At 57.0% G+C, this 56118-nt stretch carries 32 protein-coding genes and 1 tRNA gene; 19 read left to right on the forward strand and 14 right to left on the reverse strand.

Annotation, left to right across the window (positions count from 1 at the left end):
- The first annotated feature begins 307 nt into the window (after window positions 1-307).
- Window positions 308-381: transfer RNA gene (locus QZ303_RS05870), tRNA-Asp, on the forward strand.
- Between the two features lie 196 nt (window positions 382-577).
- Here QZ303_RS05870 and QZ303_RS05875 read toward each other — a convergent pair.
- Window positions 578-3682 carry a glycoside hydrolase family 2 TIM barrel-domain containing protein gene (locus QZ303_RS05875; protein WP_295730477.1) on the reverse strand — a complete coding sequence of 1035 codons (3105 nt, stop codon included), beginning with the start codon at window positions 3680-3682 and terminating at the stop codon, window positions 578-580.
- A gap of 777 nt (window positions 3683-4459) precedes the next feature.
- On the opposite strand from QZ303_RS05875, the gene QZ303_RS05880 reads away from it, so the two are divergent.
- From QZ303_RS05880 to QZ303_RS05900, 5 genes are read left to right on the forward strand one after another with little or no spacing between them, the layout of a single operon-like run.
- The gene (locus QZ303_RS05880; protein ID WP_295730480.1) at window positions 4460-7561 is read left to right on the forward strand and encodes a SusC/RagA family TonB-linked outer membrane protein; all 3102 of its coding nucleotides are present in this window, start codon (window positions 4460-4462) and stop codon (window positions 7559-7561) included.
- A 15-nt stretch (window positions 7562-7576) separates the two neighbouring features.
- Entirely contained in the window at window positions 7577-9190 is a 1614-nt protein-coding gene (locus QZ303_RS05885) for a SusD/RagB family nutrient-binding outer membrane lipoprotein (protein ID WP_295730483.1), read from the forward strand.
- A 15-nt stretch (window positions 9191-9205) separates the two neighbouring features.
- Window positions 9206-10195, forward strand: coding sequence for a glycoside hydrolase family 18 (locus QZ303_RS05890; protein WP_295730485.1), 990 nt, complete (start codon window positions 9206-9208; stop codon window positions 10193-10195).
- 12 nt (window positions 10196-10207) lie between these two features.
- A complete protein-coding gene (locus QZ303_RS05895) occupies window positions 10208-11182 on the forward strand; it encodes a DUF1735 domain-containing protein (protein ID WP_295730488.1) in 975 nt (324 codons plus the stop codon).
- 15 nt (window positions 11183-11197) lie between these two features.
- Window positions 11198-12406, forward strand: coding sequence for a DUF1735 and LamG domain-containing protein (locus tag QZ303_RS05900; protein WP_295730491.1), 1209 nt, complete (start codon window positions 11198-11200; stop codon window positions 12404-12406).
- A 773-nt stretch (window positions 12407-13179) separates the two neighbouring features.
- On the opposite strand, the gene QZ303_RS05905 is transcribed toward QZ303_RS05900, so the two are convergent.
- The 5 genes from QZ303_RS05905 to QZ303_RS05925 form a co-directional block, all read right to left on the reverse strand.
- On the reverse strand, window positions 13180-14772 hold the full coding sequence (locus tag QZ303_RS05905) for a DUF4832 domain-containing protein (RefSeq protein WP_295730494.1): 1593 nt from the start codon (window positions 14770-14772) through the stop codon (window positions 13180-13182).
- Between the two features lie 183 nt (window positions 14773-14955).
- On the reverse strand, window positions 14956-16257 hold the full coding sequence (locus QZ303_RS05910; protein WP_295730497.1) for a SusE domain-containing protein: 1302 nt from the start codon (window positions 16255-16257) through the stop codon (window positions 14956-14958).
- Between the two features lie 47 nt (window positions 16258-16304).
- Window positions 16305-17957, reverse strand: a complete 1653-nt coding sequence (locus tag QZ303_RS05915) for a RagB/SusD family nutrient uptake outer membrane protein (protein ID WP_295730501.1) — start codon at window positions 17955-17957, stop codon at window positions 16305-16307.
- A gap of 13 nt (window positions 17958-17970) precedes the next feature.
- Complete coding sequence (locus QZ303_RS05920) at window positions 17971-21276, reverse strand: TonB-dependent receptor (protein ID WP_295730504.1); 3306 nt, start codon at window positions 21274-21276, stop codon at window positions 17971-17973.
- A gap of 242 nt (window positions 21277-21518) precedes the next feature.
- A complete protein-coding gene (locus tag QZ303_RS05925; protein WP_295730506.1) occupies window positions 21519-23027 on the reverse strand; it encodes a right-handed parallel beta-helix repeat-containing protein in 1509 nt (502 codons plus the stop codon).
- A gap of 374 nt (window positions 23028-23401) precedes the next feature.
- On the opposite strand from QZ303_RS05925, the gene QZ303_RS05930 reads away from it, so the two are divergent.
- The 7 genes from QZ303_RS05930 (at window position 23402) to QZ303_RS05960 (ending at window position 31002) form a co-directional block, all read left to right on the forward strand.
- On the forward strand, window positions 23402-26137 hold the full coding sequence (locus tag QZ303_RS05930) for a M6 family metalloprotease domain-containing protein (RefSeq protein WP_295730508.1): 2736 nt from the start codon (window positions 23402-23404) through the stop codon (window positions 26135-26137).
- A gap of 13 nt (window positions 26138-26150) precedes the next feature.
- The gene (locus QZ303_RS05935; protein ID WP_295730510.1) at window positions 26151-26441 is read left to right on the forward strand and encodes a hypothetical protein; all 291 of its coding nucleotides are present in this window, start codon (window positions 26151-26153) and stop codon (window positions 26439-26441) included.
- A gap of 20 nt (window positions 26442-26461) precedes the next feature.
- On the forward strand, window positions 26462-26827 hold the full coding sequence (locus QZ303_RS05940) for a hypothetical protein (RefSeq protein WP_295730513.1): 366 nt from the start codon (window positions 26462-26464) through the stop codon (window positions 26825-26827).
- Between the two features lie 90 nt (window positions 26828-26917).
- Complete coding sequence (locus QZ303_RS05945; RefSeq protein WP_295730517.1) at window positions 26918-27691, forward strand: type III pantothenate kinase; 774 nt, start codon at window positions 26918-26920, stop codon at window positions 27689-27691.
- Between the two features lie 35 nt (window positions 27692-27726).
- Window positions 27727-28995 carry a hypothetical protein gene (locus QZ303_RS05950; RefSeq protein WP_295730520.1) on the forward strand — a complete coding sequence of 423 codons (1269 nt, stop codon included), beginning with the start codon at window positions 27727-27729 and terminating at the stop codon, window positions 28993-28995.
- Window positions 28992-29684 carry an LPS export ABC transporter periplasmic protein LptC gene (gene lptC / locus QZ303_RS05955; RefSeq protein WP_295730523.1) on the forward strand — a complete coding sequence of 231 codons (693 nt, stop codon included), beginning with the start codon at window positions 28992-28994 and terminating at the stop codon, window positions 29682-29684. Before QZ303_RS05950 ends, lptC begins: the two co-directional genes overlap by 4 nt.
- 25 nt (window positions 29685-29709) lie before the next feature.
- Window positions 29710-31002: a hemolysin family protein gene (locus QZ303_RS05960; protein WP_295730526.1), complete on the forward strand. Its 1293-nt coding sequence runs from the start codon at window positions 29710-29712 to the stop codon at window positions 31000-31002.
- Between the two features lie 11 nt (window positions 31003-31013).
- Here QZ303_RS05960 and QZ303_RS05965 read toward each other — a convergent pair whose 3' ends face one another.
- The 8 genes from QZ303_RS05965 to QZ303_RS05995 form a co-directional block, all read right to left on the reverse strand.
- The gene (locus QZ303_RS05965) at window positions 31014-31265 is read right to left on the reverse strand and encodes a D-Ala-D-Ala carboxypeptidase family metallohydrolase (RefSeq protein WP_367268129.1); all 252 of its coding nucleotides are present in this window, start codon (window positions 31263-31265) and stop codon (window positions 31014-31016) included.
- On the reverse strand, window positions 31262-31444 hold the full coding sequence (locus QZ303_RS10610) for a hypothetical protein (protein ID WP_363322819.1): 183 nt from the start codon (window positions 31442-31444) through the stop codon (window positions 31262-31264). Before QZ303_RS10610 ends, QZ303_RS05965 begins: the two co-directional genes overlap by 4 nt.
- 277 nt (window positions 31445-31721) lie before the next feature.
- On the reverse strand, window positions 31722-36059 hold the full coding sequence (locus QZ303_RS05970) for a choice-of-anchor J domain-containing protein (protein ID WP_295730529.1): 4338 nt from the start codon (window positions 36057-36059) through the stop codon (window positions 31722-31724).
- Between the two features lie 457 nt (window positions 36060-36516).
- Window positions 36517-37926, reverse strand: a complete 1410-nt coding sequence (locus QZ303_RS05975; protein ID WP_295730531.1) for a hypothetical protein — start codon at window positions 37924-37926, stop codon at window positions 36517-36519.
- 475 nt (window positions 37927-38401) lie between these two features.
- Window positions 38402-40474, reverse strand: coding sequence for a pectate lyase (locus QZ303_RS05980; RefSeq protein ID WP_295730533.1), 2073 nt, complete (start codon window positions 40472-40474; stop codon window positions 38402-38404).
- Between the two features lie 4 nt (window positions 40475-40478).
- The gene (locus QZ303_RS05985) at window positions 40479-42587 is read right to left on the reverse strand and encodes a pectate lyase (protein ID WP_295730535.1); all 2109 of its coding nucleotides are present in this window, start codon (window positions 42585-42587) and stop codon (window positions 40479-40481) included.
- 269 nt (window positions 42588-42856) lie between these two features.
- Window positions 42857-45520: a pectinesterase family protein gene (locus QZ303_RS05990; protein WP_295730538.1), complete on the reverse strand. Its 2664-nt coding sequence runs from the start codon at window positions 45518-45520 to the stop codon at window positions 42857-42859.
- A gap of 99 nt (window positions 45521-45619) precedes the next feature.
- Window positions 45620-46348 carry a hypothetical protein gene (locus QZ303_RS05995; RefSeq protein WP_295730541.1) on the reverse strand — a complete coding sequence of 243 codons (729 nt, stop codon included), beginning with the start codon at window positions 46346-46348 and terminating at the stop codon, window positions 45620-45622.
- Between the two features lie 295 nt (window positions 46349-46643).
- Here QZ303_RS05995 and xyl3A point away from each other — a divergent pair, with 295 nt between their 5' ends.
- The 6 genes from xyl3A (at window position 46644) to QZ303_RS06025 (ending at window position 56114) form a co-directional block, all read left to right on the forward strand.
- Entirely contained in the window at window positions 46644-49214 is a 2571-nt protein-coding gene (gene xyl3A, locus QZ303_RS06000; protein WP_295730543.1) for a xylan 1,4-beta-xylosidase, read from the forward strand.
- A 20-nt stretch (window positions 49215-49234) separates the two neighbouring features.
- Window positions 49235-50935 (forward strand): glycoside hydrolase family 43 protein, encoded by a 1701-nt coding sequence (locus QZ303_RS06005; RefSeq protein ID WP_295730546.1) that lies wholly within the window; start codon window positions 49235-49237, stop codon window positions 50933-50935.
- 133 nt (window positions 50936-51068) lie between these two features.
- Window positions 51069-52502 carry a hypothetical protein gene (locus QZ303_RS06010; protein ID WP_295730549.1) on the forward strand — a complete coding sequence of 478 codons (1434 nt, stop codon included), beginning with the start codon at window positions 51069-51071 and terminating at the stop codon, window positions 52500-52502.
- Between the two features lie 41 nt (window positions 52503-52543).
- On the forward strand, window positions 52544-54607 hold the full coding sequence (locus tag QZ303_RS06015) for a hypothetical protein (protein ID WP_295730552.1): 2064 nt from the start codon (window positions 52544-52546) through the stop codon (window positions 54605-54607).
- Window positions 54608-55456: a DUF4249 family protein gene (locus QZ303_RS06020; RefSeq protein WP_295730554.1), complete on the forward strand. Its 849-nt coding sequence runs from the start codon at window positions 54608-54610 to the stop codon at window positions 55454-55456.
- Window positions 55457-55583: 127 nt separating this feature from the next.
- Window positions 55584-56114, forward strand: a complete 531-nt coding sequence (locus tag QZ303_RS06025) for a Spi family protease inhibitor (RefSeq protein WP_295730557.1) — start codon at window positions 55584-55586, stop codon at window positions 56112-56114.
- Window positions 56115-56118 lie beyond the last annotated feature (4 nt).

The following is a 56118-nucleotide window of genomic DNA, read 5'->3' on the forward strand; positions in this document are numbered from 1 at the left end:
TATCACATTTCTTGCAATGGAAAAAGTAATTTTGCTATGTACTACTAAAACGCAGGGCGGAGAAGAAAGTTCGTCGATGGAATGATTTTTTTGAATAAAATAATTGATTTATGCATAAGCACCTGAAATATAGAATGTTGCTATGGTGAATAAATTTATGGAAAAATCCCTGTAATTGTTAACGAATGTGAAATGTTGGCTTCATGAAAAAATTCCTCCCAAAACATTTGCTCAAACCGAAAAAGCGTCTTAACTTTGCATCGCAAAACGGCAGAGGCCGCTAAGCTAAAAACAAAAAATACTTCTTGGTGCGTTAGTTCAGTAGGTTAGAATACATGCCTGTCACGCATGGGGTCACGGGTTCGAGTCCCGTACGCACCGCCGAGGAGAGAGGAGAACTCTTTGCAATTTAACCCTCCGGGGTTAGTCGCAAAGAGTTCTTTTTTGTTTCCTCCCCACTTGATTGGACGCACGGATTGCGCGGATAAATATTTCTGCATGATGTGGGAGTAAAATAATCGCGCCGTGCGGCCCGGAGGCTGCGCGGCGCGATGGTTTTTATCTGCTTTTCGGAGGGTCAGCGGTTGGGGAGGTAGCCGCTGACGGGGGTCAGGGTGTAGTCGAAAGTGTAGTCGGCGGGGTGGATGAGGTATTTGTCCATGGGCCATGCTCCCCATGAGTCGATGCATCCGAGTCCCTGCTGGCGCAGGTCTACGCAGAGCTGCGTGAGGTTGTCCTCGTCGATGTCGCCCCAGTGGCGGTTGGCTTTCTCCTCACCTTCGTCGAGGGTGGCGATGGTGTAGTGGAGCGCCGATGCCGAGAAGGGTTCTGCTGCGGTCACCTTTAGGCCGTTGCCGGCGGAGTTGGTGACCACGTACCAGCGGAGGTCGCTGCGTGTGCCGGTCTCCTGCGGGCGGATGTAGGGGTAGGGCATATCGGTGACGGTGATGTCGTAGATGCCGAGGTCGGCCGAAGTGTGGCGGTCGACGTAGTTCTCCTCAGGTCCGCGTCCGTAGAACTCTACGTTCTCGAAGCTCTTGGGCATGTCCATCACCATTCCGTAGCGGAACATGTCGGACACCTTGGCCTCCTTGGCGCCGGGGAGCATCTTCATGGCCTGGCGCACGTTGATCTCGCCGTTGCCGTTGAACGTGTATGTGATGGTCATTGTGGCGTGTACGGCGGGCATGTCATACTGTGCTGTGACGATCCGGCGTCCTGCCTTCTCCTCGTTGACGAGAGATGTGAGCTTCATCTGCGGGTCGAGCCATGCGCGGAACTTCTTCTGCATGCCTGCGCCGAAGTCGTTGTCGGTGGGTGCGCGCCAGAAGTTGGGCTTGATGGATGAGCCCGGGAGGAGCATCTCGGTGCCGTCGACCACGTATTTCGTGATGAATCCGGTGGCCTTGTCAAACACGAGGTCGAGCGACGTGCTTGTGAAGGTCAGCTTGCCGTCGGCATCGGCCGCAGTGACGGCCGGAGCGGAGTCTGCGCAGCGGGCGCACACCTTGCAGTTTGTGCCGTCGTAGGGACGGAGCACGATCTGCTCCTCGGCGGTCACGTGGCCGGCGGGGATGAGGTCGCGCTCGTCGCGTGTGAGGTAGGTGATGTCGAGCAGCCATTCGCCCTTGTCGGAAATCTCGCCGTAGGGGATCTCGATGGTGGCGGTGGCCTGCGGGGCTACGTCGAGTCGGTCGATGCTGCCGGTGCGCACGGGTTTGCCGTCATGGAGCAGGGTCCAGGTAAGGCGCTCGTTGTCGAGCGGGCGGAAGAAGTTCTCGTTGTAGACGCTCACGCGGTGAGGCGCGGCGAGTGTGGTGTGGATCGACTGGTGCACGCGTTTCACCTCCCAGGCGTGGGGGTTGGGCACGCGGTCGGGCGACACTACGCCGTTGTCACAGAAGTTCCAGTCGGAGGGGTCATAGTCCTTCCAGTCGCCTCCGTATGCGAATATCTCGCGTCCGTTCTTCCCCTTCCAGCGCAGCGACTGGTCGACGAAGTCCCAGATATAGCCGCCCTGGAGCTTGGGATACTTGCGGAAGAGATCCCAGTATTCCTTGAATCCTCCCTCGGAGTTGCCCATAGCGTGGGCGTACTCACACTGTATCATGGGGCGCATGTCGGCATTGTCCTTGGCGAAATCCTCGCTCCCCTTGTAGCCGGTGTACATGGGGCAGTATATGTCGCTCTTGCCGTCCTTCTCGGCGCGCTCGTACTGCACGGGGCGCGAGGGGTCGGCCTCTTTTACGTATTCATAGGCCGTGTCGAAGTTGTCGCCGTAGCCGGTCTCGTTGCCGAGCGACCATACGATGATGCTCGGATGGTTGAAGTTGCGCTCCACGTGGCGGCGGTTGCGCTCCACGATCATGTGCTCGAACGCCGGGTTCTTCGCCAGGGCCTTGTCGCCGTAGCCCATTCCGTGTCCTTCGATGTTGGCCTCGGCGGTGACGTAGAGTCCGTACTTGTCGCAGAGGTCATACCAGCGCGGGTCGTCGGGATAGTGGCATGTGCGCACGGCGTTCATGTTAAGCTCCTTCATGAGCTTTATGTCCTGGAGCATGCGCTCCTCGCTCACGACGTAGCCGTGGTCGGGGTCAAGCTCGTGGCGGTTGGCTCCCTTGATGAGCACCGGCTTGCCGTTGACGAGCAGCTGGCCGTTCTTGATCTCCACGCTGCGGAAGCCCACGTTGACGGGTATCACCTCGGTCTCCTTACCCTTTGTGAATGTGGCGCGGAGGGTGTAGAGGTTGGGCGTCTCGGCGGTCCACTTCTGCGGGGCGGTGATGTCGAATGTCTTGGTGACGTTGCCCTTGGCGTTGTCGGTCACGCTGGAGGCAACAGTCTTGCCCTCGGCGTCGATGAGGTCGAGGGTCAGCTTGCCGGAGCCTTTTATTTTGGCGGTGACAGTGAGCTTGCCGTCGGTATAGTTGTTGGTGAGGTCGCCCTGCACGCGCAGGTCCTCAACGCGGTTCTTGTTGCGGGCGTAGAGATAGCTTTCGCGTGCGAGTCCCGAGAGGCGGAAGAAGTCTTGGTCCTCAAGGTAGGAGCCGTCACACCAGCGGTCGATCTGCACGGCGATGTCGTTCACCTTGCCGGGGATGATGTATTTCGTGATGTCAAACTCGTTTTCGAGTTTCGAGTCCTCGCCGTAGCCCACGTAGCGTCCGTTGACCCACAGGCGGATGTTGGATGTCGCCGATCCGAAATGGGCGATCACATCCTTCCCTTTCCAGTCGGCGGGCACGTCGATGGTGCGGCGGTAGGAGCCTACATGGTTGTTTTTGTCGGGCACGAGGGGCGGGTTGTTGTCGAAGTTGCCGCGCCATGCGTAGCCTACGTTAAGGTACACGGGGTCACCGTAGCCGAGCAGCTCCCAGTTGCCGGGGACGTCGATGAGGTCCCATCCGCTCACGTCGTAGCCCTTCTTCCAGAAGTCGACGGGACGCTCGTTGCGGTCGCGTACCCATTTGAAGCGCCACTTGCCGTCGAGCGAAACGAAGTTTTTCGAGGCATTTTTTCCCTGTCCGGCTTTGTCCGCCGATTCATAGGCGAAATAAGACGTGTGCATCGGCGCGCGGTTCACTTCATTCACCTGCGGGTCCTCCCAGGGCTCTGCGGCGACGGCCCATATGGGAAGTCCCGCCAGAAGCAGCGTGCCAAAGATGGCAAATTTTTTTTTCATGCTTTATATTGATTGGGTTATTGGTAATCTATTACGAGATTATCGCGGTACAAGATGAGATATGATATTATTCTACAAAAATAAGAAATATGTTTCGGATTCCCAACATGAGGTGAAGTAGGTGGTACAAGCATAAAAGGATATTTTTTGGTCTATATCGCCTTGATTTACGTGTTACATGTTAAATGAAGTTAACAAGATGCGATTTTGTGGTCGAAAATTATGTTGTATAACATAAAATCCCTTACCTTTGCAACGTGTTTTTCATGGTATTAGATTTAAGGTTAAGAAGATTATTCGTCGTGACGACGAGTAATTTTTTTTATACCTATACGAACCGTTCCGCCGTCCGGATTCTTCATCCCGGCTCCATAGATAATCTAAATCCCGCACGGAGCATATAAAATGCACGGAGATGAATATCGATTCGACGATTCTTCCAATATGCAATTCCAATTTGTTGAATATACTGCTTGGATGTCTACCGCGCCGGACTCGGCCTTATTTTCCGGAGCAGTGGATTATTCCCCATGCATGGTGACAGTCACGCCCGTGCGCGTCCATGCAATCATAAAACCGTTTTGTTGAGCGGATAGCTGCGTATTCATCTTAGTTTGGTTAAATAATAGAAAAAATAGCGTCTATTTGTGAAAGATTACCGTTCACGCCGCGCCTGTCATGGTGGTTAAATTTGCAACTATATTCCGTTAGGGCGAGAAATCCAGTTCTTGCTATGTGCGGAAACATTGCTAACCAATCATAATATCAAAGCTTACCATGAATTTTAGATTCATTCGATTAAGAATCGCGGTGGCTGTAGCGGTGCTCGCCTGCGCTTATGCTATGCCTATGCCGGCCTCATCGTCGCCCGTCGGAGCGACAGCACAAGCCACGGCAGCCGCGACTACAGTAAATGGTGAGGTGCTTGATGCAAACGGCGACCCGCTGACAGGTGTATCCGTAAGCATCGAGGGCAAGGGGATGGTCGGTGTGACCGATCTCTACGGAAAGTTCACCGTAAAGGCCTCGCCCGGTCAGACGCTGCTCTTCACCTATATCGGCTTCTCTCCGACCAAGGCGAAGGTCACCGGTCAGCCGATGTCAGTGACCATGAAAGAGGAGTCCACGGCCCTCAACGAGGTGGTCGTGACCGCTCTCGGCATCAAACGCGCGCAGAAAGCTCTTACATATAATGTACAGGAGGTGTCGGCCGATGAGATCACCGGAGTGAAGGACGCGAGCTTCGTCAATTCTCTCGCGGGTAAAGTGGCCGGCATCAACATCAACGCAGCATCCACAGGCGTGGGCGGAAGCGCCAAGGTGGTGATGCGCGGCACCAAATCGCTCACCGGCAACAACCAGGCGCTCTATGTGATCGACGGCATACCGATGCCGGCTCTTGGAAGCGCCCAGGGACGCGACGCGATGGACTCGTTCACCGGTATGGGACAGTCGGGCGACGGCGCATCCATGATCAACCCCGAGGACATTGAGTCGATCTCCGTCCTTTCCGGCGCCGCCGCTTCCGCTCTCTATGGCAGCGATGCCGCAAACGGAGTCGTGCTTATCACCACCCGCAAGGGCCGGGAGGGCGCTACACGAGTGTCCTACTCCAACTCCACACAGTTCCTCTCGGCGATGTGTACCCCCGAATTCCAGAATACCTACGGGGCGAACACCGGCGATTTCTGGGCATGGGGCGACAAGCTCGGCGAGGCGAGCACATATGATCCCACCGATTTCTTCCGCCACGGCTACAACGAGACCAACGCTGTGACCATCACTGCGGGCAACTCGAAGAACCAGACGTTCGTGTCGCTCGCCGCCACCAACGCCGGAGGTATCATCGAGAACAACGAACTGGCACGCTACAACTTCACCGCACGCAACACCACCCAGCTCCTTCCCGACAAGATCCGCCTTGACCTCGGAGCGAGCTACATGAACGTGCGCGAGCAGAACATGCTCGCAGGCTCGCAGTACATGAATCCTCTCATCCCGCTCTACCTCATGGCACCATCCTACAGTCTCGACACCTACAAGATGTTTGAGATGTACAACCCCGATCGCAACTTCTCCACGCAGTACTGGCCATGGGGCAACATGGGACTGGGCATGCAGAACCCCTACTGGATCACGCAGCGCGACATGTTCATCAACCACAAGAGCCGCACGCTCATCACCGCCGGACTCTATTTCGACAACGTGATACCCGGCCTCAACCTGTCGGCGCGCGCCAAGGTCGACAGCTCGCATGACCGTTATGAGAGGAAGTATGCAGCGTCCACCGATGCCATTTTCGCTAATGAGTTCGGTGCATACTTCCTCACCAACAACGAGACCCTCCAGCTATATGCCGACTTCATGGCCAACTACGACCGCAAGTTCGGCGATTTCTCGGTCAACGTGGTGGCCGGTGCGTCCATCAACGACATAGATTACTCCTACAACACCGACGGCGGCGACCTCAACTCCGTGGCCAACCGCTTTACGCTCAACCAGATCAGCCCCACCGGCACCCACCGTAAGGAGAAGCAGGCGCGCTACCACGACCAGACGCAGTCCATATTCGGCACCGCACAGATTGGATGGAAGAGCATGCTCTACCTCGATGCCACCGGACGCATCGACTGGGCCTCCGCTCTCGCCGGCACCACAAAGGATCATGTAGCATATCCTTCGGTAGGCCTCTCGGCCATCATCACCGAGATGATTCCCGGCCTGCGCGACAGCTTCCTCTCGTTCCTGAAAGTACGCGGCTCATATTCCGAAGTCGGAAATGCCCCGAGGCGCTATGCACCGTTCAAGCACTATACGTTCGAATCGGGCACCCCATCCACCACCCCTACCTACCCTAATCCGAATATAGAGCCTGAACGCACCAAAGGCTGGGAGCTGGGACTCTCCACGAGGCTATGGATGGACAAGATCAACCTCAACGTGTCGCTCTACAAGACCTCGACTTTCAACCAGCTCTTCAAGCCCTCGCTATCCGCCACTTCGGGCTACTCGTCGATCTACATCAACGGCGGACGCATCGACAACAAGGGCATCGAGGTGAGCCTCGCCCTGAATCAGCCCCTCGGTCCCGTGCAGTGGACCTCCAACATCACCTACACGCTCAACCGCAACAAGATCGTGCGCCTGCTTCCTGAGACGGTGCTACCCGACGGTACGGTCATCAGCCAGAACGTGCTCGACATCGTCGGCCTCGGCAATGTCAAGAGCCGCCTCATCGAGGGCGGATCGATAGGAGACCTCTATGTCACCACCCTTCAGCGCGACCACCATGGAAAGATCGTGGTCGACTACGTCGAGAACGACGTCTACAAGGACAACACCGCCGGTCCTTTGGGCGACGGATGGGTCTATGCCGGCAACTCGGAGCCTAAGTACACCCTCGGATGGCGCAACAGCTTCAACTGGAAAGGCCTCTCGCTCGGTTTCCTCGTGTCAGGCCGTTTCGGCGGTCGCGTAGTGTCGATGACCGAGGCCTATATGGACCAGTACGGCACTTCGAAAGCATCGGCCGAGGCACGCGACCTCGGCTACGTGCTCATCAACGGCAGGAAGATGACCAAGCCCGAGAAGTTCTTCCGCAAGGTCGGTGCCGAAATAGGCGAGAACTACGTCTACAAGGCCACCAACATCCGTCTTGCCGAAATCTCGTTCGGTTACGATATACCTGTCAACCGGTGGGTGAGCTGGATCAAGGGGCTGAACGTGTCGTTCATCGGGCGCAACCTCTTCTTTTTCTACAAGGAAGCCCCTTACGATCCGGAGATAACAGCAAGCACCGACATGGGATGGTCCGGCATGGACTACTTCATGCAGCCATCGCTCCGCAGCCTCGGCTTCTCGGTAAAAGTCAATTTCTAATGTGAATACCAAGTCATGAATACCAGAATACTGATAACATCTTCCATAAGCGGTGTCCTGTTGGGGGCCTCCCTCATTCTGAGCGGCTGTACCGACTCTTTCGACGCCTGGAACCACGATCCCGATCAGGCCGACGAGAAGGATATGACCAAGGACAACCTCAACACCGGCGGCTACTTCGCCCAGATGCAGCGCGGAGTGTTCACCGTCGGCAAGGACAAGGGCGGCGAATACCAGGAGCAGCAGATACTTACCGCCGACTTTTTCGCCGGCTACCTCGCCAACGTGAAGAATGCCTACGGTGTAGGCTCCACCCACACCGACCACTACTACATGGTCGACCAGTGGTGCTCCACCCCTTTCAAACTCGGATACACCCAGATCATGCAGCCATGGCGCGAGATCTGCAAAGTGGCCGAGGCTGACAACAGCGCCCGGGTGGCCCGGGCCATGGCCACTATCGTCAAGATATTCGCCATGCAGAGGGTAACCGATAAATACGGCCCGATACCCTACAGCCGCTTCGGCGAGTCGGCACAGGTGTCCTATGATTCGCAGCAAGAGGTCTACAACGCTTTCTTCACCGAACTCGACGAGTCCACACAGGTGCTCTCCGACTTTGTCAACGGAGGCGGCTCCGTCAACCTCGCCCGCTACGACTATGTATATTCGGGCCAAGTGGCCAAGTGGCTCAAATTCGCCAACAGCCTGCGCCTCCGTCTGGCCATACGCATATCGTATGTCGACGAGACCCGCGCCCGCGCCGAGATTCAGAAGGCTCTCGATGCTTCGTATGGCTACATGTCCTCGCCCGACGACGATGCCGTCCTCAGGCAGAACACCTCATTCACGTTCACCAATCCTCTTTATGAGGCCGGACAGTCGTTCAAGGATAATGTGATGAGCGCCACCGCCGAGTGCTACCTTGTGGGACTGGGCGATCCGCGCCTCCCCTTTTACTACCTCCCCGCATCCGAGACGGGAGAGTACAAGGGTATGCGCAACGGCATGACCAACTGCGGCGGCGAGACCTGGGCCGTAAAGACGTCGCTCTCCAACTTCGGGGCCGACTCCCCCATGCCATGGATGCGTTCGGCCGAGACATTCTTTATCCTCGCCGAGGCAAAGCTCCGATTCAATCTCGGCAGCCGCTCCGTGATGGACCTCTACAAGGATGGCGTGCGCGCTTCGTTCGGCAGCGTGGGTGCAAGCAACGTCGAGGCTTACCTCAACAACACCTCCAATGCCGCTCTCTCGGAATGGTCCGATCCCACCTCGTCGTGGAACAAGGTCAGCACTACCTCCCTGCTCACACGTCTTTCCTCGGGATGGGACGACTTCGCCGACAGCGACACCAAGCTCAAGCGCATCATGCTGCAGAAGTGGATCGCACTCTATCCCGACGGACAGGAGGCCTGGAGCGAGATGCGTCGCACGGGATATCCCGGATGGGTCACCCTCGCCACCTACAGTTATGCCTCCGGAGTGGCCAACGGGCAGCTCATCAGCCGCATAAAATATCCCTCGTCGGAATTTACCAATAACACTGCCAACGCGCAGGATGCCGTGCGTATGCTCGGCGGCCAGGACAATGCCGCCACGCGCCTGTGGTGGGATGTAAAACGATAAAACATCTGTGAAATCATGAAAATCCTAAGATATCTGTCGGCCATGGCCGCTTTAACCGCTCTGGCGGCATGCGACGACGTGAAAAGTATCCCCATGGAGGAGATAAGACCTCCCTATACATATGGCGACGCCTATTACGAGAATCTACGCGACTACAAGGCTTCCGATCATGAAATAGCCTTCGGATGGTTCGCCGACTACAACAGCTACTCCTCCGAGGCCACCTCATTCCTTGGGCTGCCCGACTCGCTCGATATATGCTCCCTGTGGGGTGGCATCCCCTCCGACCCGCAGACTCTCGCCGAGATGCGCTTCGTCCAGAAAACGAAAGGCACCAAAATGCTCAGCGTGGCCATAACCCGCATCATGGCTGAAAGCGCCGACAAGGAATTCCGCAAGGTATTCGCCGAAGGCCGCGAAGAGGGGAATGCCGAGAAAATCGAGAAAGGCATCATCATGTATGCAGAGCACTTTCTCGACGGGGTGTTCCTCAACGACCTCGACGGCTTCGATGCCGACTACGAGCCGGAGGGTGATCCCCTGTCGGGCAGCTATTTCGAGACATTCTACAAGCATCTCGCCAAATACATGGGTCCCAACCCCGACATCACCAAGGAGGAACGCCGCGAGCTTATCCGTGAGCGCTACGGCGACGAGATGGCCTCCCGCGACGGCATCTGCGACAAGCTCCTCTGCATCGACGCTCCGTCGGGAAAGATGGGTTCCATGGCTTCCTACAGCAATTATTTCTTCTTTCAAGCCTACGGCGGCGGAACAAGTGGTTCCGGTGGCGGATGGCCCGATGAGAAAGTAGTGCTCTGCTGCAACATGGGCGATAACTGGGGCACTGATCTCCAAGGCATGTACAATCAGGCGGCGGCCACTCCCCGCGGAGGCTTCGGAGCGTTCTATATCCACCGTAATTATCGTATTACGGAGACAAACATTGAGCCATATTATCATTTCCGCCGTTGCATTCAGATTCAGAATCCCGCCATCTATTAATACTGAAATGACATGAAAACCAATATATCATTAATCGGGCTGGTGGCTTCAGCTGCAATCCTGTTTACGGGATGTAGCGATGACGAGAAGATGCCTGACTTCCCCGGCAATCCGAATCCTATAGTGTTTACCGGTGATAATTCGGCCACATTCAAGATTACACAAACTCCGGTAAGCACTATCCAGACTGTGGAGTGGAGTATCGGCGTCAAAAGCAACAAAGCTCCTAAATCCGATGTCAGGGTGACGATGGGTATTGACAATTCCCTTATTGCCGCATACAACGCGGAGCATAAGACCAACTATCAGGCTGTGCCCGCCGGGGTCGTGGTATTTGAGAATCAGGTGATGACTATCCCCGCTGGAGAAAGAGAGTCCGTCGAAGAAACCAAGATGAAGCTTACGGAGGATTCTGAGCTGCTCGCCTCGCTCAACTCTACCGATGGCTACCTGGTGCCTGTGACGGTGACCGGGGTGGAGGGCGCACAGCTCGCTGTGTCACGTTCTTCCGTATCCTACATAGCGCTGCCAATAGTTTTCGACAACGTGCAGCAGGGTGTCGGCATAGAGGCCGCCACTGGAACTGCCGTCAACGACCATACGGGTTGGTTCTGCAATACCAATATCGAGGGTTTTGATGCGTCCACGTTTGTCGATGGAGATCCTGCGACCTATACTACAAGTTATAATTCTGACATAGAATTGGTAGTGGATATGGGACGCGAATATAATTTCGATGCTATAGAGGCATGTTATCAGGAGCCGTGGGGCCAGAAACTGATTCGCGGCAGTCTCAGTGAGGGCACCGACATCTCGATAAGCTCGGATAGCAAATCATGGGTGACGGTTGGAACCGTTAAATCCGGGACTTTTAAGTATGGTACCCAGTTTGTGGTATTGTATGCTCCTATAAAAGCCCGTTATATCCGTTTGAACATACCGAATAAGTTCCAGTGCGGTTCCATCAATATATATGAAACCAAATAATCTGATCAGGAAAATATGAAAAAATATATTTTATCCCTATGCGCGGTAGCGGCCATAGTCATGGCCGGCTGCGACAAGGGCACGGAGTTCAACGACAACGTCTTTGTCACCGGCGCGCTTGACTCACAGAACATCCGCTTCAACATCGACGGCCAGTCGACCATGGCCCTCACGGTGACCTCCTCCATCAAGGCCGAGTCCGACATCAACGTGCAGATGCGCCCGGCACCTGAGCTGCTCGATGCCTACAACAGGAAAACCGGCCGCCAATATCAGATGCCCCCCGAGGATGCCTACTCCATAGAGGATGGCAACGTGGTAATCAAGTCGGGCAGCAACATGTCGACACAGATGATCCTCCACGCCGATTCTGAGGCCCTGAAGGAGGGTGTGGGCTATTGCCTCCCCGTCACCATCTCCGGGGCCGACGGTGGCCTCGTTCCTATGGAGTCGGCGCGGACGGTCTATATCCTGTTCACCAAGGTGATCAGCATCAAGGTCGCAAACCTCGGAAGGTCCGGTGGCTACGACATCAAGGGATTCTGGAAGAGCGTCAACGAGAACACTCCAGTAGAAGCCTTGCAGCAGATGACCCTCGAGATGAAAGTGTTCCCCCTGTCGTTCGGCAGCAATCCGCGCAACGGAAACGACATCAGTTCGCTCTGCGGCTGCGAGGAGAATTTCCTCTTCCGCTTCGGCGACGGTGCCGGTAATCCTACCAACAAGCTACAGCTTGCCAAGGGTGCTATCGGAGCCGACAGCCACCCCAACAAAAAAGATCATTACGACACCTGGGCCGAAGAATTGTTCCCCACAGGGCGCTGGCTTCACTTCGCCGCCGTCTACGACGGTAAGTACCTCCGCATCTATCTCGACGGGAGGCAGATACATTTCGTGGAGACGAAAAATGGCGGTACCATCAACCTTTCCATGGCCTACAACGGTCATGACTGGAGCGACGGATTCACCATCGGACGCTCCGCAGGAAACGGGCGTAACTTCAACGGCTACATATCGGAATGCCGCGTATGGAACGTGGCCCGCACGCTCGACCAGCTCAATAACGGCATCTGCTATGTCGATCCCGACTCCGAGGGCCTCGTCGCCTACTGGCGCTTCGACCATGAGGAGAACGGCACGGTGCGCGACGAGACCGGCCATGGCTATGACGCTACACGCTTCGGCTCCGTCACCTACGTCGACGGGCAGAAGTGTCCCTATTGAAAATTTGCATCAATGGTACTATGAAGGTTTATTAGAAGATGACTTTAGTGTGAAAATGAGTGGATATGGAGTGGCAGTGATGTCGCTCCATATTCTTTTTATGCAGGTCTGTCGGGACGGGAATGGGCTATGGATGGAAAAAACGGATGGACCAGAAAAAAGAGGTGCATATCTTCACAGACGGGCACCTCTATAACCAAAATTCAAGTATATATTCTCTGTAGTCTAACAAAATGTTGCCAACTGTCAACAATCATAGGGAGCCTGCGGAACGTCAGTCGCCAGGCAGATATGAGAAAGAAGAGTGGAATCTTACGTTCTTGCGACTGTGTTATCCGAGGTCCCCGAGGGGTAACTTTCAACAAGCTGATGCAAAGTTAGTTTTTTATTTTGAGTTACAACAAATTCAAAATCAAAATAAAACTAAAAAAGACGATTTTCTTGAACTTTATCGACAAAACTTTGTTATGCACGCATTTATGTGATTTATATGGCAAAAATACCGCGTTATTGGACCTCCTTGATTATTGTTTATTTGGTTAATTAACGATTTTAACTTTACTTAACGCGGTCGGGCGCCTTCCGAGACTGCTTCGGAGTCACGGATGACATAGTCCGGGCGTAGGGGTACACATTCTGATAAATCTACATCCACCTTTATTTCTCTGTGTGCTCCGTGTGCTCTGTGCGATATAAAAAATCCACGCTCCGGAATCTGCATCGCGCAGCCTCCGGAGCGTGTTTCGTGTCAGAATGTGCCTATGAATGTGAATTTATTGTACTTTGACCTGTGAGAGCTTCACCCATCCCGAAGGAGTCTTGTCGCGCGACACGGCCAGCTGTATTGCCGGGGTGTTGTTCTTGCGGGTGTTGACGATGGCCACGCCCCAGGTGTAGTCGCCCGCTGAGACGGAGGGCTTCACTGAGAGGGTGTAGTCGTAGGGGTTGCCCGAGCGCCATTCGGAAGGCTCGCATCCGTTATCGACGAACACCTGTACAGCCTCGCCGGCGGCGTTGAGGAGGGCGAAAGCCACCTTGTACTTGTAGTTCCACTGCGGCAGGTTGTTTGGGAAATAGCCCCAGCCCACGTTACGCCAGCGATGTCCTATCGAGGCATCCGCTCCACTCTTCATGGCCGTCGGCATCGACACCTTCTCGGGGTACAGGCGGTAGCCACCCTCGGCGTTGAAGCGCTTCACGAGGTTGAAGCTCGTCTTGAACCATGACTCCGTCTCGTCGCCCACGCGGAAGTCCATCATATTGACGTGGGCCTCCTTCGACGAGTCGAACTCGCCCTGGCGCACATCCTCCGGATGGTCCCTGCGGTAGCCAGCGCCGTCGTTCCAATAGCTGTGGGAGCTTACGATATAGCCGCCCTCCATCAGTATGGGGAGCTTATAGGCCCATGTGCGGGCGAAAGCCTTCTCCCAGTCGGCGTAGCCCCAGTCGGCATTGTTCATGCCGAACGCGTCGGAGCGCAGGCAGTAGCCGTTCTTGATGGCTATCCCCATAAGTGCCTCGCTGTCGGGCTGCGCCTCCTTGCCGGAGCTTACGGGGTGGCCGAGCTGGCGGTGGTAGTTGATCACCAGGGGCACCTCGGTGAAGTTGTCGGCATACAGGCGTGTGATCCACTCCATGGTGTTGGCCTTGTATTCGACAGTCTTGTCGGTGATGGCGTTGCCCTGCTCGTAGCAGACGTTGTGACCCTCGCCCCACTTGCCCAGACCGTAAGCGTCGATGAAAGCAGTGGTCTCGGGGTTGTTGAAGCGCTGCGCGAAGGCGCGCACGAACTTCTCGTAGTACTGGCGCCAGATCGGGTCCATTGCGAGGGGAGTCTTGCGGTCGGGATATTTCGAATCTTGCAGCCAGTATTCCGCGCCTGCGTCAAACACGAACTGCGGGGTGTTCTCCCTTTGGTCGCGTCCGTCGACCACCACGCGGAATGCTATCGGCAGTTTAAGCTCTTCGGCGCGGGCCACGAGCTTGGCTATTTTGTTGTTGGGGTCCTCCCATGCGTATTTCCCGTCGGAGGGGTTGAGCGACTTCCATCCGGTGCGGATGTAGCATGCCGAGGAGTAGTCGCGCACGTAGACGTTCTTGCCGAGCTCCGACAGGTAGATCTGTTTGTCGAAGTATGAAGGCTCGGCCGATCCTGACACGTACATCACCCATCCGTTCATGGGGTTGCGGAGCATGTCGGTGGTGTTGACCGACATGGTCAGCTCGGTGTTGCCTGCTATTGAGGGGCCTGCGCCCTGGCCTCCGCCGTTGCCGGTGCCCGGATCGTCATCGCCTCCGCCGCATGAGCCGAGCATCAGGGTTGAAGCTGCAAGAATGCTGAATATCATTTTGTTGTCTGATTTCATGATTGTGAGTGTATTTACAGGAGAGGGAGGATGTTGCAAGACTCGATATTTTTATCGTCAGATGTAGGGATGCACCCCCGGTGCATCCGCCGACCGATTGATAGCCGGAGCTTGACCGGCGGATGCTCCCGGGGTGCATCCCTACATCTTAGAGTTTTGCCATATCCTCTTGGTCGCTGTGGATTATTTTTTCTGCGCGAGGAGAGTATTGTTACGGAGGTCGAATATTATAAAGTTCGTTTCCGAAGGCATCTTTATATAGGAATTGCGAGTATTGCTGTCTGCTCCACCGTGGAGATAGAATACTTTATTGAGTTCGGCGGCAACTTCCTGTTTACCTCCATCGGCAGTAAGCGGGCATGTGAAGCAGTAGGCGTTGTTCTGATTGTGGGCCGGATTATGATTTTCTTCAGTTTTTCCGCAGTTAAAGTCTTTTGAAATACAAAATTTCATGGGGCCTGCAAGTGTTTTGAGGGGATTGTTGGCACCATCGAAGATAAACACCTGCGGGTCGGCCAGCGACTGAACGAGTCCGAGTGTCTTGACGCCCCATCCTGTGCCTGACCCGAAAGCATATAAATCGGTTACTTCGATAGTAACAAAAGGCTCTTTTACGTCACCGTTGGCCTGGAATGTTACTACGAGCGGCTGGAGGTCGGTTGCCTCAGAGTAGATGGTGGCGGTCTTATCGGTCATGTTAATCACGATGCGGTATTCGCCGGCGGCAGGCACTGTCCATGCGCTCTTGGTCTCGGTCATCTCGACGCGCATCGGAGTGCCGTCGGCTATGGCTGTAGAGCCGTCAACGTTGTGGAGGTAGTAGGTAACGCCGTCGAATTCCACCGGTATCTGGAGCTCGCCTGGAGAGAGCGTGCCCTTCCATGCATAGACGTTCTCGTTCTCAAGGGTCTTGTTGATCTCGGTGCTCTCGGCCACTGCGTTGCCTCCTACCGACATCTTGTCGCACGCGAATATGATTACCTGTATGGGCTTCACCTGGGCGCTGACCTTGCGCACCTCCGGGGTCTCAAACTCGCTGCCGCCTGTCCAGTCGGCAATCACGCGGAACTCGAGGGTGAACGGTTTGTTGACGGGCAGACCCCAGCGGTCGGAGTACCAGTTGTTGAGCTGCTCGTGGGTGAACGTTGCGGTGTAGCGGCCTGTGGCGTCGTCGTAGGTGTAGTCAAATCCCACGCCGGAGGTGATCACCGTCTTTGAACCGAAACTGTTGCCCAGCACGTCGAGTTCGGCCTTGTAGTTGAGCATGTAGTCGTCGGGCATCGAGCGGGCGGGAGTCCAGCTGAATGTGATGGCCGGGGCCTGGAGGTTGTTCTCGTCGATCTCTACTGTCGGGTTCTCGCACGTGAGGTTCATCGTCTCGTGCACCGGATCGATGTCGGTGTCGTAGGGATCGTAGGTGCACGAAGCCGTGGCAAGTGCGGCCGCCGTTATTGCGGCAGCTTTGATATAAGATATATATTTCATGTTTTATCCTTTGAATTTATTGGTTATGCCGATATCAGGTGACAGCATTATTTCGCTCCCTCATATCCGAGATTCTGCGGGAACTCGACGTCGCGGTTGGCATCGCGGATGGTCTTGGGGATAGGCCACAGGGCATGGTATGGTTCTACCTTGTCGCGGAGCACGTCGTTGTACTTCTTCACGCGGTCGACATACTTGCCGGTACGCACCAGCGTGAAGCGGCGGCTCTCCTCGCCAACGAGTTCGCGGATGCGTTCGTCGAGCAGGAAGTCCATGTCCATCTTCGACTTGTCGATCGACGATGCCTTCGCTCGGCTGCGCACCACGTTGACAGCCTTGGCGGCATTTTCGGCATCGTTGAGTCCGAGGTAGGCCTCTGCGAGGAGCAGGTAGGTCTCGGCCAGACGGAACTTCATGCGATCGCGGTAGCTGCCGGTGTGGGTCAGGTCATCGTCGTGGGCGAAGAAGAACTTGGTGGGAGCAGGGAATAGCCAGCCGTCCTGCCAGTATTTGTCGGTGATCTGCACGCGTTGTCCTTTGGTCGACTCCTGGTTGGCGATCCATTCGCGCTTGAAGTTGTATTCGGAGTTGCGGATGTCGGTATCCTCGAATATTCCGTCGGGTCCCGACTGGTTGGCCGTGGCGTTGGTATTCTTTGTGCCTATCCACCACTTGAAAGGCGCAATCTGGGCCAGGCCTCGTCCGCCGTATTCAGAGCAGATTTTGAAGAATGAGCCGAGCTGATGGTACTGGGGAAGCCATTCGCGGCGTGTCCAGTCGTCGGAGGGTGTGCCTCCGCCGGTGGTCTTGTACTCGAACTGCATCACCCAGATGCTTTCGCGGTTACCGCTGGGGCGATTCTGGTTGTTCTCCACGAAGAGGTCGTGGAAATAATCGCCGGCCTTGCTCTTCTCTGCGCCGAAACGCTCCTTCATCAGTGAGAAGTAGCCGCTGTCGATCACGTCCTGTGCGGCCTTGCGGGCCTTCTCATATTCGCCCTGGCAGATGTAGACTTCCGCGAGCAGGTGCAGGGCGGCCCACTTGGTGAGCTTGCCGGGCTTCACACCGTCGGGGTTCTCGGGAAGGTTGGCGGCGGCGAATTCGAGGTCTTTCACCATGTTGGCGAGCACTTCGGCCTTGGGTGTGCGTGTGAAGTTGAGCACGAACGGCTGCTGGATGGTCTCTACCCAGGGCACATCGCCGTAGAGGTACTGTAGCGATCGGTAGGCGTATGCGCGGAAGAATCGCGCCTCGGCCTGGTACAGGGCCTTGTCGCCGGGATGTGACCAGTTGGTGTTCTTCTCCGAATATATCAGAAGTTCGTTGGACGAGTTGATAAGGGAGTACGACCAGTTCCAGTACGACTCGATGAACAGCGTGGAGGGTGTCATCGTAAGGTTGGCGTAGTGGGTCAGAGAGCCGTCCTTGGCACCGCTCTGGAATACGATGTCGGTGGCAATCTGCTGGGTGGCGTAGGCGCATGCGCCGTTGTGCATGAATGCGCCCTTCTCGCCCCAGGTGTTGTACTCCGAGCGGGCGAGCGAGTAGAGTCCGGCGCTTCCCGCCTCGAAGCCTATTGAGCTTGTATAGGTGTTTTCTGGTGAGAGCGTGCTTCTGAGTTCCTCCTCAAGGAAATCGGAGCATCCTGTCGCCGACACTGCGAGAGCTATGATTGATGAGAATTTGAATATATTGTTCATGACTGTAATGGTGTTAGAAGGTTACGGTAAGTCCCAGTCGCCATGCGCGCTGCATCGGGTAGGAGGCAAACCATGTGTTGTCGTAGTTTAATAGCTGGCGCATGTTGGAGAACACGTGCAGGTTGTCGACGCTGACGTTGACATCAAGACCGGCGAGACCGAGTCTTTTGACTGTCTCTTTGCGGAACTGGTAGCCGAGGGTGATGTTCTTGATCTGCACGTAGTTCTGCTTCTTGTAGTAACCGTGGGTGAATGTCTTTACGTAGCCGGGCGAGGGCACGTCGGCATCGGGGTGCTCCGGAGTCCAGTAGTTGACACCATGGATGTAGTTGGCTGTGCCGAAAGTGTACTGGGCGATGTCGGGAATGTTGTCAGACATCCAGCGTCCGAATGAGCCGTAGAGCATTACCGAAGCATAGAACTGTTTGTAGTTGAACTGGTTTGACATTGACAGGGTGAATGACGGGCGTTTGTTGCCGATCACCTTCTTGTCATCGTCGGTGATCACACCGTCGCCGTTCACGTCCTCAAGCTTCGCGTCACCCGGTTTTGCCCCTTTCTGGTAAGCGACTGTCGCACCCTTGTCGTTGGTGAAGGTGTACTCGTCGCCTTCCTGCCATATGCCGATGACATTGAAGTCGTAGAACACCGAGAGCGGCTTGCCGATAAACCATTTGTTGCCCACGTCGTCCTTGCCGTCGCCGCGCAGCTCGACGATCTTGTCGCGGTTGAGGAAGAAGCTTACGCTTGTGCGCCACTGGAAGTCGCGGTTCTGTATGTTGATGGTGTTGAGGGTGGCCTCGATACCCTTGTTCTCGGTTTTGCCGATGTTGTCGTAGATGGTTTTGTAGCCGTTCATGATAGGCACGGTGCGCTTCATCAGGAGGTCCTTGGTGCGCGAGCGGTACACGTCGATGCTACCGTTGATCCTGCCGTTGAAGAAAGAGTAGTCGATACCGATGTTGGCGGTATAGGTGGTCTCCCATTTGAGGTTGGGGTTGCCGATGCCGTCGGATGTCGGCAGGAAGGTTGCGTTGACAGCCTGCGAGCCGTCGCCCCAGAGGTATTTCACGCCGGGATCGGTATAGAGGCGGTCGAGGGTCTGGTAGCGCGAGATGGCGTTGTTGCCGTTGGCGCCGTAGGAGAGGCGCAGCTTGAGCATGTCGAGCCACTGTACGTTGTCGCGGAGGAACGATTCGTTGCCAATGTGCCACGCCAGGGCTGCCGAGGGGAAGAATGCGTATTTGTTGTTGCGTCCGAACACCGATGCGCCGTCGCGGCGACCCGTGAGGGTGACCATGTACTTGCTGTCGAACATGTAGTTGACACGTCCCATCACAGACAGCATCGTTTCTTTCCAGAAGTTCGACCCTGTCTTGATGTTCTTTTCGCCGTTGCCAAGGGAGTAGAAGCTCATGTCGTCGTTGATGAAGTATTCGGAGCTTCCGGAAGTACCCTTGTTGACTTTCTCCTGCATTGAGAACAGGCCGGTGAGGTCGATATGGTGCTTGCCGAAGGTATTGTCATACTTCGCGATGTTCTCCCAGGTCCAGTCGGTGGTGCGCGATGTGCTTATCGAGCCTTTGCCGTCGGTTTTCTTGCCATCGGCGGTGTCGCGTCCGTGGTAGGTGCCTGTGTAGTTGTCGCGGTAGTTGTAGCCGAACTGCGACTTGAGCGACAGGCCTTTGAAAGGCACGATCTCGATGAACCCGTTGTAGAGCACGTTGCGGCTCGTGTTTTTGTTGTCGGCACGCACGTTGCGCATCGGGTGGGGGAGGTTGGAGTAGTCCATAGGCTCGTCGTAGTAGTTGCCGTCGTCGGCCATGAAGATACCGTAGGGCGACTGCTTGATGGCGTGTTCGAGGTTGGGGGTGAGGCCGCCTGTCTCGCGGTGTACGAACTGGCCTGTAAGCCCGATGGTGAGCCACTTGTTGAGCACCTGCTGTATGGAGGTGTACACGTTGATACGTTCGTAGTTGGAGTTGATGACCACACCTGGCTGGTCGAGGTAGGACACGGCTGCCATGTAGGTGGTAGCGTCGGTGCCTCCGGAGATGGAGAGCTGGTGGTCATGCTGGAAGGCCGTGCGGAACACGTCGTCCTGCCAGTCGCGTGTGATGCCTTTGGCGTAGTTGATGCGTTCGCTGGCGCTGATTACCTGGCCGTAGAGCGGGTCGAGGTCTACGCCCGTGAGCTGCTTGTTGCCGAGGCGGCCGAGATCCTGCTTGAAGCGGATGAACTCGTTGGGACCCATGGTCTCTATGCGCTGCATCTCGGATGCGATGGTGAATGTGCCCTTATAGACCACTTTGGCGTTGCTCTTCGATCCTTTCTTGGTCTGGATGAGGATCACGCCGTTGGAGCCTCGCGAACCGTAGATGGCCACCGACGAGGCGTCCTTGAGCACTGTGAGCGACTCTATGAGGTTAGGGTCGAGGTCGCTCAGCGATCCTTCGTAAGGTATGCCGTCGAGGATCACCAGAGGGCTGTTGCCGCCGGAAAGTGAGTTGGTGCCTCGGATGAGGAGCGACTGGTTGGAGCCGGGCTTGGCTTCGCTCGACGTGATCGAGAAGCCTGCTACCTGGCCCACGAGACGGTCCATGAGGTTGGCCGAGCCTGACATCTTCAGGGTCTCCTCGCCGACCACGGTGAGGCCGCCGGTGAGGTCCTTCTTGCGTGCCGTACCGTAGCCCACCACCACTACCTCGTCGAGGTTGTTGGTGCCTTCCGACAGGGTCACTTCCATCGGGCCGTCGCCTACGGTGACATTCTTGGTGGCGAAGCCTACATATGACACCTCCAGCTGCTGACCCTTGCGGGCGTTGAGGGCGAAGTTGCCGTCGATGTCGGTCATGGTGCCTTCACCGGCGCCCTTTACCACTACGGCGGCGCCCACCAGAGGCTCCCCCGACTCGTCGACCACAGTACCCTTTACCGTAGTGGCGGCGGCTTCAAGGTTCTTGGGCATCTTGCCCTTTGGGAAGAGTGTGACCTGACGGCCATAGACACGGTAGTCGAGGTTGGCCTTCTTGCACATGTCGGAGAGGATGGCGTCGACGTTCTTGCCTGTCAGCACTATGTCGATGCGCTTGTCGAGCTGGCGTTTGGCGCCTTCGGCATACATGAACATATAGTCGCTGTGTTTCTCGATGTATTTGAGAACGTCGCTGACTGACTGGTTGCTTGCCTTCACTGAAGATGTGCCGGCTGCGGCCTGTGCGGCGCTTGCTCCGGCCTCCGTTGCGAACGCCGGCATAACAAGTGCCCCGCAGAGCCAAAGCATGCCTGTGCACATTGCTCGTTGGAAGTTAATTTTCATGACTGTTTGATTGGGTTATTATGAGTATTATCCTTTATTTTCAGAATCAGGGATGCTGTTATTGCTTTTTCCGAAGAGGAAGAGAGGCGTGGGGAGGGTAGTGAAAACTTTTTGTGATGATAATGAAGCCGGGGAGAAGGGAGATTCGGCTTCTCCCCGGCGTGCTGACCTATGTTACAATTCTTTTTTACCTTTGATTTTATCTTTATGGCGCTACCCTTGAATGCTTGTGGATTGCCTGCTTAGCGGATTATGAACTTGCGTCCGTTGTGGATGTAGATGCCCTTGGCGGCTGGACGCTCTGAAAGACGCAGGCCCTGAAGCGTGTACCATGCGTTGTCGCCCTCGACTGATGCGTCGTCGGCGATGGTGTCAATGCCGGTGGTGGTGTCCTTGACTGCAAGAGCGCCGTTGGAGGTCTTGTCAGTGCGGGCGTTGCCGAGCTGGTCAACAGCGCTGTCGACGGTGAATGGCCATGCCTCTTCGGTCACGATTGCAACTATGGATGCGGGAGCCATTCCTGCCACGAACTTCACGGGGGTGATGGTGCCGTTTTCAGCCATGGTGTTTTCGCCGAAGATGGCGGCATAGGTGTTGTCGGCGCCGATCATGTCGCTCTCAGCCTTGGTGTAGCCCTCGGCGACGCTGCCTATGAAGTTGTTGCCCTGGAAAGTATAGGCTGCTGTGTTCGCCGATGCATCGGCGATGGCGTCTGCGCCGCCATCGGATACAATAATAGAGTTGGCTACTTTAAGGACGCCATTGCCTCCGGTGTAGACCTGAGAGCCGTTGGTAGCGCTGTTCCCGGCAATCGTCGATGACACGATGTTAAGCAGCTGAGTGTAGTTGCCGGGTCCGTTGGAGTGGACGCCGCCGCCGTTAGTGGCTTCATTGCCGGAGATAGTCGAGTTGATGATGTTTAGCTGCTGCGAGTTGCGGGCATAGATGGCGCCGCCGCTATTGGTGGACTTGTTGCCGGAGAAGTAGCAGCCGTCGATAGTCAGATAAGCCATTTTTGTCCAGTCTCCCGATTGATTGTAGTACTGCTTTATGGCTCCCCCGTCAGTGCCTTCGTTGCCGGTGAATGAGCAGTTGCGTACCATAGCGTTGACCTTGTTGAGCGAAAGCGCTCCAGCCATGGCGTTATCACCGCTGCCTGTGCACTTGTTGTTGCGGAAGTTGCAATCAGCGATTTCGACATGACCGCTGAATGATATATATATTGCACTCGGACGGCCAGACTGCCAGTTGGTGTCATCGCCGCGCCATTCGCCATTTGTTACGAAGTTTTCGAAGTCAATGCCGGAGATGTTCACGGCTCTTGATTTTGCGGCATCAGTATTGCGTTCGGTGTTATCACAGATGAAAATAGCGCCGTTTTTGCGGGCGTTGTTGTTGCCATTAAAGGTGGTTCGGCCGGAAGTGGCGGGTTCGCCGGTGGCGGGGTCATAGCTGCCCTTAAAGGTCACACCCGAACGGGAGATGAATATTGTCTGGTTGAATGTATATGTTCCGGTAGAGAAGAAATACTGTTCGCCGGTGTGAGCATCGTTGACCTCGGTCTTGGGAATGTCACCGTTGGCTTTGAAATAGAATTTCATATGAGCGTAGTACTCGGTGAGCCCCATGGCGTTTCCCCAGGTCGTACCGGTCTTGTCGCCCGCGCCGTCGGGGGTGATGAAAAAGTCGGTGGCCGACATTGCGAGTGGAGCGGTGAGGATTGCTCCAATCAGGAGTAGATGTTTGATCATCAGTGTTTGATTTACGGTTAGAAAATATTAGTGATTGGTTTCAATGGTTGATGGCGGAGGAGCGCAGGAAGCCGTTTCCCGTTGCATTCCCGGAGCCCGTATGCGGGGCGCTTCATTAATCATGTCGCAGCGCGAGAGAAAATCTATAGTACAAGTTTTTATGTTTTACAACATATTTTCACACTTTGCGGGTTGCCGTTTCTTTGCATATTTTTACATATCGGCGCATCCGCGACTCCTTGAAATTCATTAATTTTGCAGTCTCGATAAATTAGCCGGTAATGTCGCACGTTCGATTATGGCACGTTACCGGATACAGTTCCACTCACAGTGTAAATCCGTTTACTGTAATGAATATTTCCATAACCGGTCCGGTGAAAAGATTCTCCATCCTCTCCGCCATGGCTCTCTCCGTGCTGGAGATGGCAGCCGTACGCGCCACCCCCTATCCGATAGAAACCGTTCTCCCCGACGGCAGCACGATGACCGTGCGCCTGCATGGCGACGAATATGGCAGCTACGTCACCTCGACCGACGGCTATCTGCTCATGCGCGATGCGCGAGGATTCTTCAACTATGCCGTTGAGGGCATCGACGGCAAGCCTGTCGCCGGCACATTGCGCGCCGTCGACGTGGAGCGTCGCACCGCCGCCGACCGTCTGGCGCTGTCGGGCATAGACCGCGATGCTCTGGTGGGCGCGGAGATGGAGACGCTCGGCAAGGAACGTGCGGCCCGCATCACGGCGACGCCGCGCCTCTTCCCTTCGCGTGCCGGGAATTTTGTCGATCCGGAGACCCATCGCCAGGCCATGCAGCCGACCACTCCCTCGACGGGCAATCCGCACCTGCTGGTGATCCTCGTGCAGTTTGCCGACACAAAGTTCACCACCGAGAATCCTTACGACACGTTCAACCGCATGCTCAACGAGGAGGGATTTTCCGACCAGGGATGTACGGGTTCCGTGCGCGACTACTTCAAGGCATCGTCGGGTGGCAAGTATGTACCTGACATTGATCTCTACGGTCCGGTCACCGTGTCGCAGAAATCAGCCTACTATGCCGGTAACTCGGATGACATGGGCACCGGCACTGCGGAACTTACCGTGGAGGCCTGTTCGCTTATCGATGACGATGTGGATTTCAGCAAATACGACACCGACGGCGACGGAATCGTCGATAACGTCTATATATTCTACGCAGGCTACGGGCAGGCCGACACGGGCAATCAGAGCTACATCTGGCCTCATTCATGGAAAGTGTATTATGTCAATGAGTACAGGGAACTTTATTTCGACGGGCGTCTGCTCGGCAACTATACCTGCTCCAACGAACTGCTCGGCAACAGCCGCTATATTTCCGGAATCGGCACATTCTGCCATGAATTCTCCCATGCACTGGGTTTGCCTGACCTATACGACACGCGTTACACCGGCATTACGGCCACTCCGGGCGCATGGTCCATTATGGATCATGGGAGCTACAATAACAACTCGCGCACTCCACCCCTGCATTCCGCCTACGAGCGCTGGGTGCTCGGATGGCTCGATCCCGGCGAGATTGAAGCTTCAAAACCGTCCGACGTGCAGTTGCGCCCGTCGACCACGGCTGAGGGATATGACGACGTTCAGCTTGTGCGTACCTCTTCGAGCAACGAATTCTTCCTGTTGGAGAACCGCCGCCGCCAGGGTTGGGACAGTTTCATCCCGGGCAACGGTATGCTCATCTGGCATATAGATTTCAATTATAATAGATGGATGCAGGACAATGTCAATGTATGCCATGTCAATTATGGGAATTTCAAGCATCCGGGAATCGACATCGTGGCTGCATCGGGCAATGCCGGTTCCGGCACCGCTTCGTTTCCGGGTAGCGAGAATGTGACTTCCCATTCGGTCACCACCTGGGCGGGAAGCAAGGCCGGAGTGGAGATTGACGGCATATACGAGTCGGAGGGCGGAAACATCTACTTCAGTGTCAACGGAGGCAATCCGTCGCTTTCCGATGCCGTCACGATCAATGTCCCGGCTGTAGACGCCAATAGTGTGGCCTTGTCGTGGAGCGGAGTCGACGGCGTGGAGTACTACATACTCACCATCTACGACAAGGAGGGCAATCCGGTGGTCAACGAACGTGTCTACGGCACTTCCTACGGACTTACATTGCTCGAAGCTTCCGACTATACCTGCCGCCTTACATGGATGAAAGGCACCGAATGCTCCTACTGTGAGACTCGGTTCACCACAGGCTATCTACCCATTTCCGTACATAAGGTCGATGCGCTTGATGCTGAATCGATCGGCGATAACGGCGCCGTCGCATCCTGGCTTCCGCTCGCTCTCGCCGAGAGCTACACTGTGGAGATCGCCGCATGCGAGGGTGTCGCAGGCAAGACGTTCACTGAGGATTTCACCGACCGTAAGTTCCACAACGACGGCTGGACCATGACCGCCGGATTTAACACCCAGCGCTACGGCGTTGCAGCACCCTCGATAGTGCTCAAGGAGGGTCAGAACCTCACTATCCCGGCATGGGAGCGCCCGATCGACGAGATAAGGATGTTCCTCAGCTCCAACAGCAGCATGTCGCTCGTCGACCTGGTCGTTGAGGTGGCCGGCGCCGACGGCGTATGGACAGAAGCGTTCCGCGAGCGCCCCGGCAAGTATAATTCCAAGGACAAGGAATCGCTCATGGTGACTTTCGGCAAGGACAAGCTCGGCAAGGATGCTTATGCGGTGAGGTTCGGAGTGGCAGGCACTGTCAACTGGGTTGTGGTCGACGACATCTCGGTAATCTATGCCGACACCTACAAATTCCTCGACTCGGGCATCGCGCCGGCGAAGGTGACAGGGACGTCGTTTGAGATATCCGGCCTGCAGCCGGGCACCACATATGCCTACCGCGTCATCGCATCCGATGCGTCGGGACTTGGCAGCAAGCCTTCCGACTGGATAGTGTTCACCACCACCGGCTCGTCGGGCATCGACGGCATCGAGGCTGACGGCATCGACGAAGGGCAGCCGTGGTACACGCTCACCGGCCTGCGCCTCGACGGGCGTCCCACAGTGGCAGGCCTGTATATCCACAACCGCAGGATAGTGCGTATCCCCTGACAATACACGGCTTATGAAAAAGACATGGCAATGGTGTCGCCGCTATATCTCGGTGACTTTCCTGATACTCATAGCTTTCATCGCTATAGTGCTCTTCTTCAACGACAACTCTTTTGTGAAATCGGTGGAGTACACTACGCGCATCAGCGAGCTTCGGGAGGAGATACGCGCCAATGAGGACACGTTGCGCCATTACCGGAGGCTCAACCATGCCCTCGACACGGACCCCGAGACCATGGAGCGCATCGTGCGCGAGAACTACCACATGCAGCGCGAGAACGAGGATGTCTACATAGTGGAATGAATTCACGAAAACATAATATAATGGATAAAAGCAATTCCCCGGGGTGGCAGGCTTGGCTTGTCACCCTCGGGCTTATTCTGATAGTGGTCGGCGTGCTGTTGCCGATAATCGGACAGGGACTCGCCGCCTACCGCTGGGTGTATGCCGCCGGAGCGGTGACGTGCCTTGTGGGGCGGCTGTTCAGCCGTGTGCCGGACGGCGCGCCGCTGCGGGTGAAACGGCTGCTGCGCATCGAGTCGTGGTCGGCCATATTCTTTTGCGCGGGAGCGTTCTTCATGTTCTGGCCCGGCGCCGGTGCAGGCGACTGGCTGGCATTTACCCTCGCCGGCGGCGCGATAATGATTTATACGTCCATCATGCTCCCTCGCGCCATGCGCAAAGGGTGAGGCTAAAATATCTAAAAATCACGCGGTTTATCCATTTTATGGAGTAAAGCCACGCGATTTTCGGCAATATTCGTTAATTTTGTCATCGCAATGTCGTATAACCTCGTCATAGATCAAGGCAACTCCACGGCCAAGGTGGCTGTGTTCGAGGGTGATAGCCTTGTGGAACAGTGGCGCTGCGAAGAGCTTCTTCCTGAAGTGCTGCGGCGCGTGGCTGCGTCTACCCCCATAGATGCCGCCATCTACTGCTCCGTGACCCATCATAGCGAGAACATAGTGGTGACGCTGCGCGAGCTTGCGGGTAAGGTCTACGAGCTTACCTCGTTGCTCCCCCTGCCGATCACGCTTGGCTATGCCACGCCGTCATCGCTTGGACGCGACCGTATAGCCGCTGTTGCCGGTGCACGGGCGATGCTCCCCGGACGCACCGTGCTCGTGGTCGACGCCGGCACCGCCATCACCTACGACCTTCTTCTCCCCGACGGCACTTTCCCGGGGGGCAACATCGCTCCCGGGCTATGGCTGAGGGCCGAATCGCTCAACCGCCATACCGAGCGGCTCCCGCTGGTCAACGTGGAGACTCCCGGCGACGTGCCTCTCTGGGGCACCGACACACCCCGCGCCATCACTGCGGGAGTGGTGCGCGGCGTGGCCGGCGAGATCGACTATTACCGCAGTCTGCTCCCCGCTGACGCAGCGGTGGTGCTCACCGGCGGCGATGCCGTGCGTCTGGCTCCTTTTGTCCCGCAGCACCCCGCCGCAGAGGTCATCGTCGAGCCAGCCCTGGTGTCGAGGGGGCTAAACCACATATTGCAATACAATCTTTCCCTAAAAGAACAGAACCAGTCTCTCCCACAGACATAACCCCGGCTTCCACGGAAGCCCAACACATGCGATCGATGAATCTACGCAAATCATTTGTCACCGCCGCCCTGGGTGCGGCTCTTCTCTTCCCGGCGGTCAGCGCGAACGCCCAGGAGGGGATGACACCATATTCGAAGTACGGCTACGGCATACTCAACGACCAGGCCACGTCGGCCCAGCGCGCCATGGGCGGCGTGGGCTACGCCATGTCGTCAAGCCGCCAGATCAACGTGATGAACCCCGCGAGCTACGCGGCTATCGACTCCATCACGTTCCTCTTCGACATGGGCATCACCATGTCGAAGCTTTGGAGCAGCGAGACCGACACCAAAGGCGTGCGCCACAACGAACAGGAGTTCGGTGGCGGCCTCAACTATGTGACCATGCAGTTTCCCGTGGCCAAGAACATGGGCATGGCCATAGGCCTGGTGCCCCTGTCGTCGGTAGGCTACTCTTTCGCCAACCGCATCGACAACGGCAGTGAGGCCCGTTCGGGCCAGGGCGGCCTCAACTGGCTCTTCGCCGGCTACTCGATACGTCCGATAAAGGGTCTTAGCGCGGGTGTCAACTTCGGCTACATGTTCGGCACGGTGATCAACGACACCTATGTCTACACCAACAACGGTTCGCAGACCCTCTTCGAGACCCAGGTGGAGGTGCGCGACTACCATCTCCAGCTGGGCGTGCAGTATGGCTACGACATCAACCGCGACAACCGCGTCACCGCCGGCGTGACATTCACTCCCGGCAAGTCGCTCCTGGGCCATGCCTGGGGGCTGAACTACGACATGACCCAGACCGACCACAAGGCCGACACTGTGGGCTACACTTCGCTGCGCCACAAGTACACGCTCCCGGCGGTTTGGGGCTTCGGCGCCAACTGGCAGTGGCGCGAGAGGCTGATGGTGGAGGCCGACTTCACTTTCTCGCCATGGAAGAGCGCGAAATTTCCCGACATAGATTCGGAGAAACAGACGATGGAATTCAGCGATCGCTGGAAACTCGCCTTCGGCGCCCAGTACAGCCACAAGGCCAGAGGAAACTATCTTGAGCGCATCACCTACCGTGCCGGCGGATTCTATGAAAACAGCTATATCAAAGTGCTCGGCAACACCGTGAAGGAGTACGGGGCATCTATTGGTCTCGGGCTTCCCGCCCCCGCCGGCAAGACGCTGATCAATCTCGGCGTGGAGTGGCGTCACCGCCAGGCCAGCCCCAACGCCCTCATCAAGGAGGACTACATCAACGTGACGTTAGGCATCAACTTCAACGAACGCTGGTTCTACAAAAACAAGATCCGATGACCCTCCGGACGATGCGCGTGCTTCCTGCCGCAGCCTGCCTGATGATCCTTGCCGGCGCTATGGGCGCGTGCAAGGAGGAAAAGACGGCGACGGTGAGCCTTGACGTGAAGGGCGACAGCGTGCCTACGATGACCACCCACGCCGTCACGTCGCTCATCTCCGACAGCGGGCAGATACGCTACCGCATCACCACCGATAACTGGCTCGTCTACGATGAGGCGCAGGTGCCGATGTGGCGCTTCCCCGACGGACTGTACCTTGAGAAGTTCGACAAAGATTTTGCCATAGATGCCACCGTGCAGTGTGACTCTGCGGTCTATTTCAGCCAGCGCGGACTGTGGCGTCTCGACGGTAATGTCAACATCCTAAATACGATAGGCGAGAAATTCCTCTCGCAGCAGGTGTTCTGGGACCAGCGTCTCAATAAGGTCTACTCCGATTCGTTCATACACATCGAGCGTGCCGACCGCACAATCGAGGGTTATGGCTTCGAGTCGAACGACAAGATGACGCGCTACCGCATCACCAATCCGACCGGCATATTCCCTGCCAGCGACTTCAATCCTGGCCGTGAACCGGATGAGCGGACAGACAGTGCTGCCGATAGTGCCGCAGCCCCGGCGTTGCCCCCCGTCAAGACTTTACCCCGGCCTAAGAAGCCCGATCTGCCGCCAAAACCGATGAAATAACCGAACAAAAACGCTCTCTGACGATATGGATCCCAATTGGAGCATATGGCTCATAATCACGATTGCTTCTCTCATTCTCTCGGCTCTCTTCTCGGGGGTCGAGATAGCCTACATATCTTCCAACCGCGTCAAGGTCGAGATCGATGTGAAGCGCGGCGGACTTATCGGCAAGATCATCAACCTCTATTACACCCATCAGGAACTGTTCATCTCGACTATCCTTGTCGGCAACAACATCGTGCTTGTCATCTACGGCATGGGCGCCGCCACGCTTCTTGAGCCATGGATAGCGCAGTGGTGTCCCAACGAGGCCGGAATCCTTATCGTGCAGACGCTTATCTCCACGGCCATCATCCTCCTTACGGGTGAATTCTTCCCCAAGACCATATTCCGCATCAACCCAAATTCGTCGCTGAGGGTGTTTTCGCTCCCGATATTCTTCTTCTGGATAGTGCTTTACCCCATATCGGCATTTACCACATGGCTCTCCAAGGCTCTGATGTGGATAGCGGGGATACGCAATGTCAACCATACGCTCGGAGTGCTTACCGTGGGCGACCTCAACCAATATATACAGACAACTATCGACGAGCAGGCTTCGGAGGTCAAGGTAGAGAACGAGGTGAAGATCTTCCACAATGCCATCGACTTCTCGTCGACGCATCTGCGCGACTGCATGACACCGCGCAACGAGATTGTTGCAGTGAATATCGACACTACCGACCGCGATGAGCTGTCGGCGCTGTTCACCTCGTCGGGGCGCAGCAAGATACTTGTCTACCGCGAGGATATCGACAATGTGCTCGGATACATCCATGTCAGTGAGCTTTTCGTTCCCGACAGCGACTGGAAGGAGGCTGTCAAGCCGGTGCTGTTCGCTCCGGAGACACTGCTTGCCAACAAGATGATGCGCCGACTGCTGAGCGAGAAGCGCTCCATGGCGGTTGTGATCGACGAGTTCGGCGGCACGGCGGGTCTGGTATCGCTTGAGGACCTCGTGGAGGAGATTTTCGGTGACATCCAGGATGAGCATGACAACGCGCGCCTTACCGCCCGTGAGGTCGAGCCGGGGGTGTATGAATTCTCCGGCAGGTGCGAGATCAGCTATCTGCATGATGCTTTCGGCATAGATCTTGAGGAGAGCGACGAATACCAGACCCTTGCCGGATTCATCCTGCACAATCTGGGCGAGATTCCCGCTCAAGGGTCGACGATAGAGCTTGAGGGGTGGACGCTGACCATATTGCGCCGCACGGCTACGCGCCTTGAGCTGATAAGGCTCACAAAGAGCGCCGACTCTTCTTCCGAGAAGGAGTAAGGGTGGCATCATCACCATGCTACATGTATCCAGAGGCCGCCGCGTTCCCAAATGAGTTCGTGGTGGGGGAGTGTGCGCAGTATATCGTAGAGCCTGCGGTTGTCGGCGCGGGAGCCGGTGGTGAGGTCGGCAGCCCGTCCCAGAAGATGGTATGAGCGTTTTGCGCCGCCTACGACAGCGTTCAAAGCGGGGCAGCGGTAGCCGCTGTTGACGTAGATGGGAATTCCTAACTGTGTTCGTGCCGGTTCGAGTACGTCGTTTATAAGCCGGTAAGGGCGTCGACAGCCTCGGGCGAAGGTGTGTTGTCGATTCCGAGCCGCGTGGCGGTTGCTGAGCGTGTCAGCTCGCGTATGGTGAAGTGTGTGGCCGCCTCCTTGGCGTCGAGCGGTGTGGCGGCTTCCGCCGCCGCTACCGATAGGGCGATAATGGTGTTTCTTGTCATAGTAACAGTTGTGATAAATGGTTTATTTGTTGTTTTCGATGCAAAGATATAATGGAATATTGCAATATGCAAATTTTGTATGAATAAAATGTAAAAAAGGTCGGTCTGACCAGTCGGACTGGTCTGACGGGTCAGACTCGTCTGACAAATACAGGCTGAATAGGCTGTCTTTTCACAAAAAGGCGGTGTGTGAAAAAAAGCGGTGTGCCGGTTTTTCGGCACACCGCCTTGATGTTTCAGGGGATTGTCCCCGGGATTTAATGGCTGTCAGGCCATTTTATTTTACGAGGATCTTGTGGACTGAACCTGAGGCCCTGACGATGTAGACGCCGGGTGCTGCGGGAATCTCGACCATATCCTCACGGGCCATGGCGTCGTGGATCATGCGACCGTCGGAAGCGAATGCTGCCACTTGGCATGACGCACAGCCGGAGACGATGATGCGTCCGTTTTCCGACCATACCTTGATGTTGTCGGCTACGGGCGAGCCGATTGATGAAGTACCCACGGTGGCCTTGTTAGAGCCGTTTGACTCACGGTCGCCGTAGATGGCGGTCACCATCCAGCTGTGGCCATCGGGGGTGTCGACAGGATCGGTGAATGCCGGTGCGGTGAGGGGGGTGTCGTTAACGAGCCTGCCGTCGCGGTAGACGTTGTAGCCTGTGACGGTCAATCCGTATGACGACATCGGAGTGTAGGTCACATCGTCAATCATGAGCATGAACGAGTTGGTGGCATAGGAGCGTATCGCGAAGTATCGCGCGCCTTCGGGGAGGGCGGACTCGTAGCGTGTCCATGTGGCGGGCACAGTCTCCACGTTCAGCTCGGTAGCCTTGAAATCGGAGGGTTCGAGCGATCCGGTAGAGTAGAGCACCTGTATGCGCTCTGGATATGACGAGCTGTAGCTGCGTGCGTAGAACGACACGGTCTGTGCCTGTCCGCTGAGTTCAGGCGATATGGCCCAGTCGTCGGTGGTGCCGTTGTCGTAGCGTGCGAATGCTGCCAGATACTGCTTGCCGGAGTAGGGTGCGAGCGGCTTGTTGCCCTCAAAAATTCCGGTAGCGCTGAATGTGAAGAAGGATGCAAGCGTCTTTCCGGGGGTGATGCCGGGAATCTCGACCTCGCCGAATCCGCACACCGGAGCGCCGTCGATATCTCTCATGGCCCATCCGTAGGGGTAGTGGCTCCATGACTCGTTGCTCTCGAAGTCGTCGGTGAGCGCTTTTGCAGGTTCTGTAGGAATCACGGGAGCCGTCCAGGCGAGGGCTATGCCGCCGTCGGCACGTGTGGCTGTCAGCGATTCAGGAGCGGCGAGCGATGAGGGCATCCGGCGAACGGTGGCCGTGGCCTCGTCATTCTCATTGATATTGTCGTCGGCGTGGCGCACTACGGCCTTGAACTCTACGGGAGCGTCGGTGACAGCGCTCAGGACGGCCTTGAACGATACGGTCGTGGATGCTGACGGCTCGATCGCGGGGGCGTCGTAGTACACGTCATAGAGGCTTTCGCCGGTATAAAGCTCGATTTCATATTCCGATGCCACGGAGGCGCCGTTGTTGGCAACCGTCACGTCGATGTTGAATTCCTCAGCGCCTCTCACGTAGGCAGGGGCCGATATGGATTTTACCTCAAGGTCTACGGCGGCCATCTCCTCCACATTTATGTTGTCGATGTAGGTCGAGGTGTAGGGGCGGTCGTGGGTAGTGGCCGTGAAGCGCAGGGCTACTGTCTTGCCTGCGTATTGGTTCAGCGTGACAATCACTTCATGCCAGCCTTGTGTGGCTCCCATTTCGGTCACGGTCTTGCTGAATACCTCCGTCCACTCGCCGCCGTCGGCGCTGACCGATATGGCGAGGGTGTTAAGGTCGAGGCCTTCGTTGTCGGGGGTATAGCTGTAGAAGCGCAGGCACGGTGCACTCATGCCGGCGAGGCTTATCTTGCCTGTTGACAACGCTCCGCAGTAGCCGGCGAAATAGCCGTTCATCGCCATGAATCCTCCGTCGCCGTCTTGCGATGTGACGTCGCTGTTGTCGGACTGCGGTGTCCAGTTGCCATAGTTGATTCGTTCGGCTGAATATATCGTGGATGCCTTTCCTCCGGCATATGATTCGTGGAAACCGGTGTAGGGAGTGCCGACGGGTATGCGCAAGGTCTGGGTCTTTTCGCTCTCCCCACGGTCGGTCAGGGCGGCCACGGAGTATTGCACGAACTTCTGGACGCCTGCCTCGACACCACGGAACGTATGCGATGTGCCGGACACGTTTTCAGCTACCGCCGGTCCGTAGGAGTCGATGTCGTAGATGTTATAGCGCACCTTCGCCGGATTGATCGGCTTGCCGTCGGCAGAAAGGGCTGTCTCGTCCCATGCCACCTTTACCTCTCCGTCGGATACTTCCGAGATTGTGACGCCGGCAGGGGCGGCGGCCAGAGGTGTGCCGACAAACACGGTCAGCGTGGATTCTGCGCCGGCATTGCCATCCTTGAATGCTACGGCGCGGTAGGTGTGGTCGCCGCCTGTCTCAAGGGTGTCGTCGAATGTCAGCACTGCTCCCGGAACGGGATTGTCGAATGTCTTGACAAGAATGTCTCCACGGCTGATCTCGATCTTGTCGAGGCGGTCGATGGAATTGCCGGCCATGTCGGCGGATGGGGCCTTGACTGACAGCGTGGCGATGTATTCGCCGTCGGGATCGGCTGTGGCGGTCATCTCTTCCGGACGGGCGGGAGCACCGGCATTGATTCCACTCTCGACGGTAATCTCGCAGACTTCGAGATTAAACATGTTTGCATCGGATATGCCATGTAGTCCTACGTGGTAGATGCCTGATTCTGTTGGTGCGATGAAGTCGCCGAATGTCTCATATTCGCCTGAGAGGGTCACGGGGTCGACAAGTTTGCCTGTCATGTCGGCAACTGTCGCTCCGTTGCCCCAGCGGGCCTCGATTTTTTCGGGGTAGCGGGCGTTGGAGCTGCGTGCCTTGAATGTGGCGCGGTACACTTTGCCGGCTTCGAGCGGGAGCGGCGGGGATATCAGCCAGTCGTCCATGGCCAGGCTGCCGTATTTCACTCGGGCGGTTCCGGAGTAATATTCCCAGGTCTTGCCGTCGCCGTTGGCGTCGATTATGGTGAAGAATCCGATGGATTCAGCCGATGAGAAGTTTTCCGACCATGGGATTGTCGGGGTGCCGCACACTACCTTGTTGGATTCGGCGTTTTCAGAGACGAGGCCATGGTTGGTTGCAGTGACGACATAGCTGTAGGCATTCATGCCGTTGGAGGCATCGGGGGTATCGGTGGCGGATGTGGCGGTGATGTCACGTGCTATCACCTTTTCGTCGGGTATGCGCTTCACTGTGTAGGTGACGGCTTCAGCGTCGATATAGCCTCCGTCGGTCGATTGTGTCACCGGAGTCCACGACACGTTGATTATATCGTCGCTCTTGGTTGCGGTGGGGGAAGCCGGTGATGCCGGGATGCCGAATCCTATGAACCTGTCGATGTTCGCCTTGGGAGATGCGCCTTTGTCGTTGGAAACGAATATGACGAAGTTGTAGTTGCCGCGTTCGGCTACTGATACTTCCGCCGACACTGACGCTCCGAATGATGTGCTGCCCGAGGCTGCTTCCTTGCCGTTGCAAAGGATGGTGTAGGTGAGCTGTCCGGATGCGGAGGTGCCGTCGTAAAGCGTGGTGGGTGCAGTGAAGTCGATTGAGCCGCTGAGCGAACCTCCTTCGAACAATACTTTGGCATCGGTTACTTCCGCCGGTGCATCATCCTCGGCTGGAGGTGCGGGAACGTATAATCCCACCACCTGCCTTCCCGAGGTGAAATTCATCAGGCGCGTGGCCTTACCGGTGGCAAGGTCCACTTCGCAGAGGTATGTGTTGACGCCGTCGGGTCCCACTGTCCAGAACATGCGTCCTGTGCGGGCATCGATGGTGGCCGATCCCGTCACCAGTGGTAGCTGTCCGGTTTCGCCGATAAGCGAGGTCTCGCCGGTGACGCGGTCGATCTTATGTAGCGACGATGAGTTGACCTTCACCATGGTTCCTTCCACCTCCACGTCCGACGATATCGCATAGAGCTGTCCGGATGGAGCGGCGGCAATGGCTATCCAGTTGCCTTCCATTTCTTTGATAGGTGTCACCGTCTCTCCCGACTTTTCGTAGGTAATGGTGCCGAACACCATGCCGGTGTTTTTCTCGTTGGAGAAGAATCCGTAGATCTTGTCGTCGTAGGGGTTGACGGTAAGGTCGTATGAAAGGGCGGTTAGCTTGGGATAGTTGGACCAGAGCCTTGAGCCGTCGATTGTGGAGAAAGCGTCGACATATATTATGGGGGAGCCGTACTGGGCGTTGCAGCGTGTCGTATAATAGACATCGCCGTGGAACACTCCGCTGTAGAATGTGGCATATCCGGGATCGATGGCTATATCCATCTTCCAGGCTCCGGACTCAACGGTCGGGAGTGTGTATAGTCCCGTAGGTGTTTCATCGATGGAAGAGACAACCAGGCCTTTCATCTGAGGCACTGTCGGTGAAGTATCGGCTGCGACCGACGGAATAGAGATTCCGGCGACATACAATGCCGCGAACATAGTAACAAGTTTTTTCATAAAATGAAAATGATTGGATTATCGTTTTGGGGCTGTAAAGTTACGAAAAAACAGCTGTTTGCACAAATTTCCCATGTGTGGCGGAAATCCCGCAAAGAGCACACGGAGAGCACAGAGGAAAAATTAGAAAACCTAATTATTGAAAAGCAACTATTAATCTCCGTGTGCTCTGTGCGTTTAAATTTGTGGGGATCCATAAAAAAGGAGGGTGTGTCATAATGGCTCATCTGGGTAGTCGCTATCGACATTCGGCTTCGGTCACGTAGGGAACTACGCTCCCATCAGCCTCAGTCTCAGCTCCTACCATCTGAGGCCATTCTCTGCAAAGCAGAGCGCTTCGCGATGACTGACAACACCCTCCCGTCCGGACACAAAAAAGGCGGTATGCCGAATTTCGACACACCGCTCTGGGATTACGAATTGCAGGGCTGCTCACGCAGCCGTTTTTATGAAATGATTATTTGAGTACTTTCTTGCCGTTGATGATGATGAGGCCTTTGGCTACCTCGGGATCGACGGGGATGCCCTGGAGATTGTAGGCCTTGACGGGAGCGTCGTTGGCCTCTGCCTCGATTGCGTCGATTGCGCTGGTGTCGCCGAAGTCATCGCCGATGCCGAAGCTCATGTAGAGCACGTTGGCGGTGTACTTGTTGGCTACAGGTTCGGTGAACTTCATGGTCATGAGCTTCTTGCCTTCGGTGAGCTTGATGCCGTCGACCTTGTTGGTGACGAACTTCTGCCAGTTGCCGGTCTTTTCGGCTGCGATATTGAAGTTGGCTTCGGGAGCTACGGTCGGGTCGGCATCATATGCACCCTTGTCGTAGATATTGAATTCTATGTTGGCCTTCTCCTGCTTTGTGGCTGTCGGGCACACGAGGGTGTATTCACCGGCCTTGGTGGCGTTGAGGATGAACTGCTCGGTCTTGTTTGCCGTGTAGTTGCAGAGGTATGGCACAATTGCGCCTTCAAGATACGATGCTCCGTCGAGCGACACAGCCTTTTCCTCTTCCTTCACACCGCCGATTTTCTTTGTGGCGAGGTTGACGGTGCCGGGGATGTTGTTTACAGAGCTGATTGCCTCGAAGTTGGCGATCATGGATACGTTGTCGATGATCTCGAAGGAGTAGGGGTTCGTGGCAAATATCTCCTCGGTGTCCTCGTTGGTGAAGTCGACAAATTTATATGTTATCTCGTCGGAGCCGGATGCCGGGGTGGCGGTAAGTGTGATAGTTGTGCCTTCGAGATAGTTGTTGGCGGCGGGAGAAGCTTTTACGGAGCCTGCGCCTTCAGGATATACGCTGGTGTAGAGCGAGTAGTAGGTGATCTGCTCCTTTGCTTCGAACCAGAGGTTGGCAACGTTGGCTGTCTCGTGGCCGTTGTCGTGGTGGAAAGTCATGCGGAGAGTGTATTCGCCGGGAGCAAGATCCTCGTCGAAGAACGCCATAGCGTCTAAGAGTGCATTCCAGTTGCTCTTCTCATTGGAGAGGTATATGGGGGCGAGCGAGAATTCGAGGTCATCACCGTTGTAAAGCTCGAAAACGAGGTTTGCACCGTCAGTCTTTACTGCATATTGGAAATGGAGTATGTACTGCGATTCGCGAGTATTGTTGATCTTGAAGTCAAGGTAGTCACCTTCGTAGAAGTTGGCTGTCTGGGGCACGATCTCCTGCTGCTGTTCCCATGCATAACGGTTCTGGTCGATCATGGCTTCCTTTAGGCCTTCGTCGGTACTGCGTGGATATACCATGTTGATTTTGGTGTAGCCGTCCTTCATCTTGAGGGGCTTTGTGTCGATGTCCTGCACGGTCTGGGCTGATGCCAGACCCACGGTCAGGAGGGCTGCTGAAAGAAGTAAAGTTTTCTTCATGATAATTGGTTGTGGTTGTTTTTTATTTGGATTGCTGTGGTTGGATTGGCGACAGATGCCGCTCGATGGGCTTTCTGCCGTCGTGGTTGGAATCTGATTCCGACCGCTAAGTTAGATGGAGAGACTGCGGTAATGGGGTGAATTTTTATCGCAAGAGGGGTGATAATGTGGTTTCGTGCTATATAACATAAAATGAAATTGTCTTAGGGCCTTTGAGGGATAAAAAAACTCCACCCTGCATCGCGCGGAGTGGAGACTGATAGGTTGCGTTTTCTTGTCTATGGATATTTGAAATGTCTGTGAATATAGAATTATATGGATTGAAAAGTTGCAGCCTATGAATGATAACTTAACCCAATTGAATATTTAACTGAAAACAATCTTTTGTACCTGTGTCAGTGTGGGGGAGAGACGGAGTGGCGGCGGATGTACCGGGGGGTACATTCCTATGTTGGATGCCGGACCCGCTGTAATTTTATCGTATGAGGATTTTGCGGCCTTGGTGGATATAGAGCCCGGGACGGGTGGGGCGCTTTTCGAGGCGATGGCCCTGGAGGGTGTACCATGCGCGGTCGGAGGTAGACTTTTTGTCGGAGAGGATACTGTCGATTCCGGAGGAGGGGTTGGAGGTGTAGAGGGTGATGCTCACGCAGGGGCGGTTGTTGCCTGTGAAGCTGAATGTCATCGATTCTTTGGCGGGAGCGGTGAGTGTTACCTCGAACGAGTCGGGATTGTCGGTCGACGAGTTTTTGCGGATCACGTAGGTGTCGGCAGCGACATCAGTGCCGTTGACGGTCGAGAGCGATGTGTCGCCATATTTGTCGGATGTATAGTAGGTGCACCCCTCGAACTTTACGCGGCTGACGGCGGCATAGGGAGGGAGTGTGATTGTATGGGTCACGTTTTCGTTCATGCGTATGAAATCGCCCTTTGTGCCGTAGGTTTTGCCGTCGGTATTGGAGAGGGACATGCCGTTGCCGAAGTTCCAGGTCGAGCCTTCGCGTGTGGCCTTGCATATGGTGTAGCTCTCGGCCACGGGATCGGAGTATATCAGTGCTCCTTCGGGTGTTCCACCCTCGTTCTGTGCTTCGGTGATGTGCTCCACGAGCGAGTTGAGATATACTTCGAGCATTGTGTAGCGCTCTTCTGTGAGGGTGAGCGCGTCGGCCGGGTTGTTGGGGTTCAGTCCATGTTCTGTCTCCCAGGCGTCGGGTATGCCGTCACCGTCGGTATCGACCGGGGCTGTTGCCGATTCGAGCGCGGGCCATGCCGACCATCCTCCGTCAGCGCCGGCAGGCCGGTTGTCCTCCTGGCTGTTGATGAATCCTTTGCCGAGCCCCGATCCGGTATGTGTGGCCTTCCCTTCGCGTGCGTCGGTGACAATCATGTCGTCATGCTCGTCGCGGCTGAGCGATGCGCCGGCGTAGTCGAGCACGCGTGCGTAGGCATCCGCTGCGGAGTGGGTGGTAGTAGTTATGAAATCGACAGGTTCGGTGCGCTTCAGGGCGTCGTCGCCCGGATATGTGCCGTCGGTGGCCGATGCGGACTTGTCGATCTGGTTGAGGAATCCGTTTTTCCAGTTGTCGGCGGTCACGTCGGAGTATTTTGTATTGACGTTCCCCTCGACGAAGTATGTGCCCCAGAGGTGGAGGGCCGGCGTGTAGGCGGGATAGGTGGTGCAGTAGCTGTTGGTGCGTACTCCCACGCCTGCTATGCGGCGTCCCTTGGTGCCTGTAGGTGAGCCGGGGCCGGGCTTGTAGTAGTTGTTGACGATGTTTACGTTCATCCCCTCGCCTCCGTAGCATCCGTTGCCGCCGAAGTTGTAGATGACGTTGTTGCGCATGTCCATGCGCTCGTCAAGCTGTGTGGTGGGGCGCGGGCCGAGGCGCGGTGTGCGCGACGTGTGGTGCGCGATCAGGTTGTGGTGGAATGATGCTCCCGAGCCGCCCCAGTTGCCTCCGTAGCCGTGCGCACCCTTGGAGTGGCCGGAGTTGACGAGGCTCTGGTCTATTATGCTCCACTGGAGGGTGGTGTTGGAGTTGCCAAGGATGGAGCAGCATTCGTCGATGCTCCACGACACGGAGCAGTGGTCGATGATCACGTCTTGGGTGTCCATCACCGATAGGCCGTCCCATCCGTCGGCACCGTTGGCGGTGACGTTCTTGTTGCCGAGGCGGAAACGCATGTAGCGGACGATGCAGTTGCCGGCCACACTCACGGGGTAGTCGGCGAGACAGATTCCGTCGCCGGGGGCGGTCTGTCCGGCCAGGGTGGTGTTGGATGATATGGTGAGTGCCGAGTTGAGGTGGATTGTCCCCGACACGTCGAACACGATTGTGCGCGGGCCGGCCTGCTTCAGCGCCCAACGGAGTGTGCCTTTCACTTCGGAGTCGTCGAGGCGGGTGACATGGTAGACGTTGCCGCCACGGCCGCCTGTGGTGTAGCGTCCGAAGCCTTCCGCGCCGGGGAATGCCGGAGTCTTTTCCGGCGTGTCGGCTGCGGCTGCCATCAGTGGCAGTGCGAGGAGTAGGATGAGGAAGTATTTCATGACCTTATCGTATTATTATTTTCTTGCCTTGGTGGATGTACAGCCCCGGCGCCGCAGGCTCGGCGGGGAGGCGGTGTCCCTGTATGGTGTACCATGCCGTGTCGGCGGAGAATCCTTCGGTGTGGCCGTCGGCGGGGATGGCCGTGATTTCATCGATTCCTGAGGTGGAGGGGTTGGAGGTGTAGAGGGTTATGCGCACGCATGGATTGTTGCCCTCCCATGTCATGGTCAGTTCGCCTGATGCCGGATTGTCGAGGGTGACTTCGAACGACGCGGGGATGGTTGACGTGTCGGAGTTCTTGGAGATTGCATACGTGCCGACGGGATATGTCGTGCCGTTCAGCTCCACAAGCGATGCGTCGGTGTATGTGTCGGAGCCGTAGTGGGTGAATCCTTCGAAACGCACGCGGTCGACCATGGCGCGGTCGGGGAGTGTGACGGTGTGGCGTGTTTTGCGCGGCAGTCGTATGTAGTCGCCCTTCGTGCCGTAGCTCTTTCCCGTGGCGTTTGAGAGTGTGATGCCATGGCCGAACTGCCATGTGGAGGGGAGGCGCGTCGATGTGGCTATTGTATAGGAGGGGAGTATGTCGGGCAGGTATTCCAGCGCTCCGTCGGCGTGGCCGCCGGCGTTCTGCGCCCGGGTGATATGGTCGACGAGCGAGTTGATGTAGACCTCCACCATCGTGTAGCCCTCGGCGTCGGTGAGTAGCGCGTCGGTCGGGTCGGCGGGGTCGAGTCCGTGGGCCAGTTCCCAGTCGTCGGGCATTCCGTCGCGGTCGGTGTCGAGCGGGGCGGCAGTTGATTTCAGCACGGGCCACGGGCTCCAGTTGTCGGGTGCGTCGGCGGGGCGGTTGTCGTATGGCGAGTCGATTATGCCCTTTGCGTTGCCCGAGCCTTTCCCGGTGAATGTGGCTGTGCCCTCGCGCACGTCAGCCACCATTAGGGCGTCGTGGGAGTCGCGGCTGAGCGACGCTCCGGCGTAGTCGAGCACGCGGAGATAGGAGTCGGCTGCGGAGTGGGTGGTGACGTGGTAGTATTTCATCGGCTCGGTAAGGCGCATGCGGCTCTCGTCGAGGTTGTATTCGGCCGGATTGTTGCGGTACGTTTCGGAAATCTGCTGCCATATTCCGAGACCCCAGTTGTCAGCGTCGACCGCCGGGTGGCGCGGGTTGACGTTCCCTTCGACGAACAGGCGCGCCCATACGTGGTACATCGGGTTACCCTCCTGCTCGTTGACACCTACGCCGCATATGCGTCTCTGGTAGCCAACGGCACGCGAGGCTATGGTGCCCGGGCCGGGCTTGTAGTAGTTGTTTACGATGTTGGCGTTCATGTTCTCCGCGCCGTAGCATCCCTGCCCGCTCCAGTTGTACATCACGTTGCACCGGAAGTCGGTGGTGTCGCGCGGGCCTGTCGCCGGGCGCTCGCCCAGGCGCGGGCATCGCGAGTCGTGGTGCACGAGCAGGTTGTGGTGGTATGAAGCGCCCTCGCCGCCCATCATGGCGCCGTAGCCGTGGGTCTTTTTGGAGTGGCCGCCGTAGCGCAGGCTCTGAGATATGACGCACCATTGTACGGTGGTGAAACGGTTGCCGTAAACAGAGCAGCACTCATCGACGCTCCACGATATGGAGCAATGGTCTATGATTATCAGTTTACCGTCGACCGCGCCGAGCCCGTCAGGCTCGAAACCGTCGCCCTCGGCCTCTGCCATGCGGTTGCCGGGGCGGAAGCGCATGTAGCGCACGATGACGTTGGGGCATGCGATGGTCACCGGATAGTCGGCCACGCAGATTCCGTCGCCGGGGGCTGTCTGGCCGGCGAGGGTAAGGTTGCCGGAGGCGATCTTGAGGTCGCTGTTGAGATATATGGTGCCCGACACGTCGAAAACCACTATGCGCGGGCCTGTCTGTTCGCATGCCCATCGCAGGGAGCCGTAGCCCGAGTCATTGAGGTTGGTGACATGGAGCACCCGTCCTCCCCTGCCGCCAGTGACGTAGCGTCCCCATCCCTCGGCTCCGGGGAATGCGGGCGTGCGCTCAATGCGCTCCTGAGCCGTAGCGGCGATGGAGACGATGGCGAGCAGTAGCGATGTGAAGAGGGTTCGGGTTTTCATGACATCGTAGATTGGTCGATGCAAAATTAATCAACGTGCTATGGTGGAGAGGGTGAAAATTTGCCGAAATATGGAGGAATCGGTGGATTTCCACCATGAATGGCTGGCGGAGCGGCGGAGCTGGTCGGGTCAGTCGGAGTAAGTCGGGTTGGTCAGACAGGTCGGACGGGTCTGACTCGTCTGACTTGTCCGACAAAAACGGCGGTGTGCCGAATTTTTCGACACACCGCCAAAGCTTGGATTTTACCTATGGGGGTTGTTGGATTATTTTATCGTACTACCTTCGAGGAGCGGCGTGTGCCGTCGGGGAGGATTTCTACGCGGATAAGTATGCCGCGTGAGTCGGGATCCGTTTCCACGCCCTGGAGGTTGTAGTAGACTACCGATGCCTGTTCGCTGTCGCCTACAATGCCGTCGATGCCTGTAGTGTTATCGGTAACGGATTTCGAAGGAGTGCCCAGGCCTCCGAAGGCGTTGGCGGTGCGTATGGTGTAGGTGTCGGCGGCAGAATCGCGTCCCTGTGTGAGCGCCAGCTCTGCTTTAGTGGTGTTGGCAAGATATTCGCCGTTCTTGAATACGGCATAGTACGATGCCCCTTCTACGGGAGTCCATGTCAGTACATGGTCGGCGAATGTCGGGTCGGCCGGTGCGTCACACTGTACGGTGGCCGATGCGGGATCCCAGGAGTCGGTGCCGCAGAGTACGTTGCGCACGGTGAGGTGTGCGGCCTGCTCAGCTGTGAGGACGGGGGTGTAGGTGTTGGTCGAGGTGGGCGAGTTGGTGCGCACGCTAAGGTCTATGGTGTTGCCATCCTTGTCCACGGAATTGTACTCGAAGAAGTGGGTGGGGAGCGTGCTCATCTTGCCCCATGCGCCGTCGTTGGGAAGGATCTCCATGATGGTATTGAGGAAGAATGCGCGAGGCTCGTTCTGCCATGGGCGTCCAAGGTCGTATGGGCCGACACCGGTGATGGTGTTGCTCTCGAACACGTAGCCGTACTTGTCGGCTGCGGATGTGGATGGAGCGGTGATATAGCCGCCGGCGATTTCATGGATGATATTGCACCGGTCGAAGTAGTGGTTGCCTCCGCCGCAGATGTAATCGACCGAACCGTGGATGTCGCAGCGGTCGAGATAGCTCTGGTTGCCGGTGACGTAGGTATCCTGTATTGACTGGAGCGCTACGTTGGCGAGGATGTCCTTGGTGCCTCCGTAGAATGCGGCTCCCACTCCCTGACGTTTGTCTGAGCCGAAGTCAAGGTCGTTGCGGATTATGAGGTCCTGGAAATAGGTGCCGCTGGCCTTGCGGGTGGAGATGACGGGGTTGGAGATGCCGGTGCGGTTGCCGTGGAGGATGACTCCGTCGCGGCTCTCGCCGATCACCGACACGTTGTGGCATGTGAAAGTCTGCTCCTCGGAACCGAAATCGTAATCGCCGTTGCGCACGAAGATCACGGCACGCTTGGCGTCGGCTGAGGTGTTGGAGGCGTTGACCTGCGCGAGGGCGGCCTTCCACTCCGTGACGTTGCCTACCACGATAGGCTCGATCGCCTCGACTGCCTTGGGTGCTCCCACCTCGATGTCGAGGGTGAGGGGATTGTCATTGACGTTGCCGAAAGTGTCCTCGGCTTTTCCTGCGGCTATCGTGAGCGGTGAGGTGGTGTTGTAGGGGAGATCCCATACCTTGAAGCGCACTACGGCTCCGGCCACTTCGCCTTCGACGGTTTGCCCGCCTATGTTGGCGGTGGCGCTCTTCATCTCGCGGTCGAAAGTGAATGTCGCTACGGTGTGGTTGACGTCCGCTGTGGGTGTCGCCGAAGTGGCGGTGACTGCCGGAGGCGTGGTGAGGGCTTCCTTGCAGGTCAGAATCTCGAACCATGCCACGGGCTGGCTGCCGGGTGTGAAGAGGAACTTCACGGGAGTGCCGGCCTTGTGCCCCTCGAAGTTGACGAAGATGTTTTTCTCGGCACCGTCGCCGTTCTTGAAGTAGGATGCGGTGGGGAGGTATACGGTGGCATCTTCAGAGGTGACGTAGCCGATTGTCCCGGGATTGTAGTTGTCTTTAAGATTGGTGAACTTGATCTGCTTGACGATTACGTTGGAGGGAACGGTCAGGGTGATTTCGGTGTTGTTCTTGAACTTGAACTGTGTGCCGCCCCATCCGTCGTTGGCGGGGTTGAGCGAGTAGAGTCCGTTGCTCCATGATCCGTCGGGCTGGTTGAGCGCGCCGTCGTAGACCAGTTTTACCATCTCATCCTCGGGGGCTGCCTCGTAGATGTGGAATCCGGAGATATTGAGGGTGTATGTCTTGCTCTTTGATCCGGCCTCCCCCTTGAATGTGAATGTTCCGGTGGCTCCGTCGATGGTGCCGGCGGCGGTTGTCTTGCTGTTGTCGGCGAATGTGGCCACGATCACCGGCGACGCGGTGAAGATCCAGTCGGCGAGTGTGGCTGTGGCGTTGTCCCCCTTGACATTCAGCGCCTCTACGAGTGCTGCCGGAGCTTCTACGTCGTCGATGGTGAGGCTGTTGATGAGGATATCGCCTATGCGGTAGAGGCGCAGTGTGTATGTGTCACGGAACACGAGCACGCCTTCCTGTGCCGATACGTTGAAGGTGACGATGGTCTGTGTGCTCCCCTCGGGTGTGGGGAGGGTGTATGTGCCGTCGCCGTTGTCGGTCACTGTCACGGCGTTGCCCTCTCCGTCGACGGCGGTCGACTTGATGACGGCATTGGCGTTGGCGCTGACCTTGAGCGTGGTGGTGGCGGCGAAGTCAAGTGGGAGGTTGCAGTTCCAGTCGAAGCCCTCACCCTTGGTGACGTCCTGGCCCTCGATGGCGATGCCACGGAATGTGGCGCATCGGTCGGCTATCTTTGCCAGCGTCATGTCCTGGTAGTTGGCGATGAATCCGCCGTGGGGAGCGTTGAACACCACCTTGAAGGTCTTTTTGCCTTTGGTAAGCTCACCTTCGAGGTTGATGGTCTGGGGCGTGTAGTTGGCCGATTCGGCGGGGATGGTCCATACGGTCTCTGCCTATACGGTTTTCGTTGCCTTGTCGGTGACGGTGGCGGTGATTGTGCCGTCGCCATACTTTGACAGGGGTATGGTCATGGCGTAGACGCCTGCTTCATCGACGGTTATCTCGTTGGAAGTGCCGCATCCGTCCTTCACGTATCCGATGTTCTGCCCCTCGTTGCGTGCGCCGCCTATGAGTGTGGAGCGGGCGATAGAGACTGTGCCCGGGATATGCTCGGTGTTGTCGGACGATGCATCGTAGAGTGCGAGCTTGCCCCAGTTGCCTGCATAGTTGCTCCCTTCAAGGTCCCTGGCTGCGAGTGTCAGTGTGTAGGAACCCGCCGGTATTGCCGGGATGTCGAAGTTGGATGTGGTGGATGGTGTCCAGCTGCCGGTGTTCTCGATCTTGTGCACGTCGGCGAACACCCGGTTGCCTGCGGCGTCGGAGATGGTCACGTCCATGTAGGCTGTGCCCTTGTGGCCCGTAGCGATGGTCATCTGGTAGGCGCCTTCGGCGCTGCTGACGAGGTTGAAGGTGACTGTGGTGCCTGCACCGGTAGATCCGATGTTGCCGCCGTTGTTCTCGACCTTTCCGGAAGTTCCGTTGAAATCGCCGTTGTTCCAGTCGATGAATTCACCCGCAGGGGTGGGAATCGACACGGGATCGCCCGCGGCTGCCGAGACTGTCATAGGCATGAGGGTCATGACGGCGGCGAGCGTCAGTGATGAGTGTAAGTTTTTAAACATGAATGATGGTTGGATTTTAAGGTTATGGAGGTGTCCGTGACGGGCGCTCCTCCTAACTGGATATTGGATAATTGAAAAGTATGCGGATATTTTCGGATGGCGCAAAACTAAGGTTAAAGATCGAGGTTTGAAACAGGATATGGGTGCGCGCAGGCCGAAAAGTCAAAAAATCCACTTTTTTCGTCAAATCGCAAACTGTAGGGCTATAGAGGTGGGTTTTACGATAATAAGTGCGCGGGAATGCCGGAGGTAGCGCCTATCTTCGCAAAAGAAAAAACATAATATCCGTAACCTTATGAAATTACCACGAATCATAGCGATTATTGCAGTCTGTGCGGCTGCCGGAGCGATCGCCTGCCACGCACAGCGTGCCGATTATCTCGATCCGGCGCTCACTCCCGAGGAGCGTGCCTCCGACCTGTGCCGCCGGCTCACTCTTGAAGAAAAGTCACAGCTCATGCGCAACGGCTCTCCTGCGATAGAGCGTCTGGGCATACCGGCGTTCGACTGGTGGAGCGAGGCGCTCCACGGGGTTGGTCGCAACGGCCTTGCCACGGTGTTCCCTTCGTGCATAGGCATGGCGGCCTCGTTCGACGATGACATGATAGAGCGTGTGTTCAGCGCCGTGAGCGACGAGGCCCGCGCCAAAAACACCGACGCTCGGCGCAACGGGCATGTGGGTAAATACCGCTGCCTGAGCTTTTGGACACCGACGGTCAACGTGTTCCGCGATCCCCGATGGGGACGTGGTCAGGAGAGCTACGGGGAGGATCCATATATGAACGGCAGAATGGGCATCCGCGTGGTGCACGGGCTACAGGGCGACACTACACATAAATATATGAAACTGCTGGCATGCGCCAAGCATTTTGCCGTGCACAGCGGCCCGGAAAAGACGCGCCACAGCATGAACGTCGAGGCGCTTCCCGCACGCGAGCTTTGGGAGACCTATCTCCCGGCTTTCAAGGCCCTCGTGAAAGATGCAGGAGTGCGCGAGGTCATGTGCGCCTACCAGCGATTCGAGGGTGAGGCATGCTGCGGGAGTAACCGTCTCCTACAGCAGATACTCCGCGACGATTGGGGGTTCGACGGCATGGTGGTGAGCGACTGCGGTGCCATAAACGACTTCTATCTGCCAAAGCGCCACGGTGTGGCCGAGGATGCCGCCGGGGCTACGGCCTTGGGTGTGCTCAGCGGCACTGACGTGGAGTGCGGCAGCGTCTACAAGCATCTGCCCGACGCAGTGAGGAAGGGGTATGTCAGCGAGGATGCGGTCGACGTGTGTGTGCGCAGGCTTCTTGCCGAGAGGTTCCGTCTTGGCGACTTCGACCCGGATTCGCTGGTGGAATGGACGCGCATACCGATGAGCGTGGTCGACTGCCCGGAGCATCGTGCACTTGCGCTACAGGCCGCACGCGAGCAGATGGTGCTGTTGAAGAATGACGGTATCTTGCCGCTCAAACCTGGTAAGCGCGTGATGATTATGGGCCCGAATGCAGCCGACTCGACCATGCAGTGGGGCATATACTACGGGCAGCCGGGGCGCACCGTGACCATCCTGCAAGGTATGCGCGACAGGCTCGGCGCTGACGTGCCCTACATGCAGGCATGCGGCATCACGTCGCCGACCGAACGTGTGAGCATCTTCGACCGCTTCACCGCCTCCGACGGCACTCCCGGCATGGAGGGCGTCTATTGGAACAACACGACCATGGAGGGGGATGCAGCCGCCACGTTGATGTACACCTCGCCGGTCAACCTCGATAACGGAGGCAACACGGCGTTTGCGCCGGGTGTCGATCTCGAGAATTTCACACTGCGCCTGCGCGGCTCGTTTGTGGCCGATGCGGACGAGGAACTTGATATGATATACAACAACGACGACGGTCTGCGCATCATAGTCAACGGCGATACCGTGCACGAGCGGTGGAAGGCCGAACCGCTCAACCACCGTAGCCGCAAGCTTGTGGTGGAGAAGGGTAAGCGCTACGACATCGGCGTGGACTACATGCAGGTGAACGGGGCTGCCACGCTCGGCTTCGACATATGCCGCCAGAGGGAGCTGTCGGTCGATGAAGTGGTGGCCCGGGCTGCCGGTGCCGATGTGGTGGTGTTTGTCGGAGGTATCTCACCGGCCTTTGAGCGCGAGCAGGCCAAGGTGCGCGAGCCTGGATTTGACGACGGCGACCGCACGTCGATAGAGCTTCCTGCGGTGCAGCGCGAGATACTGCGTGCGCTGAAGGCCGCCGGCAAGGATGTGGTGCTTGTCAATTGTAGCGGAAGCGCGGTGGCGCTGTCGCCCGAGATGCAGAGCTGCGACGCCATACTCCAGGCCTGGTATCCCGGGCAGGAGGGTGGCACTGCGGTGGCCGAGGTTCTATGCGGCGACTTCAACCCGTGCGGCAAGCTGCCGGTGACATTTTATTGCGACGACGCCCAGCTCCCGGCGTTCGACGAATACCGCATGGAGGGGCGCACTTACCGCTATCTGCGCGAGAAGCCGCTCTTCCCCTTCGGCCACGGGCTGAGCTATACTACCTACCGTTATGGCAAGCCCCGCTATGCCGACGGCATGGTTACCGTGGAGGTGCGCAATATCGGCAAGATGGCCGGAACCGAGGTTGTGCAGCTTTATCTGCGTCGTCCGGCTGACGTCAAAGGGCCTAACAAGACCCTGCGCGGGTATGAACGAGTGGAACTGCAGCCCGGTGAACGCAGGACGGTGAGCATACCTATGCCCCGGGAGCTGTTCGAGTCGTGGGACGAGGAGTCGGAGCGCATGCGCGTGGTCTCCGGGCGCTATGAGGTGATGGTCGGGCCGTCGAGCCGCGACGAGGACCTGAAGAGAATCGAAGTTGAAATCTGACATTTTACACCTGATTGATCATGAAGATAACACAGACCATATATGTGATGGCGATAGTCGGGGCGGTGGCTTCGGCATCGCTCACAGCCGGGAAGAAAGCTCCTGCATGCGCGGAGTTTACCGCTTTTACCTACACCGGCAACGACGACTATTACAACGACAATCCCCTGCACGCGGAGGATGAGTTCTACAACCCCATACTCCCCGGATGGTACTCCGACCCGAGTGTGGTGCGCAACGGAGGCGATTATTACCTCGTGGCCTCCACCTTCGGCTATTTCCCCGGAATCCCGCTCTACCACAGCCGCGACCTTGTAAACTGGCGGCTTGTGCGCAACGTGCTCGACCGTCCCGGCCAGCTACCCGGACTCAGGGGGCAGAGCATTGACCGTGGAGGCATATACGCGCCCCAGATTTCCTATAACCCGGCTGAAGGGAAATACTACGTGGTGACGACCGACGTAGGCCGCCGGGAAGGTCATTTCTATGTCACTGCCACCGATCCTGAAGGTGACTGGAGCGACCCGGTATGGCTGCACGGCATCGACGGCATCGACCCGTCGTTCTTTTTCGATGACGACGGAGAGGCCTACATAGTATATAAGGAGGACACTGCCGGCAAACCGAAGTGGAGCAACTACCGGTGCATACGGTTCATACGGTTCGACACCGCCACCGGGCAGACCGCCGGGGAGTCGTGGCCGCTGGTAGAGGAGGGCGTAGGCCCGGATGAACGGCTCGACCGCGATGAAGGGCCACATATATATAAGGTGGACGGGAGCTACATACTGCTGTGCGCCGAAGGCGGTACGAGCACCCAGCATTCGGCGGTGGTTTACCGTGCCGACAGCATCCGCGGCCCGTACAGGCGCTGGGGACGCAATCCCGCGCTCACGCAGCGACACCTGAAGGATAAGCGCACCAATCCCGTCACGTGTGCCGGCCATGCCGACCTCGTATCGACCCCGGAGGGCGAATGGTGGGGAGTGTTCCTCGGTTGCCGTCCCGGTCCGGGTGGTTTCCAGGCCTTGGGGAGGGAGACGTTTCTTATGCCGGTGAAGTGGAGCCGCGACGGGTTTCCATATTTCACGCAGTCGCAGGACACTGTGCCTCTGCGGCTGCGCCGCGAGGGTGTGGTGCGCGACACTGCAGCATGCTGTGCCGGCAACTTCACTTGGCGCGACGATTTCCGTAGCGCGACGCTGCGCCCCGAGTGGATAGGTCTGCGCGGATCCACAGCCGACTATTGCACGCTCGACGGCAAGTGCATGCGCCTGCAGTGCAGCCGGGAGTTGTCTACCGGCAAAGACGTGCCGGCATATGTCGGCAGGCGCATACAGCACCACAAGTTCGAGGCGACGGCGCGTGTAAGGTTCACCCCGCGCTCCGAGGGTGAGTCGGCGGGGATGCTGATGCTGAAAAACGAGTCACGGCAGTACTATCTTGCGCTTTGCGGCGACCGTGTCGAGCTGCGCACTCTGTCGCCTCGTGAGGTCAAGGTGCTCGCTTCCATCCCCGTACCATCCACTGCCGGGAAAGGGTTGGAGATGCGCGTGGTTTCCGACGGGGTGTGCTACCATTTTTATGTGCGTCCTGTCTCTGCAAACGTGGATTGGATTCCGGTGGCGCAGGATGTCGATGCGTCCTATCTTGCCTGCGAGCGGACGGGCGGATTCACCGGCGCGACCATAGGCCTGTATGCCGAGAGCCGGCAGAATTGATGGTTAATGAATGTTAAATGGGGGGGGTAAAATTGTTAATGAAAGTCGGTTCGTGTAGTGTTTGCTTAAAAAACATATATATTTGCAAAGTTTCACACAATTATCAAATAAATCACACATTACACGTTACACAATGGAAATATCCAGGAAACTTGCAATTCTGGCATTGTCAGGATTGATTGGTGCAGGATTTACCGCATGCGGCGGTGACGATGACGACATTCAGATCAGCACAGAGGGTACACAGGGAACGGTGACACCACCCACCACCGAACCGGGAGCGGTCGACCCGACTGTGACAGGTACGCTCGCCCCGGCCGAAGCCGGCAAGTATATCGAAAATACGGCCAAGCAGTTCGAGCAGGTCTGCAATCCGCAGGATCAGAAGGCCGCCGTGCAGTCACTGATGACAATCGCATCAGTGTTTGAGAAATATAATGGCGACTCTGACGACGAGGAGGATTATCCTTATATGGTCTCCAATGGAGTGCGTGCCATAGCTCGCGCGGTAGAGAGCGGCGATTACGCCGGTATCTCGCGTGCCGTGCAACAGGTGACCAACAACGCCTCTTTCAATCCATATACCTACCGAGGTGTGTACACTCCCGTGTATGATGCCGAGGAGGATGAATATGCGTGGGTAAAGACTCTTGAGAGCGAGAACGCCATAATATTCCGCTCGGAGCAGGATCGCGTGGAAGTGTCTCTGACCATGAGCGGCGATACATGGACCGGCAAGTTCACCACCAATGAGTATGATTATGACTATGATTATGATCCTAATACCGGTGATTACAATTATACCGAGTATGACATCACCACCCATTGGACTGTGAACGTTCCGGCCAAGATGACATTCGTCATGTCGCACAACGGACAGGCTGCCGCCAGCGCCGTGGTAGAGAGCAACTACAACGAGGGTGGACACACGTTCGCCATAAAAACCTCGGTATCAGTTGCTAACATCCAGACCAACGGCGATGTTTCGGGCACTGACAGCAAGGTTACGGAGAAGTGCAGCGCCACTGTCGGAAGCACCCGTGTGCTCTATTCTGTAGGGGAGGTCAACGGCTCCGGCCTCTGCGACCGCAACAAGATTGATCAGCTTGTAAATGCCGGCCATGTGGCAGCTTCAGCCCAGGTCGACAATATCTTCAAGGGCGCTACCGCAAAGGTTGACATCATCGACCGCATACAGCTCAACTCCACCTGCTCGTCGCTCAAGCAGATTGTGGCCAACGGCGGTTATAACGAGGATGTAGAGGATGAGGTGCGTGCCATGGCTACGGCTCTCAACAACAATGTCAAGACCACCCTCAAGTTCGGCAACACCGACTTCGAGCAGGGCACTATCACCTGGAAGTGCATGCCTCACAGCTACACATCCGGTTGGGGCGAAGAATGGGAATATACCTATACATGGTATCAGGCTGATCCTGTCATCACTCTTTCCGACGGTGTAGACATGTCTCTCGGCAGTTTCATGGAGAGCGGCTCGATGCAGAGCGTGGTCCGCACTCTCGAGAGCATACGCGACACTTACATGCGTGCCTTCGGCATGTATTGATGAAGCCAATGCCACGGCATAGGATACAATTGCACATAATCGTGAGAGCCGCGTCTACAGCGTGGCTCTCGCTGTTGTGTGGCCTGACGGTGCATGGCGCCCCTACGACCGCCGAGATGGCCGACAGCATAGATCCCGGGGGCGGCGTGAGTCTGCGCGAGGTGACAGTGGAAGCGCAGTCGCGCCGTCCCGCCCGTGTCGCCGGTGATGCTTCTATGACCGTAGACGCGTCAGTGACCGGCCAACGCATGCGTGCTTTCGGCGAGGCCGACGCCATGCGGTGGATCTCGACGCTGCCGGGCATCTCCGCCGCAGGCGATTACGCCTCCGGAGTGTCGGTCGACGGCACCGAGTATTCCCACACGTACTACGGCATAGGCGGTGCGCCGGTGTTTTTCCCTTACCATTTCGGCGGGATATTCTCCGTGTTCAACTCGGAGCACATGCCTGTGGTGCACCTTGAAAAGTCGGTGCACACTCCCGACATGCCGCCGCGTCTGGGCGGACGCATAGACTTCGCGCCGCGCCGAGGACTTACGGAACGCGTGAAGGGTGTGGTCAACGTGGGGTTGCTGGCAAGCAGCGCCACGGTGTCGGCCCCGCTCGGTGACCGTGCCGACGTCACGGCCTCGGCGCGTGTGAGCTACATCGACGCATTGTACGGGAGCATGCTCACGTCGAACTCGACCGACATCGGCTATGGTTTCGACGATTACAACCTCACGGCCCGCGTGGTTGCAGGCTCGCGTGACCGTCTGGGCGTGCACCTGTTCTATAACCGCGATTTTCTCCGGACCAACGACGACCGCTATGCGCTCGACACCCGTTTCCGATGGCATAATTTCCTTGCCGCCGGCGAGTGGGAACACAAGGGGGAGCGCTTTGACTGGCATCAGAACGTGTATTGTTCGACTTTCGGCTCGACGTTCGGAATGAACATGAGCAGGGTGGGGGCAAGGATACCATCGTCGATCACCGAGAGCGGCACGCGCGGGCACGGGAGCTACGTGGCCGGAGGACTTCGCGGCGTGCGGCTGCTGTTCGGCGCCTCGGCGGCCCACCTTTCCGGCATACCCCAGTGGGCTGCCGTTTCAGGCTACGGCTATGCCCCGTCGGAGCGCCCGGCGCGGGTCAATGCCTTTTCGGCGTCGGCCCATCTGGCGTGTGAATTTTCCATCGCTCCATCGCTGCGTCTGACTGCGGGGGCGAAGATGCTTGTCTACTCATCTGCCGGCTACAGGCCGCTGTTTGTCGACCCGACGGCCACGCTTACGTGGACCACGAGGGCAGGGACATTCAACCTGCATGCCGCCGGCTACACGCAGCCGCTCCATCAGGTGGGATTCAGCGACATAGGACTTGCCTCCAACTTCTGGCTCATAGCGGGCCGCGAGCTAAAGGCGCAGAGGGCGCGCACGGCGGCGCTGTCGTGGGTGCATTCTCCGGGGGGCGACGAGTGGGAATTGTCGGCGGACGTCTACTACAAGCGCCTGACCGGTGCCTCGGAGTATGACGGCACCACCATCACCTTGCTTGAACCGGGCTACAGCGCTATGGAGCATGTGATAACAGGCGACGGGCGCAACTACGGGGCGGGGGTGATGGTCTCGCGCGTGGCGGGACGGCTTACCGGCTCATGTTCGCTGGCGTGGGGACGTGCGCAGCGGCGTTTCCCATCGTTGGGGGATCGCTGGGTGACGGCTGCCGTGGAACAGCGCCTGTCGGCCACCGTGCAAGGGCATTACCGCCTTACGCCCGCTATCGGACTCGACGCGGCGTGGACCTACGCTACGGGACGTCCGGTGACTCCGGTCACGGCGCTGTATATGATAGGGGAGAATGTGATCTCAGAGTTCGGCGAGCGTAATTCGCGCTGCATGCCGGCATATCACAGGCTCGACCTTTCGGCCTCGTGGAACTTCAGGATAAAGCGTTGGCCCGGGATAGATAACATGCTTATCCTGTCGGTGATCAACGCCTACGGCCACAGCAACGTTTCGATAGTGACGTTCGGCTACGACACGGATGAAGCCGTGTTTGCACGCCGCGAGTCGGCTTCGCTCTATAAGTTCATGCCTTCGCTGGCTTATGTAATGCGTTTTTGAATGAGAGAGATTTGCTATTATATAATGATGGTGATAGGCATGATGCCGGTTCTGGTGTCGTGCCAAAAGACCATCGACGATGATTACGGCGCGGCTTCACGGCTCGTGGTGGAGGGATGGATCGACTCCGACGGACATCCGACGGTGATGCTCACGCGCAGCTTCTCGCCTATGAATCCGGCAGACATTACGGTGGGTGACCTTGTGGTGCGTTGGGCCAAGGTTACCATCTCCGACGGCGAGAGAACGGCTACGATGATCGGGCGTGTCGACCGGACGGTCACTCCTCCGTTTGTCTACACCACTGCCGACATCAAGGGGAGGCCCGGGAAGAGGTATACCGTAACCGCCGAATATGACGGTGAGCGTGTGAGCGCCGTGTGCGTTATGCCTGAACCTTCGGCGATCGGGCGTGTCGACGTGTTGCCGGTTGCTTCCTGCGATACCCTGCGCGAGGTGACGCTGACATTCGTGCCGGAGGCCGACCGCTGCTATCAGCTTGTCGTGTATGACCCTGAGATGAGCGGGCGTTTCCTGCCATGCTTCATGGGGACATACCGCCCCGAAGCCGGAATGGCCGGTGAGGTGACGCTTACGGTGTGCCGCCCGAACATCGATACGGAGAGGGACGACTATACACCTTACTTCGCGGTGGGACACAGGATCGGCGTGGCGCTAACGACGATAACTACGGAAGTGTGGCGCTTCTGGCATCAGTATGACGACGTTACAGCTTTCGGCGGAAATATTTTCCTTGCGGGGAGCGTGCCGTTGGGCGGCAATATCGCCGGAGGCTACGGGGTGTGGAGCGCACGCGGATGGGATTATCGCACAGTCGTGGTCGACTGATAGGGGACTGCTTAATAAGCTCCTGTAAATCACTGATTTACCCCCTCCATTTTTGTTTGGTTTTGTGGCGGGAATTATGTAACTTTGTCGCTTCTTAATCGACCATATCACTAAATTCTTGCTATAAATGAAAAAATTGTTACTATCTTTAGGAGGACTTGCTGTCTTATTTGCCGCAGAGGCGGCTCCTGTCACACCTGACGAGGCTCTTGCACGTCTTATCTCAGGGAGCAGACCGGGTATGCATGCCGCTCCCTCCGGAATGAGGTTGATGCGTACCGTCGATGCCTCCGACGGAATGCCTGCCGTGTACGTGTTCGGTAACGGGCAGGCGCAGTCCATGTTTGTCAGTGCCGACGATCTGGCCCGTCCGCTGCTCGGTCGGCTCGATGCGGCTCCTGCTCCCGGCGAGGCGATGCCCGTGCAGCTGGAGGCTTGGCTCGCCGACGTGTCCGAGGCTATAATGGAGGCGCGCAGCCGCAACCTGTCGCCGCTGCGCATAGTCGATGGCGAAGATGACGATGCTTCCGCGACACGCGAGCCCGTGGCACCGATGCTGTCGACCAAATGGGGGCAGGGATATCCCTACAATGGCATGTGTCCCAAATTTTATTATTACTGTCCGCTAAACCATAAATCAGAGAGTCCAACATCTTGAAAGG

The sequence above is a fragment of the uncultured Muribaculum sp. genome (assembly GCF_910583865.1).
Classification (GTDB): domain Bacteria; phylum Bacteroidota; class Bacteroidia; order Bacteroidales; family Muribaculaceae; genus Muribaculum.

Bases quoted from the DNA above. Each gene is read 5' to 3' on its own strand.
- QZ303_RS05875 (WP_295730477.1), bottom strand. From the start codon at position 3,682: ATGAAAAAAAAATTTGCCATCTTTGGCACGCTGCTTCTGGCGGGACTT.
- QZ303_RS05880 (WP_295730480.1), top strand. From the start codon at position 4,460: ATGAATTTTAGATTCATTCGATTAAGAATCGCGGTGGCTGTAGCGGTG.
- QZ303_RS05885 (WP_295730483.1), top strand. From the start codon at position 7,577: ATGAATACCAGAATACTGATAACATCTTCCATAAGCGGTGTCCTGTTG.
- QZ303_RS05890 (WP_295730485.1), top strand. From the start codon at position 9,206: ATGAAAATCCTAAGATATCTGTCGGCCATGGCCGCTTTAACCGCTCTG.
- QZ303_RS05895 (WP_295730488.1), top strand. From the start codon at position 10,208: ATGAAAACCAATATATCATTAATCGGGCTGGTGGCTTCAGCTGCAATC.
- QZ303_RS05900 (WP_295730491.1), top strand. From the start codon at position 11,198: ATGAAAAAATATATTTTATCCCTATGCGCGGTAGCGGCCATAGTCATG.
- QZ303_RS05905 (WP_295730494.1), bottom strand. From the start codon at position 14,772: ATGAAATCAGACAACAAAATGATATTCAGCATTCTTGCAGCTTCAACC.
- QZ303_RS05910 (WP_295730497.1), bottom strand. From the start codon at position 16,257: ATGAAATATATATCTTATATCAAAGCTGCCGCAATAACGGCGGCCGCA.
- QZ303_RS05915 (WP_295730501.1), bottom strand. From the start codon at position 17,957: ATGAACAATATATTCAAATTCTCATCAATCATAGCTCTCGCAGTGTCG.
- QZ303_RS05920 (WP_295730504.1), bottom strand. From the start codon at position 21,276: ATGAAAATTAACTTCCAACGAGCAATGTGCACAGGCATGCTTTGGCTC.
- QZ303_RS05925 (WP_295730506.1), bottom strand. From the start codon at position 23,027: ATGATCAAACATCTACTCCTGATTGGAGCAATCCTCACCGCTCCACTC.
- QZ303_RS05935 (WP_295730510.1), top strand. From the start codon at position 26,151: ATGAAAAAGACATGGCAATGGTGTCGCCGCTATATCTCGGTGACTTTC.
- QZ303_RS05940 (WP_295730513.1), top strand. From the start codon at position 26,462: ATGGATAAAAGCAATTCCCCGGGGTGGCAGGCTTGGCTTGTCACCCTC.
- QZ303_RS05945 (WP_295730517.1), top strand. From the start codon at position 26,918: ATGTCGTATAACCTCGTCATAGATCAAGGCAACTCCACGGCCAAGGTG.
- QZ303_RS05950 (WP_295730520.1), top strand. From the start codon at position 27,727: ATGAATCTACGCAAATCATTTGTCACCGCCGCCCTGGGTGCGGCTCTT.
- lptC (WP_295730523.1), top strand. From the start codon at position 28,992: ATGACCCTCCGGACGATGCGCGTGCTTCCTGCCGCAGCCTGCCTGATG.
- QZ303_RS05960 (WP_295730526.1), top strand. From the start codon at position 29,710: ATGGATCCCAATTGGAGCATATGGCTCATAATCACGATTGCTTCTCTC.
- QZ303_RS10610 (WP_363322819.1), bottom strand. From the start codon at position 31,444: ATGACAAGAAACACCATTATCGCCCTATCGGTAGCGGCGGCGGAAGCC.
- QZ303_RS05970 (WP_295730529.1), bottom strand. From the start codon at position 36,059: ATGAAAAAACTTGTTACTATGTTCGCGGCATTGTATGTCGCCGGAATC.
- QZ303_RS05975 (WP_295730531.1), bottom strand. From the start codon at position 37,926: ATGAAGAAAACTTTACTTCTTTCAGCAGCCCTCCTGACCGTGGGTCTG.
- QZ303_RS05980 (WP_295730533.1), bottom strand. From the start codon at position 40,474: ATGAAATACTTCCTCATCCTACTCCTCGCACTGCCACTGATGGCAGCC.
- QZ303_RS05985 (WP_295730535.1), bottom strand. From the start codon at position 42,587: ATGAAAACCCGAACCCTCTTCACATCGCTACTGCTCGCCATCGTCTCC.
- QZ303_RS05995 (WP_295730541.1), bottom strand. From the start codon at position 46,348: ATGTTTAAAAACTTACACTCATCACTGACGCTCGCCGCCGTCATGACC.
- xyl3A (WP_295730543.1), top strand. From the start codon at position 46,644: ATGAAATTACCACGAATCATAGCGATTATTGCAGTCTGTGCGGCTGCC.
- QZ303_RS06005 (WP_295730546.1), top strand. From the start codon at position 49,235: ATGAAGATAACACAGACCATATATGTGATGGCGATAGTCGGGGCGGTG.
- QZ303_RS06010 (WP_295730549.1), top strand. From the start codon at position 51,069: ATGGAAATATCCAGGAAACTTGCAATTCTGGCATTGTCAGGATTGATT.
- QZ303_RS06020 (WP_295730554.1), top strand. From the start codon at position 54,608: ATGAGAGAGATTTGCTATTATATAATGATGGTGATAGGCATGATGCCG.
- QZ303_RS06025 (WP_295730557.1), top strand. From the start codon at position 55,584: ATGAAAAAATTGTTACTATCTTTAGGAGGACTTGCTGTCTTATTTGCC.